This is a genomic window from Paenibacillus dendritiformis (assembly GCF_015845845.1).
In the GTDB taxonomy this organism is placed as follows: Bacteria; Bacillota; Bacilli; order Paenibacillales; family Paenibacillaceae; genus Paenibacillus_B; species Paenibacillus_B dendritiformis_C.
Window position 1 is genome coordinate 1 of record NZ_LDIG01000247.1, and the last position, 57,671, is coordinate 57,671.

The following is a 57,671-nucleotide window of genomic DNA, read 5'->3' on the forward strand; positions in this document are numbered from 1 at the left end:
TCATGGCCTCGTCTGCGCGGACGAAACCCATAGCTATGTTCGGAAAATGCAGGGTCAAACACCGGTGTCAATACTTGCGTTATTGCTTGTTGAATGAATCGGTCTGTCACGGTTGGTATGCCTAATAGCCGAACTCCCCCGTTCGGTTTCGGGATTTCGACCCGACGGACTGGACTTGGCTCATAGGTTCCCTCTTTCAAGCGGTGACGGATTTCTTGCCAGTTTTGCAGGATGTGGGCTCGTAACTCTTTTACGGCCATTCCGTCTACGCCGTGGCTTCCTTTGTTCTCCTCCACACGTTTCAGTGCAGTTAGCAAGTTTTCCCGTGACAACAGCAACTCCATCATTCGTGACATACTCCTCGCGTGAATTGTTCTTCTGTTCATGCCGCTGTAAGCTCAGCCCTTCTGGATACCCTTGCGTATTCACCGCTACTTCCCCAGATAGGTCTCCGAGAATAAAAACAGGAGATTGTCTGCCTTCATTGCTTACATTCGAAATCCAAGTTGTTCAATTCCTATAACATGTTCAGTCCTTCCGACCGTTGACGTCACAACCGTCGTACTATGACCTCTGCTGACTTCTGTATGTTCAGTCTGCCTTCACAGGCAGATTTACAGAGTTACTCTGCGTTCATACAGATCTCCCCAGGTAAGAGCGCTATCTTCCTCTCCATCTATCTGCTTCATTTACTTTCGCATGCCTTCGGCAGTAAGGACTTTGGTTTGTTTGGCAACCTCATCCAACATGCGCTAGCCTTATATGAAGTTCGTGTTCCTCAGACCGGAGATTTGCCGCCGACTTCCTTCAGATTCGACCTCACGGTCGACACCCTTGTCTTAAGCTACGGCTACTACTGCCTTCACCGTTCGGGACTTGAACCCTAGAGATAGCGCCCATGCTGGGCGCACCAAAAAAAGGCCTCGCGCCCTAGCGGCGCGTGACCTTGGTCCAAAATCCTCCGTGAAGCTGTGTCGGCTCGGAGGTAACGATAAATGCCTTCGGTTCGATTTCCAAAATCGATTGTTGGAGCATGCCGCGGTTCTTCCGCTTCGCCAGCACCTCAAGCATGAGCCGATGGCCATCCCGGCCGCTGCCGATCCAGGAGGTGACGCCGAAGCCATGATCCCGGAGATAATTCGGCAGCGGGCTGTCCGGATTGTTGACGATGACCTTGAATACGACATAGCCAAGCGCAATTTTGTCCTCGATCCAGGAGCCGACCAGCACCCCGATGCCGTACCCGACGGCGTACACGATCAGGCTGACCGGTTCGTCCAAATATTTGAGCACCATATTCAGGCCGAGCACATAGATGATAATCTCGACCGTACTGATCGAGGCGGCCAAATACCGCTGTCCCTTCAAGGTCAGGATCATGCGCAGCGTGAAAAAAGAGACATAGACGATTTGTATCGTGAAAATGGCGATGAGAATCGTAAACATGGCGTATTCCTTTCCTTCCGCCGATGCAAGCGCAACGCGATTAATATAAATCTTTACCCTTCTTCTCCCTTCCGGAAACGCGACAAAAAAAGAAGGACCCCGGCCTCAAGCCAGACTCCCTTGATTGTAATCTCTTTACAGCCGCAACACAAGCGGCTTCAGGGCGGACGGCCCTTGCCAATTCAAGGCTTCAAGGCAACTGAATTCCAGTGCTCCGGCCGCCGGAAGCATCCATCTCCTTCGCCTGCCGTCCTTCCCATCGCTTGCCCCATCCTTCCAAGCGCCTTGTCCGTCCTTCCCGGCATTCCCGTCTTCCGTTCCGGCACGCCTGTCCTCCGTTCCCGCACGCTGGCATCCCGTACCTGCTATCCGTCGCACTCCGCTTCAACGGACCTGACTTCTTCCCAGCCTGCGTTCCATCCATCCGGAAATGATCGGGACAGCCCATTCGACATGCTCGATCATAACCATATGGCCCGCGTTGGCAACGACCGCCATATCCTTCTCCGTGGTGGCCAGATTGCAAAAGACCTCCTTCGTATACTCGAGCGGCAGCATGCCATCCTTGTCCCCCGTAATCACGAGCGTAGGCAGGGCGAAGTCTGTGACATGCCGTTCACGGGCAAAGGAATCATTCTCTCGGGCTCATGCCTGTATTTGCTTAATATGGAGTCAATGCGCCGCTTGTCTATCGTCGCGGGCAGATTCCGAATATCCCATGCATTGTGCAAAATAAGGCCCTTCAGTCTTGGCTCGCGGCGTAATAAGCAACCGACGCGCCGAAGCTCGTGCCGAACAGGTATACGTCCGGCCCATAGTTGCGTATCGCGGCGTCCACGACATCAAGCGCATCCTCCAGAAGTTCCTCATACGTGTGCAGCCCCCGGCCTCCCATGCTCTTGCCATGCCCGCGAAGGTCGACCGCGACAACTCGCAGTCCTTCCCTCCTCAACCGGCTCATCAGGTCCGCATAGAAGCCGGCATGCCAGCCGATGCCATGGACCAGCACTATCGTCGCCCTGGCGTCTTCGCCGCCCGCCACGGTCAAATGGAGATCCGGCGCTCCTTCGCGCACGAGCCATTCGGTCTTTAATCTATCGTTCATTTCTCCCGCTCCCTATGTAATCTCACCCGCTGCATGCGCGGCGAATCGCGGTCTTTGATGGCTTCCTTTTCATAAAAAGCGTTACGGTGCCATTCTATTAGTTTATAATGATAATCATTATCAAACATGCTGTCAAACGGGACTTTGGTTGGAAACATGCTAGAGGAAGATGATTAGGAAGATGATTAGGAAGATGCTTAGAAACGAAACATGCTTAGAAATGTGATTAGAAACGTGCTCAGGAACATTCATGGGAACAGGGGATAAGGAACGGTCTTTCTCCCTTACGGCCACTCTCCCATCGGGTCAGAACCCGGGAGGCCTATTATATTGAGAATGCACAGTACATCGGGAAGCGCGAGATATCGGGAAGCACGATACATCAGGAGGCGCGAGACATCAGGAAGCATGAGACATCAGGAAGCACGATACATCAGGAGGCATGAGACATCAGGAGGCACTATGCATCGGGGGGAGCACAATGCGTCTTTGGGTACAAGCACTTTTGAGCAGGACAGATTCTGAGTAAAAGGGAGAGTCCTTCGAAGAGGCTAAGCCCCCCACGCAAGCCCTTTGCAGCGGACGCCGAAAGCCCGGCACCTGCAGCGCAAGCGCCGGACTGTCCGCTATCCGCTGACCATCAAGCGGGGAGACGGCATAGCTGCCCCCCTCTCAATGTCAGGACTGCGGTTCCGCAATCCGCAGTATACGATAGATCCGCTCCATGTCCAAGTGGCTGCGAGCCCGATCCGCCAAGCGGTCAAAGGCAGCCTCCCGCTGGGCGGCAAAGTTTAATTCGACGGGCAGAGGCGCAAGCCCCTTCGCCTCGCGGAGCCTGTTCAACCAGCCCCTGCGGAAGGCGTCATTATGGAACAAGCCATGCAAATAGGTGCCCATGATGCGTCCATTCGGATGCAGCAGGCCGTCCTGCCCGGCGGGAGCGGCATCCGCCTCGTCCGCGGCCCGGAGCTCCAGCAGCGGTTCGGCCGCGATATCCGCCGCCGTCGGCAGGGAACGGCCCATATGAATCTCGTAGCCTTCCATAGGGCAAGCCTCGAGCGGCGTCCCGCGCAGTCCGGAGGCGATGACCGTTCCCCGCACGCGCTCCGTCCGCTTGCCGGCGGCGAACACCGTCTCCATCGGGAGCAGCCCCAGGCCGTCCATGACCGCCCCCGACTCGGCCTCCGCTCCATACGGATCGCGCAGATGCACGCCCAACATTTGATAGCCTCCGCAAATGCCCGTCACGGCCCCTTCCTTCGCATATGTCACCAACGCGTCGGCCAGCCCGTTCTCCCGCATCCATTGAAGATCGGCCATCGTGCTCTTCGTCCCCGGAATAATGATGGCATCCGGCGCGCCGAGCTCTTCCGGCCGGCGAATATAGCGGATGCGCACATCAGGCTCCGCGGCCAGCGGATCGATGTCCGTAAAGTTGGAAATGCGCGGCAAGCCCACGACCGCAATATCCAGGTCGTTCTCGGGGAGCGCCTTCCCCTTCCATTGCTCCAACGCGACCGAATCCTCCGCTTCAATATCCAGATCGTCGGCATAAGGCAGCACCCCGATCACCGGAATGCCCGTGCGCTCTTCGAGCCAGTCGAGTCCAGGTTGGAGCAGCGTGACGTCACCGCGGAATTTGTTAATGATGAATCCTTGAACCCGCTCCCGTTCATGCGGCTCGAGCAGCTCCAGGGTGCCGACGATCGAAGCGAACACGCCGCCGCGGTCGATGTCCGCCACGAGCAGGACGGGAGCCTCCGCCCAGGCAGCCATATTCATATTGACGATATCATTCTGCTTCAGATTGATTTCGGCCGGGCTGCCCGCCCCCTCCATGACGACGATATCGTAGGCGGCGCGCAGCCGGTTCACCGCCTCCACCACGGTCCGCTTCGCTTCGGGCAGGAAGCCGGACCGGTAATCGCGGGCGCTCAGGTTCTTATACGGCTTGCCGTGCACGACGACCTGCGAATGCATGTCCTTCGTCGGCTTGAGCAGCACCGGATTCATATCCGTCGTCGCCGCGATGCCGCAAGCTTCCGCCTGTACGCCCTGCGCGCGCCCGATCTCCTTGCCGTCCGGCGTCACATATGAATTGAGCGCCATATTTTGCGACTTGAACGGGGCTACCCGGTACCCGTCCTGCTTGAATATCCGGCATAGCGCCGTCGTCACGACGCTCTTGCCCACATCGGAGGCGGTTCCTTGCAGCATGATCGTCCGCCCCCGCGGCCGTCCCTCCGTCTCCTTCGCCTGTTCCGCGCCTTGTCCGGCGCCGGATTTCTCGCTCATATCCTTCATCCTTTCCCGGTTGCCGCCAGGAGAAGCAGCAGCAAGCCGACGGCCTCCGTCCATTCGTTAATCGCGCCGTACGTATCTCCGGTCAGGCCGCCCAGCTTGCGCGACAAATATTGCATCGGCAGGCAGGCCCCCGCCGTGCACAGCAGCGGCGCGGCGACGCTCATCGCGATGGCGGCGGCCGGGGACGAGAGTCCCAGTCCCGTGATTGCGTTCAGGCTCGATCCGGCTTCTGCCGTTCCCGATGCCGCGACGGCCAGGAGGGCAAGCGCGAAGCCCAGCAGATAGGCGATCGTGACATGCCCCGCCTTCACGCCAAGGAAATACCCGCCCAGCCCCTCTTCCGGGCGCGCCTGAGGCTTGCTCGCCAGCGCCAATACCATCGCGGCGCGCGACCAGATGAACGGAACGACAACCCAGCCGTTCCAGAAGCCCAGCTCCATCAGAGAGACGAGGAACGTCCATTTGAGGAGCAGGAGCAGAACGCATGCGATAACGCCCATCGCGCCGCTGCGGCTGTCCTTCATAATCTCCAGCATCCGTTCGCGGGAACGCGAGCTGAGCACGCCGTCGGCCGTGTCCATCCAGCCGTCCATATGCAGCCCGCCCTGCAGCGCAACGGCCAGGGTAAGCGTCAGCGCGGCCGCCGGAAACACGGGAAGCAGATGCAGCAATCCCCAGCCGGCCGCCCAGACCAGCCCGCCGATGCAGAAGCCCGCCAGCGGAAAGAAGAAGGTGCTTCGCTTCAGCACCTCGTTCGTGAACGGCACCGAGAACGGGACAGGGATCCGGGTCATAAATTGCATCGCCGCAACGAATCCTTGCCATGTCTTCTTCATAGCCGCACCTCCCGGCTCTTCAGCTCGATCGGAATGCCTGCGGTCACGAGATACACTTCATCCGCCTTCCCGGCGATGCGCTGGTTCAAGCGGCCGGCTGCGTCACGGAACATCCGGCCCAGCTTGTAGACGGGAACGATGCTGTCCCCGACCTCGTTCGTCACCATCACCAGCGTGCCGCGGAAGCGGCCGGCTTCCTCCGCCAGCCGTTCGATGCGCGCCTCCAGATAGCGCTCAGCTTCAGGCCCCTCTCCCCATTGCCGCTCCGCCTGAAGCAGTTCGTTCGACAGCCAGAGCGTCAGGCAGTCGATAAGCACGGCCGGCCCTTCATGGGCGGCCTCTGCGTCAGCGCTGGTGCGAGCGAGCCATTCCGGCAGCCGGAGCGGCTCGTTTACCGTCTTCCAGCCATAGCCCGATTGCTCGCGGTCCGACTGGTGACGGCGAATGCGGTCGCGCATCTCGTCATCATGGGCTTCCGCGGTCGCGACATAGATGCCTCCATCCGGGATGCGCTTCATGAACAGCCGCTCCGCGAAGCCGCTTTTGCCGCTGCGCGCGCCGCCCGTTACGAGGACAAGCTTATTTCCTTCGGCAGCCGTACCCGTCATGCTTGTCCCTCGCTATCGTCCGTGTCTTTGTTGGATACGCCCGCTTGGGCGAAGGTGGCCATCTCTTGCATGATGCGCAGCGAAGCGTCGATAACCGGGAACATCAGAGCGCCGCCCGTTCCTTCGCCGAGACGCATATTCAAGTGCAAGCCCGGCTTCAGGCCAAGCTCGGCCAGCAAGGCGGCATGACCGCGCTCTTCGGAGAGATGCGAAGCGATCAGATAAGGCTGCGCCGCCGGAGCGAGCCGCACCGCCGCCAGCGCCGCCGCGCTGGAGATGAAGCCGTCGACGACGACCGGGAGGCGATGGGCCGCCGCGCCGAGAATGACGCCGGCCAGTCCGGCGATCTCGAGTCCGCCGACCTTCGCGAGCACATCCAGCGCATCGTTGCGATCCGGCTGGTTCACTTCAAGCGCCTGGCGCACCACGTTGCATTTGTGGGTCCATTGCGCATCGCCGATGCCGGTTCCCCGGCCTACGGCCTCCTCCGGCGCCAATCCGGTCAAGGCGCACAAAATGGCCGCGCTCGGCGTCGTGTTGCCGATGCCCATTTCCCCTGTAGAGAACATGCGAATTCCAGCCTGGACGCACTCGTTCACCGTATCGACGCCGGCCAGAATCGCCGCCACTGCCTCTTCCCGGGTCATCGCCGGACCTTGGGCCATGTTCCCGGTGCCGCGGCGCACCTTGCGCGATTGGAGCTGCGGGTGGCTCAAATCGGCGTTGACGCCGACATCGACGCAGATGACCTCGGCTCCGGCCTGACGCGCCAGCACATTGACAGCCGCGCCTCCGGCAAGAAAGTTCATGACCATCTGCGGGGTCACTTCGGCCGGGAAGGCGCTGATCCCTTCCGCGCAGACGCCATGATCGCCCGCCATCACGATAATCGCCTTTTGCTTGAATTCCGGCGTAACCGTCCCCGTAATGCCGGCCAGTTGAACCGCAAGCTCCTCCAGCAGCCCGAGGCTGCCCGGAGGCTTCGTCAGTTGATTTTGATGCGCGGCAGCCGCCTCCATCGCCGTCTTGTCCAGAGCAGGGATCCGCCCGATTACTTCGCTAAGCCGTTTATTCATCGCATTCATCTCATTCATCTCCGTTTTCCCATTGTGGTTGCTAGTTGTCACTGCCATCGATGTTCATCCCAATTACAGAAATGATTCTTTTCCTGCGTGTTCGTCTGTCAATCTTCCGCCATGCCGTGGAATCCGCTCGAATTGCCGTCCAAGGCTTCCCTTGTTACCGGCTGTCGCCGCCTTCATGCTCTCGTCTCCCTCATGGTCTTGCCGCCTCATCGCCCTCTGTCCCGGCCTCCACTTCCTTCTGCGCCTGTTTTATCCTTGTCTCCTCTTCCGCCTCCGTATGGGCCGGGCACATTAGCAGCTGCGGACGCCCGTTCCCCGGATGCGGCACGATGGCGGTGCGGGTATCGAAGTAGCGCGCGATGACATCCGGCGACATCAGCTCTTCCGGAGCGCCGTCGGCAGCGATGCGCCCCTCATGCACGACGACGAGCCGATCGCAATACAGCGCCGCCAGGTTCAGATCATGCAGCACCGAGACCACCGTCAGGCCGCAGTCCTGCTGCCAGTCGCGGACGACATCCATGAACTGCACCTGATAACGGATGTCCAGATAGGTCGTCGGCTCGTCCAGCAGCACAATAGACGGCGATTGCGCCATCAGCTTCGCCAGAGCGACCCGCTGGCGCTGGCCGCCGCTGAGCCGGTCGATCGGCCGCTCCTCCAGTTCCGTCAACTGCAGCCGTTCCATTATCGAATCGATATAAGGTCCGCTGTCCTCCGCCTCCGAGCCGAACCAGGACTGGTACGGGAAGCGGCCCATCTCGACGACCTCGCGAACCGAGTACCCGATCGGCGGAAGCGACTCCTGGAGCAGGACCGCCATCGTTTGCGACAGCGCTTTGCGCGAGTAGGAGCGAAGGGAGCGCCCCATAAGCTCAATCCGCCCGCCGGCAGGAGAATCGGCGCCGGACAGCAGCGACAGCAGCGTCGACTTGCCGCTGCCGTTCGGGCCGATGATGCCGACCCATTCTCCGGCGCGGACGGTCAAGGAGACGTCATTCAGCACCGAGCGGCTGCCGTAGCTTTTGCTGATATGATCGGCCTGAAGAATCGGCTCTCCCGGGCGGTTCTGCCCGGACGATGCCCCCGGCTTCGCCGTGATTTCCCGATGCGCGTCTCCCGTCTTCATGACCATCTCCTCCGTTTCGACCGTTTATTTCGGATCAGCAGATACGCGAAGAACGGCGCCCCGATGAAGGCGGTCACCACCCCGAGCGGTATTTCGGTCGGTGCCAGCGCCGTCCGCGCGATCGTATCCGCCCACATGACATAAATCGCTCCGCCCGCAGCCGAGAACGGCACGATCAAGCGATAGTCCGGGCCGACCAGCAGCCGAATCATGTGCGGGACGACGAGCCCGACGAAGCCGATAACCCCCGATACGGAGACGGCGGCCGCCGTAATGAACGTCGAGACGAGCAGAACGACCCACTTCGTGCGCTCGACATTAAGCCCGAGATGAGACGCCTGCCGCTCTCCGAGGGCCAGCAGATTGAGCGGGCGGGCATAGGCGATCAGGGCGATAAGCCCGAGCGCCATATAGGGCGCCAGCACGGCCGAATAAGACCAGCCCCGCAGCGCCAGGCTTCCCATGACCCAATACAAAATCTCGTTGATCGTCTGCTTCGACATCGCGACGAGGAAGGAGACGATCGAGCCGAGGAACGCCTGCGTGACGACCCCGGCCAGAATCAGCGTCTCGATGGGGATTTTGCCGTCTTCCCTGGCCAGGCGCATGACGGCCAACAGCGTCAGCGTGCCGGTCACGAAGGCGACGATCGGAATCGTCCACTGTCCGAGCAGCGCATACTGCAGACCGAAGTAGATCAGGAGCGCGGCGCCGACGGAGGCTCCGGAAGACACGCCCAGCGTGTACGGATCCGCCAGCGGGTTGCGCAGCACGCCCTGGAAGCCCGTCCCCGCCAGTCCCAGCGACGCGCCGACGAGCATCGCGAGCACGACGCGCGGGAAGCGGACCTTGAGCATAATGGTCGCGGATGCCTCGTCCCAGGTGACGGGAATGAGCGATTCCAGCCCGGGGACATGATGCAGCAATATTTTCGCAATCTCGCCCATCGGCATCTTCACCGATCCGACGGACAGGCAGCCTACAATAGATAAAAGGAGCAGCGCCAACATCGCTACTCCAAAGCCCAACCCTTTTTTCATCGATATGTCCATCCCATCATCTATTTGAACAAGTCAGGATAGATCGCCTTCGCCACATCCTGCAGCGCTTCGGCCACGCGCGGGCCCGGGCGGCTCAGCTTGTTGTTGTCCAGTCCGAACAGCTGATTATCCTTGATCGCGGTGATCGCGTCCCAGCCGCTGCGTCCGCGGATAATGTCTTCCAGCGTCTTGTTCGTCTCGCTGTCGACGAGATCCTTCGCGAACAGAATGACGTCCGGATTCGCCTTGATGATGTTCTCCTCATTAATCTGATTCCATCCGGTCATGTCCGCCGCCGCAATATTGACGCCGCCCGCCAGCTCGATCAGCTCGTTCATGAATTCGCCGCTGCCGACGGTCCAGCCCGGCGAGAATTCAATATAGACCTTCTTCTTCTCGGTAACGCCCTTAACCGCTTCCGCTACGTCCTCGCGCACCTTTTTCATCTGATCGGTAATCTCTTTGGCTTCCTTCTGATGATCGGTAATAAGACCATACAGCTCGATATTACTGATTACGTCATCATAAGTTTTCGGCTCGACCTTGAAAATTTCAATGCCCAGTTCGCGGAATTTGTTGACGGCTTCTTCCTTCATCGAAATGCCGGTAAATACGACATCCGGCTTCGCCGCAATGATCGCTTCCTCATTCGGTTTCGTGATGCCGCCCATTTTCGGCTTCTGGGACGCTTCTGCCGGATAATCGTCATAATCGGATACGCCGACGATGTTGTCGCCAAGGCCAAGGGCAAATAGCGACTCCGTCTCGGCCGGCGATACGGAAATGATCCGTTCCGGCGCCTTGTCGAACGTGAATTCATGCCCGGTCGCATCCTTCACCGTCAACGGATAGGTCGTCTTCCCGGCTTCGGAAGCTGCATTGCCGTTCTCCTGCTGCTGCGCCGTCTCAGGAGCCTTGTCCGCCTCTTTTGCCGGTGCAGCTCCGCAAGCAGCCAAGCTCAAAGCCAGCATGGCCGCTGCCGCGACCGCTATCGTCTTGTTCCACCATTTGCTCATCATTTGTTCTCCCTCACTTAGCTGAATATGCATGCCTCATTCATTGCGGAAGCGTTGCGAATGCCGTTCCCTCCCGCGGAAGGGCCGGCTCCAAGTCATCTCCGGCACGGCTTTCTGCCTGGCCGGTTCTTCCATCCGCTTGAAGGCGGGATTGTCAAAGAGCGCACAAACGCAAAACCCCCGATCCTGGGATCGGGGGAACGCAGTCTCCTGGATGGGATCTTCCACTCTGATCTGCCTGGCGATCTCACGCTGTTAAACAGCATGTCCGCTCGGCAGCAACGGGAAGTCCGTTCCAATGACGCCGCTCCTCTCCGCGAAGGAAATAACTCGTCCTCCTATCGGGCAGGTCTCCTGACTTAGGAGCATCTTGCCGAGCTCGCCTTCCCATCGGCGGATTCGCTTGCATCCGCGGAGACAGTGGCATTGTGAGCGCAGCACTCCATTTACAGTGGCGGGACCGTGCCGGATTCGCACCGGCTTCCCTATTATCCTTGGGCACAAGCTCAATGCTCGTGCGGCGCAAGGACCCGATAGATTGTTATTCGCTTGTCTTCCATCTAGCTTGACTATTGATTATAGGGGAATTGCCCTGTCCATGCAATAACATTCCTCACATACCGCAGGACATCTCCTACCACAGGGCATCTGTCTGTTCCGCCGCTCGTGCCCCTCAAGGCAGCCGCTCCGCCCGCAGGAACCTCCAGCGGCGGGGAGACTTTGCAGCCGTAATCAAGATCCCCGCCCCGATCGGGACGGCCGCTTCCCAGAACGTCTTCTTCGGGAAGGCGAGCGTGTACAGCCTGCGCACCATGCCTCCATGCGTAACGACGAGCACATCGGGCCGCGCCTCATACGCGTTGCCTACCTGGCGCGGACGTTTCCGGCGCAGCCGGGCCGTTCTGCCCCGCCCGCCGCTCTGATCGGACGCGTCCCTGTCCGGTTCGCGCTCCCGCCGATGGCGATTCCCGCGGATGCCTTGACCCGGCGTCACGGCCGTCTGTCTGCCGGCCTTCTGCAGAATCTCCCACCAGACATGCGCCGTCCGCGTGCTGAAGGTCTGCCATGGCTCGCCGCGCGGGGGCTGGACAGAGGTCATATCGTCCAGCCAGCGGCGGTAGGACGGATCCTCCTTCAGATCGTTGTACGTCAAGCCTTCCCACATCCCAAAATCGTATTCGCGCAGCCTTGTGTCGACATGAGCCCGTTGCGCATCGCGCGGACGAAGCTGAGCCAGCGTCTCCCGGCAGCGGCGCATATCGCTCGTATACAGGAGCGGCGCCGGATGGGCCACCGCCCTGCGCATCGGCCGCAGCACCTCTTCCGCTTCCGGGAGCAGCGGACTGTCCGTATAGCTGATATACCGCCGCTCCACATTCGCCTGCGTCAGCGAATGTCTGACGAGCGCGAACCGCACGATGACGCTGGAAGCGCCCGCGCGGCGGCGGATATGCCGGGTGCCGCAGCGCGGAGGCTTGGGCCGGGCTTGTCGTCTAGCTCCTGCTTGACGCCGCTTGCGGCGAACGGGGGGAGCTTTGTATGTGCGCTTTTGTTTCATTTCATCCCATTACTCCTTCATTCGCCTTTCGTCTACAGGAGCCATCCGCCGCACGCCCAGAGGACGCTTGCGGCCAGGATGGCGAAGAGCAGCGTGCTTCGGGTCAGCAGCCTGCACACTGCCGCAATATGTTCCCCTCCCGTCACGACGACGGGATCGCCCATATAGGCGCGGAAGGAACATACGCCTTTGTAACAATTCAATCCGCCAAGGCGGATGCCGAGCGCCCCGGCGGTGGCCGCTTCCGGCCAGCCGCTGTTCGGGCTCGGATGCTTCGGCGCGTCGCGCAGCGCCGTCTTCCATGCCCGCTTCGCGTCATAGCCGAACAGGGCGCAGATTACGATCAACAGCGCGGTCAAGCGCGCCGGTATCCAATTCGCCAGATCGTCAAGCCGCGCGGAGGCGTAGCCGAGATTGGCGTATTTCTCATTTTTATAGCCGACCATGGAATCCAGCGTATTGATAGCCCGATAGGCCATAGCCAGCGGCGCGCCGCCGATGGCCGCGTAGAGGAGCGGCGAGATGACGGCATCCATAATATTTTCGGCCACCGTCTCGACGGCGGCGCGGGTAATTTCGGGTTCATCGAGCGTCTCGGTGTCCCTTCCCACGATCATGCCGACCTCGCGCCGCGCCCCGGCCAGATCCCCTGCCGACAGCCGGGCATGGACGGCCATGCCGGCTTCGCGAAGCCCTTTCGTGGCGATGGTCGTACCGATCAGAAGCGCCTCCGCCGCCGCGCCCAGCCAGATGTTGACAGCATAGAGCACGGCGAGCACCGCCCACGTCAAGCCAAATGCCCCGCCCGCCATCACCAGCGGCAGCAGAAAGCCCAGCGGCTTGAGCGCCGCTTCGGACGGAGCCGCCCTTCGGAGAAGGCGTTCCAGGGCCGAGATCGCTTTCCCCATGCCGATGACCGGATGAGGAAGCCACCTCGGATCCCCAACAATCCGGTCCCATACATATGCTGCGATGATTATTAATGCCGCGATCATGATTGCTCACCAGACTCCTCTTGCCTGCAGCCCGCTCCTCCACTGCCGCTGCGGCCGCGTTCCCCGGCTGCCTGGCAGTGGCGCGCCTGCTTCTCTTATTCGAACAGCGGCCCGTCGTCTTCCCGCTGCGTGCGCACCGACTCCGCCACGGTGCCGTACACCAGCCGCCCCAAGGCGGCGCCCAGCGTCGTCGCCGTGCCCGCATAACGATGAACGGCCTCGTAGCGCCCGCTGTCGATGATCGCGATCGCCACCGCATCGGTTGTCGTCCCCGTCGCGACGCGGCCCGTCTCCCGGTCGATCACCCTCAGATCGTCCAGCGCGGCGCATTTGGCTTCCGTTGCGGTAATGACCGAATTCCATACCGCCGCTTCGTCGAGCCTGCCGTCCAGCACGATGATCGAATTGATCGTGCCCGGCTTCAATGGCTCATAAGCGGAGTACACCTGCCGCGGCAGACCGGCGCGGGCGGCGTTGCCCGTTCCGGCCGTCGTCACGCAGAGCATGGAGAAGCCGTCGCCCTCCTCTTCCATGACGGACGCATGGGTCACCTTCGCCGCCGTCATCAGGCCGACCGTCGTGTCCGGAGCATACCCTTGCTGCAGGCATATCTCCTTCATATAAGCAACCGGATCGGAGCAGTCGAAGCCCGACCGAACCATCCGGTTCATAATGCGCGATGCCAGCGCGGAGCCCCCGTTCCATACCGCGCTGCTCCATACCGGAGCACGATGCGTCAGCTCCACGGTCATCGTCTCGCTCCTCCAGCTTACCGTCACGCCGGGCATGACTTCCGATGCATAGCTGCGAATGCCTTCACGGCAAGGCTGCATCACGCTTCCCCCTTGCTTGTCCGATCCGCCTGCGCGCTGTCCTCACAGCTACCGTTCCAAAAAGGGGCTGATTCCTGTCCCCTGCCCGGTTTTGAGGAACCGGCTGTTTGAACAAGAACACGCGCTGGCAGAGCGGGCTTCACCTTAAAATCTATCGAGCCGAAAGCCGGACGGCCTTGCCTCTCGTTCCTGCTGTCCCCGCAATGGGCAAAGCCAACGGATGGAAGCCTCTGCCCATTGCAGGATCCACATCTTATAAATGTAACACAGCTTGCAGGGCCTCGACTAGACGTTTATTTGCCTGACGGTCCTTCACCGCGACGCGGAAATGTCCGGCCCCAAGCCCTGCATACCCGTCACAATTGCGGATGAGGACGCCCCGTCGTCCAAGTTCTTCCTGCAAGCCCCGGGCGCTCCAAGGCGCCGCGGCCTCCCCCAGCAGGAAGTTCGCCTGGCTCGTCCACAGCCGCAGGCCAAGCGCGGTCAATTGCCCGCTCAGCCATTCCCGCTCGCCGGCAATCAGGCTTCGGGTCCGTTCCGCGTAGTCGTCCGCCGCTTCGTCAAGGAGCAGCGCCTCGCCGGCCGCCAGCGCCAGCCCGTTCACGCTCCACGTGACCTGCTTCGAAGCAAGCGAGCGGATCGTATCCGGATGGCCCGCCGCATACCCGAGGCGAAGGCCCGGAATGGCATAAAATTTCGTCAGCGACCGGATGACAAGCACGTTCCGGCTGTCCGCCGCGAACCGCAGCAGACTCGACTCTTCCTCGTCCGGGAGAAAATCGATGAACGCCTCGTCCACAATCAACAGCGTTCCGTTCCGCTCCGCCAGCCTTCCCGCTTCCTCCAGCATTCGGCGCTCATACACGGCGCCGGTCGGATTGTTCGGCTGGCCGAGGAAGACCATATCGGCATCCGCAATCAGCCGCTCCAGCTCCGGCCACTCCGCCCGGTAATCCCGGGAAGCCTGTCCGATGACGCGCACGACGTCCGCACCGAATTGCCTTGACAGCGCCTCGTATTCCGAGAAGCAGGGCGCCACCACGCCGACCGTGCGCGGCGCGTGCGCCAAAATCGCCAGAGCCATGCACTCGGCAGCGCCGTTGCCGATCAATAGCTGTTCGCAGCCTACCTGAAGGCGGCGGGACAGCGCCTCCTTCATCCGCCGGTGCCCCGGATCGGGATAATGAATAATGCCGGCCAGCTCCTCCCTGAGCCGCGCCATGACGGACGGCGGCGGTCCAAGAGGATTGATGTTCGCGCTGAAATCCACGAACTCGCCGCTCGTTCGCCCGAAAGCCTCCGCTGCCGTCCATACGTCCCCGCCATGTCCAAACCGTTCAATTGTGACCATAAGCCCCTCCTTGAAGACGGACAGACGGTCGCGTACAATATCTCTATAGCGGTCGTTCCAATGGAACTCCGCCATCGTCAATCGGTCCGGTCTGCCCTGTTCTGCCGTACGCTCCGCACTCCCCGGTCCAGCCTGAAGGCAGGCGGAGGAAGCAGGACGCGCATGATTTCTCATGGTACATTATGCGTAACGCAGACCCATTCGTCAAACGGTTTTTCCTTTTCTACGAAATGCCGAAAAACATTGGCACATCGCACACTGTAACGCTGCTGTTAAATGCTGTATAATCACATTGCAGACCGGTATTGGCGCAATGCTATGTCAAGCTCAAGGAGGTTCAATTATGTCGGTGCATCACAAAACATCATGGGCATCCCTGGGCGCCGCCATTATCGTCACTACCTATTACGCGGTGATACTGTTTCGCCTCAAAGGCGACATCGGTTTGTACAGCACAGAGATGATGGCGCTGGCCCGCAACGTATTCGGCGTCGCCGCCGTCGTGCAGGCCGTTATGTACTTCGTGAACTTCATGTCCAAAGACGAGCCCGAAGACAAGGAATTGTCACGTCTGATCTCGCTGCAGGCGAACCAGATGGGATTGGTCTTTCTCGTGCTCTCGGTTGCCTGCTGCGCGGCTTATCTGATTTATGTGTCCGATACAAGCACTCTGCTGCTGTCCCCGCTCGTCAGCGCTCATTTGCTGGTCAGCGTGCTGCTGGCCGCCTGGATCATCAAGTATACGGTCGAGTTGTTGCTGTACTACCGGTATCAGAAAGCGGACTCCTCAGACCTTCCCTAATTTTGAAAACGATTACTTCGGTTCCTGACATTGACAGCATGAAGCAAGCGCAGCGGCCCTGGGCCCTGCGCTTGTCAGTGATAAGTATGATTTTAAGATAGCTCGGTGAAGCGTTCCGACGCGTCCGTACGCGGGCGGGCCGGCGGAATCTCATCGAAATGCCCCATGCGCAGCACACCGACGATCTTCTCGCCCGGCTGCACCCCAGCCATTTCACGGAACTTGCGATTATAAATATAGTCCCCGGTGTGCCACAGCATTCCGAGCCCGCGTTCCCACGCCAGCAGTTGGAAGTTCTGAATCAGGGCGCTTACGGCCGCCAGATCCTCTTCCCAAATGTTCGGCCGCGGATCCTCAGGCATGACGACGATAAGGTAAGCGGGCACGGCCAGATTCGTCTGGATGAACTTCTCCTTTTTCTCTTCGTCCCAGCCTCTCATCTTCGTTCCTTCGACCAGATCCATCACGCAGCGCACGAGCCGGTTCTTCGCCTCTCCTGCCGCATAAATGAACCGCCACGGCTCGCGAAGCCCGTGATTGGGAGCCCAGACGGCATCGTTCAGCAGGGACAGCACCAGTTCCTTGTCGACAGGCCGATCCGAGAAGCGATGAATGCTCCGGCGTTCCCGAATTGTATTTGCAATTGACATGGTTTATCCTCCTTGAATGACTTTTTCCTCTTAATCTCTTTCTATGCATCCGATACTCCCATTATATTTGATAACGATTATCAATATCAAATGCAAGTTGTGTTTTGTTCCAAATTGATTACAATTAACAGAAGAAGGAGGCGGACGAGCCATGAAGTTTATCGACAATCAAGGCATCACCGACCCTCGCGTCAACCTGGCGATCGAGGAATTTGTTCTGAAGCATTTGCCGCTGGAAGAAGACAGCTATTTGTTATTCTATATCAACGAGCCTTCCATCATTATCGGGAAAAATCAAAATACGATCGAAGAAATCAACAACGATTACGTCAAAGCGAACAACATCCACGTTGTGCGCCGCCTGTCGGGCGGAGGCGCCGTGTATCACGATACAGGCAATTTGAATTTCAGCTTCATCACGAAGGATGACGGGCAATCATTTCACAATTTCCGCAAATTTACGCAGCCGGTCATCGATACGCTCCGCTCCCTCGGCGTCAATGCCGACTTGACCGGACGCAATGACATCCAGGTCGGAGAGCAGAAAATATCCGGCAATGCCCAATTCTCCACGCGCGGGCGCATGTTCAGCCACGGCACGCTGCTGTTCAAGTCCGAGATGGAGCATGTCGCATCGGCGCTCAAGGTCAAGCCGATCAAAATCGAATCCAAAGGAACGAAATCGATTCGTTCCCGCGTCGCCAACATTTCCGAGTTTCTCGCCGAGCCGATGAGCATCGGGGAGTTCAAGAACGCGATCCTGCGCCATATTTTCGGGATGGAACCGGATCAGGTGCCGCAGTACAAGCTGACGGAGCAGGATTGGGAGACGATTCACCGCATCTCGCGGGAACGTTATCAGAACTGGGATTGGAATTATGGCTCATCGCCGAAGTTCAATGTGGAGCACTCGAAGAAGTTCCCGGCCGGAATCGTCGACGTGCGCATGGATGTCGAGGACGGATTGATTCAGCGCATGAAAATATACGGCGACTTCTTCGGAGTCGGCGAAGTCAGCGATATCGAGGCGCGCTTGCAGGGCGTCCGCTATGAAGAGCAGGCGATTCGCGAAGCGCTTGCCGGCATGGATATCAACCACTATCTCGGCAATATCAGCGCGGAAGACTTCATCGGACTCGTCATGCTGAACGAATAGATCGCACAGGCCCGGACTGTCTTGAACGACAAGATAGCCCGGGCCTGTCTATGTTTTGAGCCCGCGCATCGGCGCCAGGCCGTCATTCAATCAGTATAATTTGTCCTGCACGGCCCGAGCCGTCTGATGGAGAGCGCGGTGCGCCCTCTCCTTCGCCTGCAGCCCCGCGGCGGCGGACAACATGTCAAGCACGTGAATTTGCGCGATTTTGGAGGAAAACGCCCCGCCCTGAAGCGGCGTCTCCTTCGCGTGGATCAGCAGAATCGAATCCGCGTATTTCGTGAGCGGCGATTTGGCGTGACTCGTGAGGCAGATGAAAAAAACGTTGTTCTCCTTCGCCAGGCGCACGGCATCGACCAGATCCTTCGTGCTGCCCGAGGTGGAGATGCCGAACACGACATCTTGCTCGGTCATCAGCGACGCGTTCATCGCCATCACATGAGGATCCGATATCGCCTCTCCCGCGAAGCCCAGCCGCATGAAGCGGTACTGCGCATCCATCGCGGTCATGGCGGATGAGCCGACGCCGAAGAAAAAGATCCGGTTGGAACGGATGATGGCTTCCACCGCTGCTTGCAGGTCCTTCATATTCAACAGGGACAGCGTTTGCTCCAGCGAAGCGACGTTCTCCAGCGTCATCTTCTGCGCCACGGCCGCCAGATCGTCCTCCTCGTCGATCTCGCTCTCTTCATGCTTGAGCGGCGTTACCAGATCTTTGGCCAGGGACAGCTTGAACTCCTGGTAGCTGGTATAGCCCAGATTGCGGCAAAACCGCAGCACCGACGTCTCGCCGGCATCCGACTTCTCGGCCAGATCCGTCACCGTCGCGTACAGGACCTCGTCCGGGCTTCTCAGCACGTAGTCCGCGATTTTCTTCTCCGTTTTCGTTAATGAAGGATATAAGCTCCGTATCAGGAGAAGCGTGTTCGTATGCTCGCCAGTGGTCATCATGGATTCACTTCCATTCCTCGTTCTCCCCTCATTATACCGAACCGGAAAATAAGCCGTCCACACCGATTCCCCGCAAGGTTCGTCTCCTTCCCGCCCCGCCATGCAGGGAACCGGATCGAAGCCAATGCGCTTCGTTCTTGCCAACTTGCCGCGCCTGCTGTAAAATTTGAAAATTCATGTGCACATCAAAGGAGCGTCGCTTCGGTGAAACATCGAAAATTCGCATCGGATTTATGCTTGTTGTTTGTCGCTTTCGTATGGGGAAGCACCTTCCTCGTGGTTCAGCATGCCGTATTCGTCCTGCCCCCGCTGGCCTTCAACGCCGTAAGATTCGCCGGGGCCGCGCTCCTGTTCGGCCTCGTCGCGCTGCTGGGCAGAAGGCGGCGCCGGAGCAACAGCCGCTCAGGCACGCGGGCGCTGCTTCTGCACGGCGCGCTGCTGGGCGTGTTCCTGTTCGGGGGCTACGCCTTCCAGACCATCGGCCTCGTATACACGACGACGACCAATGCCGGCTTCATTACCGGGCTGTCGGTTGTGCTCGTGCCCTTTATCAGCCTGTGGCTGGCCAAGCAGCGCCTGCAGCCCCCTACCTGGATCGCAGCCGCTCTGGCGCTGGCCGGGCTCTATTTTCTCGCCTTCAATGGCGGTGCGGTTCACTTGAATGAGGGAGACGGCTACGTGCTCCTGTGCTCGTTCTGCTTCGCCCTCCATATCGCCTTCACCGGGAAATATGCGGCCATCCATAATACCGTTCCGCTCGTCACGGTGCAGTTCGCGGTCGTCGCGCTGGCCGCCGCCGGCAGCTCCTTCCTGTTCGAGCCGCAGCTTACGGGAGCGGCGCTGCGGGAAGCGCTGGCGGAGCCGAAGGTCATCGTCGCCCTGCTGATCTCCATCTGCATCTCCACCGCCTTCGCGTACTGGGCGCAGACGTGGTGCCAGCAATACACCTCGGCCAGCAGAGTCGCCGTCATCTTCGCGATGGAGCCGGTTTTCGCGGCTATTACGGGCGTTACCTTCGCCGGAGAGACGCTCGGCCTGTGGGCGGTGATAGGCTGCCTGCTGATTTTGGCGGGAATGCTCGTCGCCGAATTGAAATGGGGGCGGCATGCGGTACAATAGAGGGAGAGATTCTTGCAGCAATTGACTATCATCGGAGCGCCGGTCTGACATCGAGAGAATGCCGGGCGGCTCGGAAAAAGGAGAGACATCGACATTGTACAAGCTTATTGCCATTGATATCGACGATACCCTCATTACGGACGACAAGGAGATTACGCCCGGCACGAAGCGCGCGCTGGAGCGGGCTGTCGCCGCAGGCGCTGCGGTCACGCTCGCCACGGGCCGCATGTATGCGTCCGCCCGCAACCTGGCCATGCAGACCGGATTGAACGTTCCGCTGATCACCTACCAGGGCTCCCTCGTGAAAAACGTGATGGACGGCCATATTTTGTACGAGCGGGCGGTGCCGAAGGAAGCGGCGATGCGCCTGCTCCGCTACTGCGACGAACGCGGCCTTCATCTTCAGCTCTATATCGACGATCATCTGTACGCCCGCCAGGAAAACGACAAGCTGATCGCTTATGCGCAGCTATCCGATATTCCATATACGATCGAACCGGATTTCGATCGGCTGCTCGCTTCCCCTTCCACTAAAATGCTCATCATCGACGAGCCGGCGACGCTGGACGCGGCCGCCGCCGAATTGAAAGAGCTGCTTGGGCCGGATGTCCATATTACGAAGTCCAAGCCTCACTTCCTGGAAATAACCCACCGGGAAGGAACCAAGGGCAGCGCCCTGCGCCATTTGGCGCAGCATGTCGGCTGCAGCCTGGAGGAGACGATAGCCATCGGCGATTCGTGGAACGATCATGACATGATCGAGACGGCCGGGCTCGGCGTCGCCATGGGCAATGCCGTCGACTCGCTCAAGGCCGTGGCCGATTACGTGACGCGCACCAACAACGAGGAAGGCGTGCGGCATGTCATCGAGAAATTCGTCCTGAACCAGGCATAAAGCCTGCCTTCCGCCGCCGGGCCCGTTCCCGGCGGCTTTTTTTGTTTTATTGCAGCGGAATGACCATCCCCGTGCGGGCCAGCGTTACCGAGGCCGGCAACTGGGGATAATTCTCCCGAAGGTCGACGCCGTGAGACAAATGAGTGAACACCGTCTTGCGCGGCTTCACCTCGCGAAGAATCTCCACCGCTTCCCGCATATCATAAACCGAGCGGGTCTCGTAAGGGGCCTCCTCATGAACGAAATTCGTCCCGAGAATCAGCAGATCCAGCCCCCGGAACCAGGCCAGTTCCTCCTCGCCTAGCCCGATCGCATCCGAGGCATAAAGCCAGCTCCGAACTTCCGGCTTGTTCTCCCTTGCGGGCCTTCCGCTTGTCCATGGATCGAAGCGATAGGCATACGAATAGCCATTCTTGCCGTGATTGACGCGAATGGGATGAATGCTCCAATCTTTCCAGCGCCACGGCCCTTCGATATATTGAAACTCTATATAGCGTTCCAGCCACGGATACATCGTCCGGATCGTCTCTCCGACCTCGGCAGGCATCGTCGCGCGCCCTTGCCGCTTCAACCAGCGGCAGGCATCCGCATAGGCCGTCAAGCCTGCGATATGATCCTGATGCGCATGCGTAATCAAAATATCATCCAGCCAGAACAGCCCCGCTCTCTCCATCTGCCCCGTCCAGTCGGGCCCGCAATCGACGAGCAGCCGTTCCTCGCCCCGTTCGAGAAGCACGGACGAACGGTAGCGCCGGTTCACGCCTTCCTTCCTCGCCTCCTCGCATACCGGACAAGCGCAATATACGCGCGGCACGCCCATCGAGTCGCCGGTTCCCCAGAACGCGACGGTCCAGTGTGTGCCGGATCTGTCGGAACTTGCGCCGGAACCCTCTTCGCCATGGAATAGTCCTGGAAGCCGCATCGATTGGTCTGTCATCTCTATTCCTCCTCTAGAACAGGCGATGCCTTTACAATATTCATATGGTTTTGTCAGCAATTCTCCATTGTTCTCCTGTTATGCTTCCAGTATAATCGGTTTCAAATCGATATGCATGGCACACAAGCGGCAGCCTGCAGATTTCCTTGCCGACGAATACACCGCCGACAGCTGGCCGCCTCGTTAACTCAAGGATGCTGTTACATATCGTCAACATCGAAGGAGGCCTACTCATGACTGTTCCCTTACAAACGAGCCCCGTGGAAATCGTCGCCCATCGCGGCTACGCCGCCCTTTTTCCCGAAAATACGATGATCGCGTTCCGGCGGGCGCTTGACATGGGCGCGGATGCGCTGGAGATCGACGTGCACCATTCGGCTGAGGGGATCCCGGTCGTCATTCATGACGACACGCTGGACCGGACGACAGATCGCTCGGGACCTGTCCGGAGCAAGACCGTGGCGGAGCTGCAGCAGGCGGACGCCGGCATCAAATTCCATCCGGATTACGCCGGAAGCGGCATCCCTCTCCTCGAAGAGGTGCTGGCGCTTCTGTCTGAGGGCCAAGCCGGCCTGCAGTTGGAATTGAAGGAGCGCATCAACGAGCAGGAAGCGGCAGGGCTGCTGCATTTGCTGGATACCTATAAATTAACGGAACGGACCATGATTATTTCATTCCACGTGGATAATTTGCGCTTGATTCGAAGCCTGCATCCCGATATCGAGGTAGGCTGGCTCTCCGATAAATTGGTCGATCTCGACCTGTTGACCGGACTCGGCCATGCGGCGCTGCTGCTGTATTATCACGCCGTCCTGAAACATCCTGACATCGTCGCCATCGCGCGGGAGAAAGGCTTCAGCCTCGCTGCGTGGACGATCCGCGACGAAGACGATGCCCGCAAGCTGTACGATCTGGGCGTGCGCCGCATCACGACCGACATTCCATTGAAAGGCGTCTTGCCCGCCTCGGAATAATCCGGGAGCGTGAGGTGAGCTTTTCTTGGTGGACCAACGCTTATCGTATCCCCCTTGGAGTAAAATCTGTCGCCTCGCTCAAGACACGATGCGCCGTCGTCTGGGCGGGGCTTTTTGCCTCTAGCTTTAACAACAATCCGCTCTGTGCTTGGACCATATTCCCCTCTTCTCTTCCTTATGAGCAATTTCCCTTCTCTTCCTTATGAGCAATCTCCCATCCGCTCAGAACGAGCACATTTCTGAACGCAGGGGAGAGTTCGCATAGGGAACAGCACATGGCAATGCACTCCTTATGGCATGCCCCCTGGCACGATGCGACAAAAATTGCGATACGCTCAGGCATATTGCGTTAATTGATTCCGCCGCCTCTCATTCCAACGAACAGCCAGCCATGCCCGGAATGGCAGCGCATCGTTCCCATTCCGCTTCATCGCATTTGGATGCGACCAAACATCCCGCCGTTCAAAATCATAGCAATTTAAATTCACGAATCCGCGTAGGATGCGACGAGCAGATGAGTTTTGAACTGCCGGAGCTGGACAGATTTCAATCCACGCATCCGCGTAGGATGCGACCCGATATCTCCAGTTACCATCGTGGATCCGCTTCAGATTTCAATCCACGCATCCGCGTAGGATGCGACACAATCTGGTTTGAGCTTCCGCACGATCGCCGTGATTTCAATCCACGCATCCGCGTAGGATGCGACGCTCGATTCATCGCGGCGGTCATCGGAGAAGACGATTTCAATCCACGCATCCGCGTAGGATGCGACATGTGGGGCACATTAGACAACTGCATGACAAGCGATTTCAATCCACGCATCCGCGTAGGATGCGACTTGCGCTGTCCTGCAATACTAAACGCTTGACACGGATTTCAATCCACGCATCCGCGTAGGATGCGACCTGGCTCAATCGAGAGTCATCCAGGAGCTTGAAGAATTTCAATCCACGCATCCGCGTAGGATGCGACGACAATCTCGGATTTTTCGAGCATGGGGTATTCATTTCAATCCACGCATCCGCGTAGGATGCGACCTTCAACTTCCCACATGTCGATGCATTCCGAGCGATTTCAATCCACGCATCCGCGTAGGATGCGACTTCGACCGGCCTTGGGGGTCGCACTGCACCGCAATATTTCAATCCACGCATCCGCGTAGGATGCGACTCCGATCCGCCTTCGCCGTCTTTCGCGGATTGGCCATTTCAATCCACGCATCCGCGTAGGATGCGACGGCGTCTCGATACGCAAGGATCGGCACGGGAACACATTTCAATCCACGCATCCGCGTAGGATGCGACAATATGGTATCCCGGCCATCGGCGGCCAAGCGCTCGATTTCAATCCACGCATCCGCGTAGGATGCGACTGACGATCCGTCCTCGCAAAACAACGAGGGAACATTTCAATCCACGCATCCGCGTAGGATGCGACGTGATCTCACGCAAGCGGACGCAGCCGCTGAGCTATTTCAATCCACGCATCCGCGTAGGATGCGACGCGAAAGCCTGGAGCGACTGGATTCATTCAAGGGATTTCAATCCACGCATCCGCGTAGGATGCGACTCTCTCCAATGCCGTGGTGTCTTGTCGCGGCGTGTATTTCAATCCACGCATCCGCGTAGGATGCGACACAACTTGGCGACGATGGACGCCTCGACGGAATTGATTTCAATCCACGCATCCGCGTAGGATGCGACCAGCCTTCGCGGATCGAACGTTGTCCGTATTGTCACATTTCAATCCACGCATCCGCGTAGGATGCGACTTAGAGCCGAGCTGCGGTTCCGGCGTCTTTCTCATTTCAATCCACGCATCCGCGTAGGATGCGACTCGCGCCAATCGCAGCTAGTGTCGGCGTCTCCATCATTTCAATCCACGCATCCGCGTAGGATGCGACAGGACTTGACGCTACCTCCCGGCTTGCAGATCGTAATTTCAATCCACGCATCCGCGTAGGATGCGACTTAACGTGTCAAGTGTTTTCTTCATCTTCTTTCGATTTCAATCCACGCATCCGCGTAGGATGCGACAGCGAAAAATAACATGAAACATAATAAAATAATCAGTTTATTACCATTATTTTAAATGAAATGATATATTTAACAAGAAACAATCTCGAAACAACTAACTTTTAATAACTAAACTGGATAAGTTTTCAATAAATTTGGTGCGAATCCCCCAGGGATTTTATGTGCACTTCACATTCGCACTTGCCACGGAATGAGATTTTTGGGCATCTCCCGGAATAAATATGATTTTGTCAATTGCATCTTTGTCTTGATCCTGAGTATATCATACTACAGGTGTTGGGCTAAATCCTTTACAGACGGCATCAAGCAAAAACCAATTCAAGGAGCGCTTCCACCTATCTATTCACGGGTTTCCGGATACCGTCTGTCCCGATGAATTTCTACCTATCGGCAAAACGACCGGGGCGACTTTCGTTTCTGGAGGAAGTGGACGGGGGCCTGAACGTATAAGTTTTGTTCGCGAACAGCGGATGCGGCAACGTCCGGACATCATCAACTGCTTTTCTGAGCCGAAGGGAGAATGCTCATAAGGCACCAGCAAGGTATATCTCCACCAACGCGCAACGACACAGGCACTTTCGTACCCGCATCGATACGACATAAGCAATAAGCACCTGCAGCCTCACCTTACTACCTGAAACACGATTCTCCCCACCCGTGACCCTCCCCCTCCGATGGTAAAAGAAAATGCGCAAGCATCACCGCCATGCGCAATTCATCCCCGTTCGCTTAACCGGGCGCTACTTTTCAGTTCCGGCCAGCACCTCGTACCAGATGCCCCGCTTGCTGTACAAGGTCTCGCGGACATGCCTCCAGCCGCCCATGTCTTCGATGCCGAACAATCCCGCCGGCTCGGGATAGCGGTCCGCCGTCTCCGCTCGCACGGTCGGAGCGACAGGACGGAACCCGGCCTCCGCCAACAGACGCTGGGCCTTCGGCTCCCGCAAGTAGTCCACGAACGCTTGGGCGAGGTCTGTCGTGCCATGCTTTTCCGCATAACGCTCGACGACGACGACAGGGTTGTCGATGTGAATCGTCCGCTCCGGCCGAACCAGCTCGTACGGTACGCCCGCCTGCATACGGGACAGAATTTCGTTCTCGTAGGTGACGATGACATCGCCTACGCCGTATTCGAAGGCGGCCATCGACGCCCGGCCGCTTTTGTCCATCGAGATGACATTCCGGTGAACGCTCATCAGCAGTTCCTTCGCCCGGCGCGGACCGTCCTCTCCCCGCTCCTTCGCCTCCAGAAGGCCCGCTCCGTAGATCGCGTTAATATCCCATTGGGCGCCGCCCGATGTCTTCGGATTCGGGTAGAGGACTTGAACGCCCGGCTTGGTCAGATCGCTCCAGTCGCGAATCCGATGCGGGTTCCCTTCCCGCGTTCCGAGCACGACGATGGAGCCGGTGACCATGCCTCCATAAGCGTCCCGCGCTTGCCAATCGGACGGCACAAGTCCGGCCTGTACGAGCTTATCGACATCGCCCTCCATCGAGAAGAGCGCGACATCCGCCTCCAGGCCGCCGGCAATCGATCGCGCTTGCGTCCCCGAGGCCTCGTAGGATTCCTGGAACACGACTTGCTGCCCGGTCTTCGCCTTCCAATCGGCCGCGAATTCAGGCAGTATCCGCTGCATCACGTCCTTCACGACGGAATAGGCGCCAATGACAAGCGTTACGCTATCTTGACCGGACGCCCCCGGCGAAGGAGAGACGGATGCCTCCCCGGAGGGGGACTGCCGAGGGACAGATACGGCCGTTGTTGTCTCGTCCTGCCTCCCCTCCTGCACAGAGGCATCCCGAACGCCTGGACTGCAGCCGAACAAGAGGATAAAGATGATAACTGTCGCAATAAAGCCGGATAGGCCGCGTGATTCGTCCCTGTCCATCTTGCCCCTCCTCCGTTCAGCCCGTAATGTGAACAGGCATCGGCTCCGTTTTCAATCGGTTTTCGACCACCCAGCTCTCGTCTCCCTCGAACATATAGATGCGATGGATCAGAACCTGGACCTGCTCGCCTGCCTGAAGCTGCGGTCTTTCCAGGGAACGGTACGTCTTCATCACCAGATCGCCCACCTGTACCTCTACCATCCATTCGCTGCCCCGGAAATGGACCGCCTTGACCCGTCCGGACTCGCTCGCGGACGCCAGCCTTACCTCGCCTTCCCTCCCGACCTCGATATATTCCGGCCGAATGAGGGCTCTCATCTCTTCCCCGACATCCAGCATCTCAAATCCTTTCAAGGCATAAATATCGTGCAAAATGGTCGATTCCCCAATGAATTCCGCTACAAAAGGCGTCTCCGGCATTTTGTAAATTTCCCATGGCGTCCCTTTTTGCTCGACGCGGCCTTGGTTGATGATCATAATCTCGTCCGCCACCTCAATCGCCTCATCCTGGTCATGCGTCACGAAGATCGAGGTAATGCCTACGCGCTCGATTAACTCCCGCAGCCAGCTTCGCAGCTCCTGGCGAATCTTCGCGTCAATGGCCGCGAACGGCTCGTCGAGGAGCAGCAGTTGCGGCTCCGGGGCCAGGGCCCGGGCGAACGCCACCCGCTGCCGCTGCCCGCCGGACAACTGATGCGGATACCTCCGTTCCACGCCGGACAGTCCGGTCAGCTCCAAAAGCTCGGCTACGCGTTCGCGAATCCGCGGCTTCGGCCATTTCTGAATATGCAGACCGAATGCGATGTTGTCATAGACATTCATATGCTTGAATAGCGCATAGTTCTGGAACACGAAGCCGATGCCCCGCTGCTGGGGCGGCACATCATTGACGACGGTGCCCCGGAACAATATCTCGCCTTGGTCCGGATGTTCCAGCCCGGCCAGCATCCGCAGCACCGATGTTTTCCCGCCGCCGCTCGGCCCGAGCAGGCCGATGAGCTGGCCGGCTTCGACGGAGAAGCTAACATCCCGCACGGCGTGATAGCCGCCGAACCATTTATTTAACTGGCGAACCTCGATATGCATGTCAATCGACTCCTTTGTGCCCTTTATGCTTTTTCGCCCATTCCATAAGCAAAAGCAGTACGACCGATACGCATGCCAACACCAGCGCGAGGCTGCCGGCCGAACCGATATTGAAATTCTCCACATCCTGATAGACCAGTGTCGTCGCCGTCTGGGTCTTATTCATGATATTGCCGGATACGACCAGGACGGCCCCGAATTCGCCGAGCGAACGGGCGACCGTAAGCACGACCCCGTACGTGACCGCCCACTGGATGGACGGCCAAGTGACCTTCCAGAAAATCGTCCAATCGTACGCGCCCAGTGTCGAAGCCGCCTCTTCCTGCTGTGTGCCGAGTTCCTGCAGCACGGGGGCCACTTCCCTGACCATCATCGGGAACGTCACGAACAAGGTCGCGAGCACCATGCCGGGGAAAGCATAGACGACAGGCATGCCCAACCCGGCAAACAGGGCGCCAAGCACGGTGTTCGGCCCGAGCAGCAGCACGATCATGAAGCCGCCGATGACCGGCGATACGGCGAACGGAAGATCGACGATGCTGTTCAACAGCCGCTGGGCCCGCTTGCCCAGCCAGCGCCCGCGAACGAGAAGCAGGGCGAACAGAACGCCGAATATCGTGTTGAGTATCGTCACGACGATGACGACGGCTCCGGTCATGCCCAGCGCGTGCAGCGCCTCCGGCCGGGTGAGGGAGGCAGCGAAGGAGGAGAACCCGCCGCGGAACGCTTCGGCTCCGATCTGGGCCAATGGAGCCAGCAGCAGGAGCACAAAGACGGCATACGTCATCCCGATGAAGGCGGCTCGCGTTTTGGACGACCTCGCCGTTCTCGAATGCCGGGAAGATACGGTGAGGGATGCGGATTGCTCTGTCATGACGGTACCCTCCGCGACTGCAGCATGCCGACCAGCCAGAGAATCAGGAACGAGATCGTGAGCAGCAGCACCGAGACGACGGCGGCTCCTTGGGGATTGTCGCTCTCGATCTCCCCGAAAATGTACACCGACGCAACGAGCGTTTTGCCCGGGATATTCCCTGCGACGAGCACGACAGCCCCGAATTCGGCCATCGCCCGGGAGAAGGCGAGCATCGAGCCGCTGAGGATCCCCGGAAGCATCTGCGGCAGCAGTACGCGCAGGAAGGTCCGCAGCCGGGACGCGCCGAGCGTGTAGGACGCTTCCTCCTCGGAGCGATCCGCCTCTTCGAGCAGCGGCTGCACCGCCCGGATAACGAAAGGGAAAGTGACAAAGACCATCGAGACGACAATCGCCGGCTCGGCAAGCACAAGGCGCCAGCCGACGGCTTCGGCCGCCTGGCCCGCCAGGCTCCCGGGACCGAGCAGAAGCAGAATCATCAGCCCGCCCACCGCGGTCGGCAGCGCAAACGGAAGATCAACGAGGCTGTTCAACCATGCTCTTCCGGCAAACCGGTACCGATGAAGCACCCAGGCTGTCATCGTGCCGATGATCATATTGATTGCGGTGGCGATTAGCGCCAGCCGGAACGTCAATGCAACGGCATGCCAGGCAAGCGGCTCGGCGATGCTTTCCCGGAATGCCTGCCAGCCTCCGCTGAACGATTGCACGTAGATTCCGCCGATCGGCAGCACAATGAGCAGAACAACATATAACAGCAATGTCGAGCGGAAACCCCAGATTGCGCCTTTGTGCCGCAGAACACCATTCACCCCAGACTCCTCCTATCTGCAACAAATATAACATTAATCCTACTTGTTTACTTGGTGTTTATTGTGATTACAATACCAAAAACTAGAACAAAACGTCAATACCTAACTGATTCTTATGCAACTTATTCGAAATGCTTATGATAGGTGATTACCCAGTGCTTGGATTTTTGCGAAGGGTGGTAATCTTGGGGCGAATGCTTCGGGCAGGAAGGGAAAGAGCGGAAACGTGCTTCGAAGGCGAAGGCAGCAGAATCGGAGGGGAAGACATAAGATTTCGAAGGGAAATGACGGGCCATGGAAAGCCGCGTTTATCCCGTGTTTGGATGGAAGCGGAGCGCAAGCGCATGCGGGCGCAGATCAAAACAGGGCAGCCGCGGCAAGATGACGGGCTGCCCTGCCTGTCGGATGAGCAGGGTATATCCGGGGAAAGGCAGGAACTACGCCGATTGCGCCGCATCCAATACCCTTCGGTATAAAAAACGGATATGGGCCAGGGCAGCCGGTTTGATCTCTTCATAGGTGACTTGATCTTGAATATAGAAGGAGATGAACCCGTGCATTGCCAAAAATAAACTAAGCGGAATATGATGACGCTCTTGCTCCGAATGGGCATTGCCTGACATGGACTGCCTGACGATGGTCGAGAACATCTCCAGGCAGCGGCCCTGCTCTGTGCGAGCATAGGCGAGCAATTCCTCATCCCGCGTCATGAACATAATCTCGTAATGGTGGGGATGTTCCAGACCGAACCGGACGAACTCCAGCATGACTTGCTCCATCTTGGACAATCCTTCGGAAGGAGCCTGGTTGAGAACACGTTCGAACAGCCGTTCGAGCCGATTGAAATCTTCCCGGACAAGCGCATAGAACAGTTCGGCTTTATCTTTGAAATGATAGTAGAGCGAACCGTGGCTGTACCCCAGATGCTGGCCGATGCTTCGCATGGAGATAGCCCGGTACCCTTTGGTTACGAACAAGTGGCGCGCCACTTCCAAGATTCGCTCTCGCGACAATTCTTGATCCACTGCTTTTCTCGGCATAGCGGTTGTTCTCCTTATTCCCCTTCAATGTAATAAGCAGGATCTCCCTTCCGAATCACGGCCTGCCCTTGCGTCAGATCCGTGATCCATGCGACAAACCGGTCGGCGTCCGACGCCACGGGCAAGCACGTCAAGGTCACCTTGTCGGTAAATTGCGTCTCTCCCATCCTTGTCTCTCTATTGCGCAATTCATTTTCCAACTTGCCTAGCCATGTGTAATCAATGTCAACGAACACTTCTTGATGCAGCACTTTCTCAATGGCCTCCGCCGCTTCGATAGCGGCTACGGCCCCATCGGTGTAGGCCCGAATGAGCCCCCCGGCTCCGAGCAGAATTCCGCCGAAATACCGGGTTACGACAATCGCCGTATTTTTCAGCCCTTGGTTGCGAATGACCTCCAGAATCGGCTTGCCGGCCGTTCCGCTGGGTTCGCCGTCATCCGACGCCTTCTGAATCTCGTCGCGCTCGCCTATCATATAGGCCGAGCAGTTGTGCGTGGCATTCCAATGTTTACGCTTAATTTCCTCTATAAATGCAATTGCCTCTTCCTCGGTCTCGACCGGGCGGCCGTAACCGATAAAGCGGGACTTTTTGATGACAATCTCCTTGCTCCCGAATTGACGCACCGTCTTGAAACGTTCTAACAGGGGTATCACCTCTCCATGCATGTTCAACAAGGCCCGGTATCCGCCCCTGTCAAACACCCTCTTCCATGAGTGCCAAGAAAGCAGTTCTCCCGTACGGAGAACTGCTTCCCGGCTTATCGCTTATCTTCGATGTATGGGCGGCCGACCCGATTAGCGGGACAGTCTCGCCTCCAGTTCAGCCTTCTCAGCCTCATAGCCTGGTTTTCCCAGCAAGGCGAACATATTTTTCTTATAGGCTTCCACGCCCGGCTGATCGAAAGGATTGACGCCGAGCAGGTAGCCGCTGATCCCGCATGCCTTTTCAAAGAAGTATACCAAATAGCCGAAGGAGTAAGGGGTCATGTCCGGAATCGTGACAATCAGATTCGGCACATTGCCATCCGTATGCGCAAGCATCGTTCCTTCGAACGCTTTTTTGTTGACGAAATCCATCGTCTTGCCGGCCAGGAAGTTCAGCCCGTCCAGATCGTCCGGATCTTCCTGAATCGTCACTTGATGCGGCACTTCCGCCACTTGAATAATCGTCTCGAACAGGTTGCGCGTTCCTTCTTGAATGAACTGGCCCATCGAGTGAAGATCAGTCGAGAAGTCGACCGCCGCCGGGTAGATGCCTTTATTGTCTTTGCCCTCGCTCTCTCCGTACAACTGCTTCCACCATTCCGATACATAGTGCAGAGACGGCTCATAGTTCACGAGAATCTCGATCGCCTTGCCTTTCCGGTACAGCGCGTTGCGGACAGCCGCATACTGATAGCTCTCGTTCTGCGCCACATCGGGATTGCTGTACGCTTCCGCCGCGGCTTGCGCCCCTTGCATCATCTCGTCGATATTGATGCCGGCCACCGCGATTGGCAGCAAGCCTACCGCCGTCAACACCGAATATCTTCCGCCCACGTCGTCCGGAATGACGAACGTCTCGTAGCCTTCCTCGGTCGCCAGCTTTTTCAGCGCGCCCTTCTCGCGGTCCGTCGTCGCAAAGATGCGCTTCTTCGCTTCTTCCTTGCCGTATTTTTTCTCCAGCGCCTCGCGGAAAATGCGGAACGCAATCGCCGGCTCCGTCGTGGTGCCGGATTTGGAGATGACATTGACGGAGAAATCCTTGCCCTCGATCAGTTCCATGAGATGGGCGATATACGTCGAGCTGATGTTGTTCCCCGCAAAATAAATCTCCGGCGTCTTGCGCTTGTCCTTCGGCAGCATGTTGTAGAAGGAATGTCCCAGCATCTCGATGGCTGCGCGCGCTCCCAGATAAGAGCCCCCGATGCCGATGACGATCAGCACGTCGGAGTTGGATTGAATCCGGGCCGCCGCTTCCTTGATGCGCGCGAATTCTTCCTTGTCATATTGGGAAGGGAGATCGATCCAGCCCAGGTAATCCGAACCGGCTCCGCTTTTATTATGTAGCTGCTCATGCGCCAGGCGAATGGGTTCTTTGAAGTAATCAATTTCATGCTGACTTACGAACGTCAACGCCTTGCTGTAATCAAAGTGCACTTTTTTGGTCATCGTACACCCTCCTCGAGTATTGGTTGACTTTGCCACTTTAACCCGTGAAAATCAATATAGTCCTAGGATACTGGATTTCTCCTTGAAACACAAGGGAACGCCAGGAAATGAAAATGTTTACATGATAAAATTAATTACTATTATACCATGAAACGGGCGGCAACATACAGAAACGGGCGCGGACAAGAAGGTTGCTTTTCTATGTTACAATTGAGTCGAAGGACAAGACAACGTGAGAGGTGACGATGCGAATGAAAGTAGCCGTATTGGGTTTAGGAACGATGGGAGCGCCGATGGCCGCCAATCTGATTCGCCAAGGCTTCGAGGTGACCGTATATAACCGTTCCGCCGGCAAAGCGGACGAGCTGGTGGCGATGGGCGCCCGTGCAGCGCAATCGCCGCGGGAAGCGGCCCTCGATCAGGATATCGTCTTGACGATGGTAAGCGACGACCATTCGATTGAAGCGGTTTATTATGGCGAGCAGGGCCTGCTTGAAAGCGTTCGCGAAGGCATGGTCGTGATTGATTCAAGCACCATCTCGCCTTCTCTGGTCAAGCGGGTGGCCGCGGATGTGGAAGCTCGCGGGGGAGCATTCCTCGACGCTCCGGTGACGGGAAGCAAGCCGGCCGCCATCGAGGGCACGCTCGTGTTCATGGTCGGCGGGCCGCAGGAGGCGCTCCACAAGGCGATGCCGGCATTCGAAGCGATGGGAAGCCGAATCGTCCATATGGGGCCGAATGGCAGCGGATCCATTACGAAGCTGGCGCATAACGCTATCGTCGGCATCAACAATGCGGCGCTCGCCGAAGGCTTCTCGATGGTGGCGCGCGCGGGCGTCGACCCGGCGGGATTTCTCGAAGTGGTGCGCAACGGCAGCGCCGGCAGCAAGGCGGCCGAGCTGAAGGGAGAGAAAATTATCGAAGGCAACTTCGACAATCAATTCTCCTTGAAGCTGATGCTGAAGGATCTGAAGCTCGCATCCCGTCTCACCGAAGATATGCAATCCCCTTCCCCGATGCTGGATGCGGCCAAGAGCCTGTTCCAGATGGGGCAGACGGCCGGCTATGGCGAAGAGGATCTGTGCGCCGTCGTGAAAATGTACGAGCAGTGGATCGGGCATCCGATCGGGAAAAACAAATAAACGCCGAAAAATGACTAAGGGAGTGGGCGCATTTGCGCCGCACTCCCTTCGTGCATTTCTCCCCATGATGGCCACAGCATCGGTCTGCCGCTGGCCGGCTCGCATCCTGTGGCAGCAGCTCGCCTAGGCCTCCAGCTTGCGCGCGTCAGGCTTGGGCTCGCTTATTCTTCGCGCGAGCATGCCTCTTGACCGGGACCAAGAAAAAATAATGAGCGCGATCCAGATCAAGGCGAACGCGAGCAACTGCGACGCGTCGAACGGTTCATGGAACACGAACAATCCCAAGAGCAGCATGATCGTCGGCGCGATATATTGAAGAAAGCCGACCAGCGTAAAGGAGATGCGCTTCGTTCCGGCCGCGAATAAAAGCAGCGGAACCGCCGTCACCACGCCGGCGCCCATTAACAGCAGCACGGTCGATAAATGCTCTTCCGCCAGCGGAACCGCGCCTGAATTGAAAAAGAACAAGAAGATAAGAGCAAACGGCGCCATGATGAAGGTTTCCAAGGTCAGCCCCGTCCAGGCGCCAACCGGAATCTTCTTTTTGATGAGCCCGTACAAGCCGAAGGTCGCCGCCAGCGTCAGCGCCGCCCAAGGAAAGGTGCCGAAATATACCGTCAGCCACAGCACGCCGGCCGCCGCGATAGCTACCGACAGCCATTCGGCCTTGCTCAAGCGCTCCTTCAGGAAGAAGGTCGCCAGAAATACATTGAACAGCGGGTTGATGTAATAGCCCAGACTTGCCTCGACGACATGATTGCTTTCGACCGCAAAAATATAGACGAGCCAATTAATGCTGATGAGCACGGAGGCGATGATGACGCCGGCCGCCTGCTTTTTGTGGCGGCAGATCGCTTTGATCTCGGCTGCGACAAGCTTCCACTTCCCCAGCAGGAGCAGGAGAAGGAGCATGAACACGAGCGACCATAGGATGCGATGCGCCAGCACCTCTCCGGCGGGAACCGTGCCCACCGCCTTCCAGTACAGAGGCAGAAAGCCCCAAATCAGATAAGACAGCCCGGCTGCCAGCACCCCCATCACATATTGGCTTTGCTTCTGTTCCACCCTAAATCCACCTTTCTGTCTGCAACAAAGACCGCTGGCAAGGGACTGAGTCTGATGCTCAAATCCGTCCGCCAGCGGCCTGTAAGCTATTGTCATCCGGACAATGGCGCCGGATCACGGTTTATGTTATTGCCTAAAGCTTGATCTTACAGCAATGCCTTCACGCGGCTGACGACATTCTCCACCGTGAAGCCGTATTCGGCCATGACACGGTCGCCAGGCGCGGAAGCGCCGAACGTCGAGATGCCCAAGATGTCGCCTTGATCGCCGACATAGCGTTCCCATCCGAATGGATGAGCCATTTCCACTGCCAGGCGGGCTTTGACATTCGGCAGCAGGACGGAATCCTTGTATTCCTGCGGCTGCTTGTCGAACAGATCCCAGCTCGGCATGCTGATGACGCGAACGTGGATGCCTTCTTCAGCCAGCGCTTGCTGCGCGCGCACAGCAAGCTGCACCTCGGAGCCCGTCGCGATAATTTGCGCCTGCGGTTGGCCGTTCGCCGCCTCGCTGGCGACATACGCGCCGCGGGCCACGCCTTCGCGAGCGCGTTCCGCCGACGTCTCCAGAATCGGCAGGTTCTGGCGCGTCAGGACGAGCACGATCGGATTCGAACGGTTCTCCATCGCATACGCCCAAGCAGCCGATGTCTCGTTGCCGTCAGCCGGACGGATTACCGTCAAGCCCGGAATGATGCGAACGGAAGCCAACTGTTCGATCGGCTCATGCGTAGGTCCGTCTTCGCCGACCGCGATGCTGTCATGCGTCAGCACGTAAGTGACCGGAAGCTGCATCAAGGCCGACAGGCGAACCGCCGGACGAAGGTAATCCGTGAACACGAAGAAGGTGCCGCCGAATACCTTCACGCCGCCGTGGAGCGCCATGCCGTTCATGGCCGCCGCCATCGCGAACTCGCGGACGCCGAAGTAAATGTTGCGGCCGTCATATTGGCCCGGACGGTATATCGGCAAGCCTTTGAGATGCGTCATCGTGGAGCTCTCCAGATCCGCCGATCCGCCCATCAGGTGCGGCACGTTGCCCGCCAAGCCGTTCAGCGCGTTGCCGGAAGCGACGCGTGTCGATACCGGCTTGTCCTCTGCCGTATAGGCCGGCAGGTTCGCATCCCAATTCGAAGGAAGCTCGCCCTTCACCGCCGTCTCGAACTGGGCTGCCAATTCCGGATACGCCTGCTTGTACTGCTGGAACATCCGATCCCAAGCTTCGTTCGCCTGGATTCCCTTCTTCTTCACATTCTCTTCGAAATGCTTGTATACTTCTTCCGGCACGAAGAAATCTTCATGCTCCCATTGGTAGAACTGCTTCGTCAGCTTCGCTTCCTCCGCTCCGAGCGGGGAACCGTGGGTGCCGCCATGACCGCCCTTGCCTTGCTTGTTCGGGCTGCCGTAGCCGATCACCGTTTTCACTTCGATGAGCGTCGGCTTATCCGACACTTGCTTCGCCTGCTCCACCGCGCGCGCGATCGCGTCGAGATCGTTGCCGTCCTCGACCAGCAGGGTCTGCCAGCCGTACGCTTCATAGCGCTGACGCACATTCTCGCTGAAGGACAAGTCCGCTTCCCCGTCCAGCGTAATATTATTGGAATCGTACAGAACGATTAATTTGCCCAATTTCAGGTGGCCGGCCAGAGAGGCCGCCTCGCTTGCCACGCCTTCCATCATGTCCCCGTCGCCGCAGATGACGAAGGTATGATGGTCAATGACTGAATAACCGTCACGATTGTAAGTGGCTCCCATTTGCGCCTCGGCCATTGCCATGCCGACAGCCATGGCGATGCCCTGGCCCAGCGGACCGGTCGTCGCGTCTACCCCTGCTGTATGGCCGAACTCGGGATGCCCAGGCGTCTTGCTGCCCCATTGGCGGAACTGCTTGATTTCATCCATCGGAAGATCATAGCCGCTCAGATGAAGCAATCCGTAGAGCAGCATCGATCCGTGGCCCGCGGACAATACAAAGCGGTCACGGTTAATCCATGTCGGATTGGCAGGGTTATGCGTCATCTCTTTCGCGAACAGATGATAACCCATCGGTGCAGCCCCCATCGGCATTCCCGGATGTCCCGACTTCGCTTTTTCGATCGCATCGATAGCCAAAGTTCGGATGGCCGCTACAGAGAGCGTGTCCAATTGCGCTTGGTTGACAGTCATTGCTGATTTCCTCCTCATATCCTTCTCTGTCCAAGCGAACGAGCGGCACGGCCATTCGCCCGCCCTCGCTCAACTTGTCCTTTTATGCATTTGATTTATTGTACCATTACTATTCCTTCGACGCCACTTTTTGCAGGGCAAACCCCCGCCTGGAGCCGGCTTGAAATCATTCCCATGAGGAACGGATGCCACTTCTATTATGGTTCGATTTCCGGCTCGGCATTCGCGCTGCCCCGGCGGCAGGGCGGGTCCAAATGCCGCAACGCCCTTCTGCGGCGAAGGGCGTTGCCGTTGACTCTAACATGTTAAGTGATGTTCACAAAGGCCGGTTTTCAGCACCGGGAAGGTCTGTCTTTTTGAACTGCCACTTTAGCTGAATACAACCGTCTTGTTCTGGTGCACCAGAATCCGGTCTTCGATATGCCAATGGACGGCCCGCGCGAGGACGACGCGCTCAATCGTGCGCCCCATCCGCTTCAGCTCGTTCACGTCGGCGCGATGCGTGACCCGTTCCACGTCCTGCTCGATAATCGGCCCGCCGTCCAGCTCCTCCGTCACATAATGCGCCGTCGCGCCGATCAGCTTGACGCCGCGCACGTAGGCCTGCTGATAAGGCTTGCCTCCGATAAAGGCAGGCAGGAAGGAGTGGTGGATATTGATAATCCGGTTCGGATACCGTTCGATGAACTCCGGAGCGATAATCTGCATGTAGCGGGCCAATATAATAAGGTCCGCCTTCCCTTCCACCGCTTCCAGCTGCCGGCGGGCCGCTTCCGGCTTATTGTCCGGGGTGACCGGAATATGCACGTACGGAATGCCGAAGGATTCCACGTAGTCCCGCATATCCGGATGATTGCTTACGACCATCGCGATGTCGGCGTCCAGATCGCCGGCCTGCCACTGCCAGAGCAGCTCGACGAGGCAATGATCCTCCTTCGATACAAAGATCGCCAACCTCTTCTTCCGGCTGACCTGCGAAAAGCGCCACTCCATCCTGAATTCTTCCGCAATGACGCGGAAATCCTCTTCCATCTGCGGCAGGCGCTGCTCCAATCCCGCCATGTCGAACTCAATCCGCATGAAAAACATGCCGCCCTCCGGATCCAATGTATACTGATCCGATTGAACGATATTCGCTTCATGCTCGTACAGGAAACGCGATACCGCCGCGACGATGCCGGCCCGATCCGGGCAGGAGATAAGCATGCGCGCGCGGTTCCGCGTGTTCTCGCCGGCCTGCTCCCGGGCGTGAACCATCGTATGCTGGTGCTTCATTAGCCTATGTCCTCCACTGCTCCAATATTTGGTCTAGCCTTCTCTCTATCCGCATTCGATATCGGGCCATTGCCATTGGCCATCGCGGCCGCGGGACCCGAAAGCGCTATTCCGCGGCTTGTCCGGTATACCATGCGGTAATGCGCTGATTAATCTCTTCTTCCGTCCGATCCGGCAGCAGTTCCGCATCGACGATCATATCGTACAGCCGCTCCATCGGCTCGCGCGGATCGGCCTTCTTCGCCTTGGCGTCGTTTTTGAGCACATTCCATGTCTCCAGCACGAAATCGCGGCAGTGAACATCCTGCTTCTCGAAGAAGTGGCGCATCCGCTCGACGTCCTCCCAGAACTCCTCGCCGAAGCGTTCCTTGGCGTCGCCGCGCAGGAGCGCGATCTCCGCCTCGTACATCGGGCGCTGCTGCTTCGGATCTTTGCCGATCCACGGCGTCTCCAGGATGAACGGTCTGCCGAGCAGCGCTTCATGCCGCACGACATTGCGGATCGTATCAAAGCCGAGATAGCCCGCTCCGATAGGCGCGTGGCGGTCCTTGGCCGCTCCGGTTGGATTTTTGCTGTCATTGATATGAACGACGGCGATGCGGCCGAGGCCGATGACGCGGTCGAACTCCTCCAGCACGCCGTCCAGATCGTTGACGATATCGTAGCCGGCGTCATGGATGTGGCAGGTGTCCAGACACACGGTCAGGCGGCCGTTGTCCTCGACCTTGTCGATAATCGCCGCGATCTCCTCGAAGCTCCGGCCGACCTCGGTCCCTTTGCCCGCCATGGTCTCCAGCGCGATGTTCACGTTCGTTTCCTTCGTGTTCCGCAGCACTTCATTCAAGCCTTCCGCAATGCGGTTAATCCCGTATTCGGCATCCTTGTCCGTATAGGCGCCCGGATGAAGCACGATATTATTGACGCCGATGCAATCCGTGCGGTGAATCTCATCCTGCAGGAACGACACGGCCAATTCGAACGTCGCGGGCTTGTACGATCCAAGGTTGATAATATAAGGCGCGTGCACCACGATTTCGTCGATGCCGTGCTTGTTCATCAGCTCCTTGCCTTCCTCGATGAACAGCTTGTCAATCGGTTTGCGCCGCGTATTTTGGGGCGCTCCGGTATATATCATGAACGAGCTGGATCCATAGCTTACCGCTTCCTTCGTCGCGGTCAACAGCCCTTTTTCGGAAAAGGATACATGAGAACCAATCTTCAGCATACGTTCTCTCCTCTCAAATCATTTCCCTTATTCTACAAGGATTATCGAAATAAATCTAGGAATGCGGTATAATTTCTATAGCTTATCATTTATGTTCATATAAGGCCGATTTCGGTATAAAACTTCGGAAAATTACGCGCATAAAGCGAATACTTGATCATCCCGTGAGGTGAAATGGCGTGCGTTCTTTCTTCTATTTACCATTCATGGCCGACGGGCCCAACAAGTGGTTCATGAATTCGATCGCGTTCTGGACTTTCGTTCTTCTTGGACTAATGGCGATCGGCGGATTTTTCATGTTCCGGAAGTTTCTCAAAGTGCTGCCGAAGAGCGACGGCATGTCCAAGCTCGACTGGCAAAATTACTGGGTGGAACGAAGCCGGGAGATGTGGACCGAGGATACGAAGGCGTTCCTGGACATGCTGGTCGCCCCGGTTCCGAAGCCGTTCCGCGATATCGCGCGCCACTCCATCGCCGCCAAGATCGGCGAGGTCGCTATTGAGAGCGGCGCTGCGGAAGTAACCCGCGAGCACTGCATCAAGGGTTATATCATGGCGACGCCCAAGCGGGACTACCGCAGCCTTGTCCGCTACCTGGACAAAAACAACATCGACTATAGTCCATACCAGCATCTGTTGAACAAATAGCTGGCCGCTGCCAGGGCAGCGTTCGAGGGGGGATTGGATTGAAAATCATGATTAGCGGCGGTACCGGACTGATCGGGAAAGCGCTGTACAAAGCATGCCTGGAGCAAGGGCATGAGATCATTATTTTGTCGCGCTCCGGCACGAAGCTGCGGGCGAAGGAGACGCCCCCGCATGTTCATGCAGTCACCTGGCCCGAGCTGGAGAATCATCCCCCAAGCTGCATCGGCGTCGACGTGGTGGTCAATCTGGCCGGAGAGACGATCAGCCAGCGGTGGACCGTGACGGCGAAGAACCGGATCGTCGCTTCGCGCATCGTGCCCGCCCGCAGGCTGGCGGAGTGGGCGGAGCGGCAGCCGCGCAAGCTCCCTTTGCTCATCAACGCCTCCGGCAGCTCGGGCTACGGTTCGTCCGAGACGGCGGTCTTCGATGAAAACAGCCCGCTTGCGGGGCAAGGTTTTTTATCTGATGTCATCCGGCAATGGGAGGCCGCGGCTGACGCGATTCCCGCGGAACGGCGGGTCAAGCTCCGCATCGCCCCCGTGCTCTCCAATGACGGCGGCGTCTTTCCTCTCATGAGATTGCCTTACAAGCTCGGCTTCGGCGGCAGAGTCGGCAGCGGCCGTCAGCCCTTCTCCTGGATTCATATCGACGATATGGTGCGGCTTATCGATTTTGCCGTGCAGGAACCGTCTCTGTCCGGTCCCGTCAATGCAAGCGCTCCGGATGCGGTGACGAACGATGAATTCGGCCGGAAGCTGGGGGCCGTCTATCGCCGCCCGCATTGGTTCCCTGCTCCCGCCTGGGCGCTCAAGCTGGCGCTCGGCGAGATGTCGATGCTGATACTGGAAGGGCAGCGCGTCCATCCCGCCGCCGCCTTGAACGCCGGCTTCACCTTCCGTTACGGGAAGCTGGATGAAGCGCTGCGTGCGCTGCGGGACGAGTAAGCGCAGTCCCTTCGTTTTTGCATCATGGGTTCTTCGATACGGTGCCTGTCCTTAAGACAGACGCCGTTTTTTGCGTTTGCAGCTTCTCTGCTTCCTCCTGGACCATAGATTCTTTTACCCAAAATGAAATCAACTTTTAATGTTGACTTATCCGATCGGATTAATTAAACTTTGGCTTACATTTCAATGATTTTCCATCTCATCGTTCAGGAGGTAATTCATTCATGGCCAAATTGATCCGCACGCTCGTCCTGCTGTCCCTGATCGGAGGCTTGCTCGCCGGCTGCGGGGACCAGCCCTCTGCCGCTTCCGGCAAGGATTCTGCCGCCGCTGACGTCAGCACAAGCGTTCAACATTTGGGCACCGGTATCATCCCCGCTTCGGATATCAGCAAGCTGCCGGAAGCAGCCAAGAAGCGAAGCGATACCTTTGTCGCCGGCTTGATCGAGCCAAGCGGGGCGTTCACGCCGCATTTCCATCAGAGCGGCTATGACGGCAATGTCGCCTCCGTCCTGTTCGCTCCGCTGGTTACCGTCGACAAGACGGGACTCCCTATTCCGCTGCTGGCAGAGAAGTGGGAAATATCTCCCGACCAGCTTACGTATACCTACAAGCTGCGCAAAGGCTTGAAGTTCAGCGACGGTTCGCCGCTGACGGCAGACGATGTCGCCTTTACGCTGACGATTTTGCACGACAAAGCCTATGACGGGGGCACGGATATTTTCCAGACTCATATCCAAGGCGGGCAGGCCTATAAGGATGGCAAAACTGACAAAATTGAAGGCATTCGGGTCATCGATCCGCTGACGATCGAGATTACGACGGAGCAGGTGAACGCGACCGCTCTGCTGACCCTTGGCGGCATGGTGCTGTCGAAGGCCTACTATGGCAAAGACTACGTGCCTGGCCATCTCGACTACATCCGCGAGCTTCATGCGAAGCCGGTGGGCGCCGGCCCCTACAAGCTGGAGAAGCATCTGCCGGGGCAGGAAATCCGGTTTATCGCGAACGAGCACTACTTTGCCGGGAAGCCGCGGGTCGAGCGCTTCATTTATAAGACGACCGAGGGCGACACATTCCAGTTCCTGGAGACGGGAGAGCAGGACTTCGCTTCCTTCGCGGCGACACAGGACAATCTGGAGAAGCTGCAGCGGCTCGGCTTCGTCAATCTGCAATTGAATACTTCGAGCGCTTACGGCTATATCGCGTTCAACCACCACAAACCGTATCTGAAGGACAAAAAGGTTCGCCAGGCGCTCATCTATGGATTGGATCGCAAGACGATCGTCGAAGGCGTGTCGCAGGGCTCCGCTCAAGTCGCCAATGTGCCTGTCTCTCCTACCTCCTGGGGGTACACGGAAGAAGGCATCAATCCGTATGATTATGATCCGGACAAAGCGAAGCATCTGCTGGAGGAAGCGGGCTGGAAAGCCGAGGCGCAAGGCATTCGGGAAAAAGACGGGCAAAAGCTGGTCATCCGATATCTGTCCTCCAAGAGCAAAAACAGCGACGCCTTCATTGCCATCGCCAAAGAAAATTACGAAGCAATCGGCATCCAATTCGAGCCGGAGCAGTTCGCCGACTTCAACGCGCTGCGGGCCAAGGTTGAAGGCGGAGATTACGATCTCGCCAGCTTCTCGACGCCGATGATCATCGATCCGGCATACGGCGTGGCCGATTTCGCCACGGAGGAGGCGGAAGGCTACTCCAATCCGGCCGTCGACAAGCTCATTCAGGAAGGGCTGGGAACATTGGACACCGAGAAGCGGAAGGAAATCTACAAAAAGCTGTATCAGGAGCTGAACGAGGATCCGCCGTACATTTTTTACAGCTATTCGAAGCTGCTCTATGCCTGCAACGCCCGGGTACAGGGACTCGAGCCGAATCCGTACCGGGGGATCGCCACGAGTCTGCCGTCGATCCGCATCGAATAGGACTTCCTCCCGCCTGATGCCATGGAGGCGCCGAAGCAGGCGGGCGGGATGCATCTTTACGCAAAGGGGGCGCATTAATTGGGCACGTATTTGCTGAGAAGAACGCTGTACATGCTGCTTACGCTGCTGGGCGCATCCGTCCTTATTTTTTCGCTGTACGCGCTGACGCCGGGCGATTTCGTCGACAACGACATGAATCTGACCCAAGCCCGCAAGCTGGAATTGAAAGAAATGTACGGTCTGAACAAGCCGATTATCGAACGTTATCTGATCTGGATGGGCAACGTGCTGAAAGGGGATTTCGGTTACTCCCTCCAGCACCAGCAGCCGATCACGACCTTGTTCCGCCAATATATTTGGAACTCCTTCCCGCTCGCGGCCGCTTCTACATTCCTGACCTGGTTCATCGCCGTCATTATCGGCGTCCTGAGCGCCTATAAGCAATATTCATGGTTCGATCGAATCGTAACGATCGGCATCTTCGCCGCGATGTCCGTCCCGGTGTTCTTCATCGGGCTGTTCCTCATCAAGCTGCTGGCGGTCGATGCCAAGCTGCTTCCGCCGGGAGGCATGATTACGACCGGGAGCAATGCAACCGGGCTCGCTTATATTGCGGAGGTCGCGCATCATATGTTCCTGCCCGTCATGGTGATGACGCTCCTCGGGACCGGCGGGCTGACCCGATATTTCCGAACTCATATGCTCGAAGCGATGAAACAGGACTACGTGCGCACCGCGCGGGCCAAAGGAATGAAGGAGCGGGTGATTTTGTACCGCCACGCCTTGCGGAATGCGATGCTGCCGGCCATTACGCTCATCGGCTTCGAGCTGCCGGGTCTGTTCGGCGGTTCGCTGATCTTGGAGAAAATCTTCAACTGGCCGGGAATCGGGCAGTTATACATGCAGTCGTTCACCATGCGGGACTATCCCTTGCTCATGGGATTCACGATGCTGATCGCGATCCTGACCGTGATCGGGACCTTGCTGTCTGACCTGCTGTATCGTGTCGCCGATCCGCGCGTTCGGCTGTAGGAAGGAGGAATCGCTTATGACCCAATTATCGATGACAGGGAAATTATCGCGGCGGCGTTCCGCCGCTCAGCCTGCGGCGAGGCCTTCGCTCTGGAGCCAGTCGCTCCAGCGGCTTCGGCGCAACAAGCTGGCGCTAAGCGGGTTGGCGGTCATCGCCTTCATGTTCGCGGCCTGCTTCATCGGTCCCCTCTTCTCGCCCTATGCGGCAGGCAAAGTGAATCTGGCCGTCATGAATCAGGCGCCCAGCTCGGCGCACTGGCTCGGGACCGATCATTTGGGCCGCGATGTGCTCACCCGCCTGCTGCAGGCCGGACGCATCTCATTGACGGTCGGGCTGGCCTCGATGGTGCTGTCGGTCCTCATCGGCACCGTCCTTGGCGCGATAGCGGGCTATTACCGCGGCGTGGTCGATCAGTTGATCATGCGGACCGCGGATCTGCTGATGACCATTCCCGGCCTGCCGCTGCTGTTCATTATCGGCGCCATTCTGTCCGAATGGAAGGTGCCGACCGAGTATCGGCTCTACATCGTCATGCTGATGCTCAGCCTCGTCGGATGGCCAGGGCTTGCCCGGCTCGTGCGCGGAGAGCTGCTCAGCCTGCGGGAACGGGACTTCATGCAGGCAGCGGAAGCGCTCGGCCTGAACGACCGCCGCAAGCTGTTCCACCATCTCCTGCCGAACCTGTTCCCCCTGCTGATCGTCGTGGCGACGCTTAGCACGGGCGGGGCCATTCTGAGCGAATCGGTGCTCAGCTACTTCGGCCTGGGCGTCATGCCGCCCACCCCGACGTGGGGCAATATGATCGATGCCGCGAATTCGATCATCGATTTCGAGAAGCGGCCTTGGCTCTGGATCCCGCCGGGATTGGCCATCTTCGTTACGGTCATGTCCATCAATATCATTGGAGACGGCTTGCGGGACGCGCTCGATCCGAAGCAAAAGAGATAAGCGGAGGGTAGCTCATGAATGCACTGCTCGACATCCGAAATTTAAGCACTCATTTCTACACGGGGGAAGGCATCGTCAAAGCCGTCGATGATGTCAGCCTGCGCATCAAGGAAGGAGAGACGGTCTGCGTCGTCGGGGAATCGGGCTGCGGCAAAAGCGTAACCGCGATGTCGGTCATGGGACTTCTTCCCGAGCCTTCGGGGCGCATCGTCTCCGGCGAAATCCGATTCGACGGCCAGGACATCAGGCAGTAGAGCAAGGAGCAGCTCCGGCGGCTGCGCGGCAGCGAGATCGCGATCGTATTCCAGGAGCCGATGTCGGCCATGAATCCGGTGCTCACCATCGGCAAGCAGATGATCGAACTGCTGCGGGAGCATCTTCATCTGAAGGAACCCGCTGCCAGGACCAGGGCGGTTGAACTGCTCAATCTGGTCGGCATTCCCCGGCCTGAAGCCCTTTTGAATGCCTGCCCGCATGAGCTGAGCGGCGGAATGCTGCATCGCGTCATGATCGCGACAGCCCTGGCATGCCAGCCTCGCCTGCTCATTGCCGACGAACCGACGACGGCCCTCGATGTCGCCATCCAGGCGCAAATTCTCGATATTTTGCATCAGGTGAAGGATGAGATGCAGACGGCCATCCTGCTGATTACGCATGATCTCGGCATCGTGGCCGAGATGGCGGACTATGTCATCGTTATGTACGCCGGCAAAATCGTGGAGGAAGCCCCGGTCGAGGAGCTGTTCGATCGCCCTCAGCATCCGTACACCCAAGGGCTGCTCCGCTCCAGGCCGGTGCTGCATCAGCGGCGGAAGATGCTCTATTCCATACCGGGCCAGGTGCCCAATCCGCTGGAGCTGGGCTCGTCCTGCTATTTCTATGACCGCTGCGATCAGCGGATGGAAGCTTGCCGGAGAGCCCCTCCCGAATTGCGCCGCACAGCGCCGGATCATCAGGTCGCCTGCTGGCTGTACGGGGAAGGAGAGGAACGCCATGAGCGAAGCGCTGATTGAAGTTCACCGCCTGAAAAAATATTATCCCGTTCGCGCAGGCTTGTTCAACCGCACTGTCAACCACGTCAAGGCGGTCGATGATATCAGCTTCTCGATCTACCCGGGCGAGACATTCGGCCTCGTCGGCGAATCCGGCAGCGGCAAGAGCACGGCCGGGCGGGCGATCCTGCGGCTGACCGACAAGACCGCCGGCGACGTCCGCTATCAAGGGACCGACATCCATCAGTTGTCCCGCACGGATATGCGCCGGCTGCGCCCCGAGCTGCAGTTCATCTTCCAGGATCCATACAGCTCGCTGAATCCGCGGATGCGCATCGGCGATGCTATCGGCGAGGCGCTGCTGCAGCACGGGCTGGCCGCCAAGGAAGAGATCCGGGATCGGGTGGAGGACATCCTGTCCGTCTGCGGGATGGCGGCCTATCATTATGACCGGTACCCCCATGAATTTTCCGGGGGGCAGCGCCAGCGAATCGGCATCGCCCGGTCCATCATTCTCCAGCCCCGCTTCATTGTCGCTGACGAACCGGTATCCGCGCTGGACGTATCCATTCAGGCGCAGATTATCAATCTGTTCCGCCAGCTGCAGGAAGAGAGAGGGCTGAACTATCTGTTCATCTCGCATGATCTGAGCGTTGTCGAGCATTTATGCTCCCGGATCGGCGTCATGTATTTGGGCTCGCTTGTCGAACTTGCGCCGCGGAACGAACTGTTCCGCCAGCCCCTCCATCCGTATACCCAGGCGCTGCTCTCCGCCATCCCGATCCCCGATCCGAAGCGCAAGCGCTCGCGGATCGTGCTCCGCGGCGACATTCCGAGCCCGGTCAGTCCCCCGTCCGGCTGCAAATTCCACACCCGCTGCCCGGTAGCCAAGGACATTTGCCGTCAGGAGGCCCCCCTCTTCCGGGAAGTGGGCAGCCGGCATTATGCTTCATGCCACCTTATCTGAGGAGACGGAGGGAAAGGGGAGGGATTCTCCTCCCCTCTGTTGTCCTCTAATTGTGGAAGACCGGGAAGAATGTCTTTCAAATAGTGGACACTCTTTCAAGAGAGAGACCTATTCTAGTTTAGCGCCATACCACTATATATGTAGTTACCATTTGTTCTAACCACTATATATGGACACCCCTCGGTGCGATACAGTATCCCCCTCCTTGTCCACTTTTGTATAGACAAATTCGCCATTTGTCCACTATGGGTGAACAAAGAAATCATCTAACCTTCCGTCATATCACAATAAGTTCATCAGCCCTTATGTTCATTGCTCACTCCGATCTTATTGACGAAGCCGCGCCTAATCAGATTGATGAGTTCGATCCGTTCAGTTTATCTCAGACCGTACAGTATTCCTAACAAACTTTTTATAATGATCTCACCTGCGCTCTTCAAGAATGCTCTCATCTGCACCAACGATTATCCGCATTGCACCTTATCAAGTTCAGCAATGAAACTGAAACACCGTGCCAGCCACCGAAAAGCGATCCCCGTTCTGCAATGGGTACAGGTTATAGGGAATAATGGGCTCCCCCTCCAGCTCGGTTCCGTTGCGCGAGCCGAGATCGCGAATCGCCACTGCGCCGTCGTCGCCTTGAACCAGCTCGCAGTGATGCTTCGATACGCCCGCGCCGGCTTCACGCCACTGCACCCCTTGTTCCGAACGGCCAATCACGAAGGGGAAAGCCAGAGGAATTCGTTCAACGGCGGCCGCCGCTTCCTTCGGAATGCCCATCCCTTCGGCTCCCGTGCTGCCGCCCAGCCCGCCCAACCGCCGCAAATAAGGCGCGCACCGCCCCCCTTCTCGGAAGTCCGTATCGGTACCGGGCCTTTGTCCAAGGACGACCGTCGCTTCGGATCCGGAACTGTCAAGCATGGACGTATACAGAGGCAGTTCAGCGTAGAAGGAGTCCATCCGCGGCCCGTCAGGCGTTGAAGGTTCGTTCCCCAATCCCTGCGGGAAGCCGGCATATTCCCTTGAGTGGCTGTCTCGTCCCGCTGACGGGCGAATGGCATCCGCCGCAGCTAGGTGAACGCCTTGCGCCCCGGCCAGACGAATGGCATCCGCCGCAGCCGCTTCGCCCCCTGACTGGAGCTCCTGCTTCAGCCATTCCGGCCGCAGCAGCTCCCGCCCCAGCCCGGGGACGGAAGCTTCCGGTCCTGCCGCCGCAGGTGAAGCGGCACTCCCCCGGCGGGCAAGCATCCCCGGTATGCGGGCCAGCATTCCCGATATCCAGGCTGCCCCCAAGGCAACGGCCCCGACGCTGATTCCAACCGAAATTAGCAGCGTGTTCAAGGCCGGATTATCCAGATAGATATATCTCCAGGCGAGCGCGGCCGTTACGATGGCCGCCCCTCCCGCCGCATAATAGTTTTTGCCTGAAGGCGTTCCCTTGGCATCCGGAACGGTACCCTCGTTCTCTCCCCGGAGCGTATTGGCTTCTCCCGGGACCGGGCCGCCTTCACCAGTTGTCAAAGGTCCGGGGGCGGCAGATCCATGAAGAGAGCCGATCAATAGATTATCGCCCTCCGGCTTCTTCGGCCAATCGTGGCCTGCTTCCGGCGGAGACAAGCTTCGCATCCCCTCGCTCCCCTTGGGAAGCCATTGGCTGACCGGCCGTTCTGCTCCTGCCGCGCTGGTTCCGGCAATAAGGGCTTGAAGCAGCTTCCGCACGTCGGCAAGGGAATGATCCTCCTGGGACAAGCATTGAACCAGCCGCTGGAATCCGTCTCCGTTCCACTGGGCAACATGGGTGGACAGCAAAATGCCCAGTCTGCGCAGACCGTCCATTCCGGCACGCGGCTGCAGCGGTTCCAGCAACGGCAAGTAGGCGACATGCAATCCCCCATCCGCGGCTTGTTCGTCGACAAAGACGCATTCCTCATGCAGAAGAACATGATCCGGGTGAAGCATATAGGCCCGGCAATTTTCCAGAATGCGGACCAACTGCAGAATCCACTCGAAATATTGGCTCGAAGTCATTCTCATGCTTCTTAGAGCCTGCTTAAGCATTCGTTTGCCGCTGATATCGTAGATAAAGGAGAGCTCCAGATCGACTTCCCGGATATCGAGGCGAAGAAAATGCGGCACCCGGTTATAGGCCAGCATCTTGGCTTGATGGTGATCAAGCGCTTCGGATGGAACGGGATTGTCGCGGGTCAGCATCATGCCCATTTTTTCTTCCTGAATAAATTGAACCCGGTAACCGTAAATGAAACTCACGCTCCTTCCTGTTCGGACGGCTCATCATGAGGGCGATGCCACGGTCAAGTAAGCGGTCAGCGCTCCCGGCAGCACGGCCCACATGAAAGGAAAGGCGGCTTTCTTTCCCGCTTCCGCCTGAACGGGCGCCAAGGAGCGCAGCAGCCAGCCGCTCAGCAGCGTTGACCACCAGCCGCGAATTCTCCCGCTGCGGCCGCCCGCCATAATGCATGCCGCAATGAACCCTCCATACAAAATCGAAAAGATAAAGATATGCCAAGTCAAATACATTCCCGTCAACGCGCCAATGGCGGCAAACAGCTTCACGTCCCCGCCCCCGACGGCCTTTATGATGTACAGAAGCAGCATGATTCCGAACCCGCATCCCGCTCCGAGACCGCTAAAAGCAAGTCCTTGCCATCCATTCGCGGCACCGTGAATCATAAATCCGGCGGCAGCGGCAAGCATCGTCAGCCGATTCGGTATTTTATGCGTCCTCACATCGGCGGCAAACGCGGCGATCAGGAGCGCCCCGCATGTCCATATCGCACCGTTCATCGCTTTCTCCCTCCTATCATCCGTTCAGTCCGTTTCAGGCCGGGACCCGTTATTTTACCTCAAACGTCCGTTCAGCGCTTCGCCCGTCCTCCGTCTTCACGGCCAGCCGCCATGTCCCGGAGGTCGTATTGCCCGAGACATGCCATTCCCACGCAACGACGCCATCCGCATCGGCGGTTGCCCAGCCGACATGCTTCGCCTGACTCTTGCCGCTCTTGTAATAGACAACCAACTCCACCCGTTCATGCGGTTCCGCCTTGGCGATAAGCCTCGCTTTTCTGCCGGGAAGGAGCGGATCGGGCGTCAGTTCCACCAATGCCGGCGCCGGCTTGCCGGGCAAATCGCTTCCCGAATCAGACGGGTCCGGTCCGTCGCCGACCCAGACCCGCTCCACGGCCCGGGCAGACAACGTCAGCGTCGTGTTCAGGAACGGGACCCGCATCGGCAAATCATAAGCAACCTCTATGGCGAAGTAGGGATCGGTCTTCTTATCCAGATCCGGCAGCTTCACATGCGTAACCCGGATTCGGTCCTCTCTCAGCACGCCTTGAACGCCATACCGGACGAGCAATGGTTTGATAACCGTCTCGGCCAGCCGAGCCTGGCCCGCTTCCCCTGCCGCCTCCGCCTGCCGGGCAGCCCACTCCGTGCCATCCCGCAACCAATCGCTGACAGGCTTCGGCAGCTCGCTTCCGAATGAGCGGCCGAATTCCTGCACCGCTATCTTCATTCTCTGGGCCGGAGGCAGCCATTTGCCCGGCTTCCCCGAACGATCTCCATCCGTACCGGCGGACTGAACAACGAGCAGACTGACAGGATACAAATGAGCGGACACCTGCTTCACCGCATTCATGGCAGCTGACTGCAAAGACGTCGTGATGACGGCCGCCTGAATCATAAACACGAAGAACATGAATACGAGCAGCACCATCGGCAGGAGCAAAGCGGCTTCAACCGTGATGCTGCCGCCCCTGCCAATGGACAGGCTCCGAGGCGGGACCCGGCCCGCCCTTCCCCAAGATGCCGGGTCTCTTCCGCATTTAACCGGGTCAAGTCCGCATTTAATAGGAGAACACGGAACGCTTGACCGCGTAGTAACGTCCATTTTCGATCTCACCGTCCCAAAGCCCGGCATGTCCCAGCAGCTTCATCAATCCCGGCAGGAACCAAAGCGGCGTGCTGAGGCGGACTTCGGTCTCGCCATATGTCCCCCTGGCAGCCGGATCGATTCCGGTATTATAGTGAATCAGCGCCAGCATCCGCTTCAGCATTCCTTCCCGGCTCCCATGAGCCAGCATGAACAGGCGAAGGTGATCGGCATAAGTCAGCTTCACTGCCGGCAAATAACGCGATATCGGAATCTCATTCTTCGAAATGAGCAGCAGCATATCCTGGAGCGCTTGCTGAATGCCGTACAGAATCGCTGATGCCAGAATAAGCAACGGGTGTCCGAGCTTGCCGGATTCCACTAATCCTTCCATCGTCCGTATGGCGAGCCGCATCGTAAAAATCTCTCCATAGGCGGCCGCAATATTGCCGACCGGATTGTGAAAGCCGTAAAGAATATACTCCAGCTCCTGGTTGGCAATGCCCAGCGATTTCACGACCTCCTCTCCCGCATTCTCTGAATCCAGCAATGATTTCAATTGCCGCGGGTCATAGGAAGTGAAGTACATAAAGGCATATTCGTTCCGGTACAAACGATCGCGCATCGATAGTAACCCGTCTGCCGCCTGATCATACAGCGCGGTGACGGAAGCCATGGACAGCCTGCTCTCCTCGACGGCATCGTCGCTGACCTTTCGTTCCACAGGCGTCTCGGTTGAGGACTGGTTATGGGCATCAATCGCTTCCATCTTGCTGTAGACCTCATCGAAAGCAGCCTGATGCTCCTGCAGCTTGCTTTTCAGCTCAGACAGCGAAGAGAGCAAGTTTTTAGCTTTTTCCAATTCCTTGGCAGCTTCCTTCTCGACCCGTTTTCGCTCCTTGTCCTTTCCTTGATGATTGGTCATTGCTGCCTCTCTGCGTTCAATATAGCTGCCGACCGGGCGGATAAACTCGGAGGCATACGTTTCGTAAGCCTCCAACAGTTCTCTCGCCTTTTGCTTCAATGTATAAGCAGAGGTGGAGTAAGCGGATATGCTATCCGTCAAGTGTTGGAAGACGGAAGCGGCGTGATCGATCTTCGATATGACCGCTTGCTGGCGAGCGATTTCTCCGCTCCATTCCTCGAAGAAAGAGTCAGGCATAACCAATTGCTCGGCGGAAGCATTGATTCCTTTGATGAGATCTTCAACCTGCTTGCCGTTAGCCATCGCTCCCCGCTCCGGAATATCCGACTGGACTACTTGATCATAGCCGGCATAGTCTGGGCTGGAACGCACCTCTTGGATAACCCGCTTCATCTCTTCGTTAAAGTCCCTGGCTTCGTTCAGATGCGGTATGGCTTCGCGGAGCCAGCGCTCATGAATTCCGTTATGCCGGGTGACAGTCCGCCGCAATCTCCATGCATGCTCGCGCGAATCCTTCTCGTAACGGTCCGTAACGTCCCGATACCGCGGCTCCTCGTCTTCTTCCCTGCCTTCATCTTCGCGCTTTTTCTCCGCGTAATCGGCATATTGGGCCGCAATATCGGCCGCCGAGCGAATCGAGCCAACGGGACGCTCCTCCATCATTTCGTTCCTGTTACCCGCGATTCCCCTATCGATTCCCGAGCGGTCCAGCGCATCGCGGGATTTTTTCTGCAGCTTCAAGACAGCCAACATCTCCCTGTCCCTTCGATCAACCAGCTTCTGCAGCTTGGCGAGCAGTTCCGTCGTCTGGGACGCTTCCTTCAACGCTGCCGACATCGGTTTCAGCTTGCCAGACAGCTCGAACACAAATTGTACCGGCGCTTTATATTTCATCTCCTCCAAAACCTGGCGTTCCATCTCGTCATAGTCCGCAAGCGGTCGGGCGACCGATGTCGAATGACTATCCAACAGCAGAGGAACCCACGAAAATGCGCCTGTCGATCGCAACTGATTTTGATCCTGCATCACAATCTCCAAAATTTGCGCCGGATCGGTCGCCCCATATGCGAATAATTGGTATCTCTCCTGCAGGACGGGCTCATAAGCGGACATAACGGAGCGGATGCCGGCCCGGGCCAACGCCTCGATGCGCCACTCCGCCGCCGCGATGCGGGCATAATCAATGAACACCGATGTAAATAAAAAGATGGCAGCCACAATAAACACAAGCAGTATCGACACCGATCCGTCCTTTGCCATCAAAATCCGCTTCGCCCATCGGTTCAGCCGATTGCGATTCACAGGCAGCTCTCCCCTCTGATCGTCATGACGCTCCGGCAGTCTGTCCCGCCGCTTGCTTCAATATGCCTTCCGCTTCCGCTATCGGAACGCCTTGTTTTTTCCATTCCTTCAGCTTCGCTGCCATATACCGCGCGAATTCCACCGTACGGATGAACTCTGCCGGCTCCACGACAGCCGATACGGCCTGTCCCTCGTCCGAGCTCTCTCTTCCCGCTATGTTGCGGAACATCGCCTGATACAAGGGCTTATCCAGAGCCGCGGTAATTCTGCGGTCCAGCGGGCCATTCTCGTAGCTCATCTTCCCGTGAAAGGCATCAGGCACCAGTCTGGCGGCCCGCATCAGCTTCCGTTCGGGAAGAGAGCCGCCGGTAGCGGCGGCAGGCAGCTTCACCATATGGTTCTCTCCGCCAACTCCCCCGAACACCTTATCCAACAGCCGATCGTCGAGCAGGCGCCAATACATTCCGTCATGCTGCCCTGCGTCAAAGGCGCCGGTCACCGCCTCCTTGCGGCTGTTGTCCCAGAAGGCTGCTGCCCGTTCCGCGGCCAGCGCTGCGGCATGCGAGCTCAGCACCGTCTGATAGATGAGCATGGCGAAGAACAGGAGTGCCAGCGTACAGTAGAAAATGACGGGAAATATGAGCGAAGCTTCGACGATCATCGAGCCTTCTTCCTCCTGAACGGAACGCAGCCAGCCCCGCAGCTTTGTGCTCAAGCCAGATCCTCCTTTCACAAACATTGCAAACGGAACTCCTTCTATTTAAAAATCTTGTCTGTTTCCTTTGTCGCTCTAGAAATCAAATTTTCCAGGAACGTCGTAATTTGCTCTCGAAAGACAAGCGCCAACACCACGATCACCGCGATAATAATGACAGTCTCCACCATGCCGAGCCCGTCTTCCTCTTTCCACAGCCGTTTCAAAAACGGCAAGCTTGTGTCCATGTCCGTTTCCTTCTTTCCGATTGATTTTTTCTTTTTCATTATTTTCCTGATTATTTTCGCCGCTTCATCTCATCATTTCATCATGAGCAAAGCCGGAGCGCCCACGACGGCCAAAATAACCAGGAACATCAGCATCATCGGGAAGACCAGCTTCGTCGACGCTTCTTCCCCTCTCCGGCGGGCCACCGCCTTGCGCTTCTCCCACAATTGCCGGCCGACATCCTGCATGGCCAGCACGAATGAATCACCGCCCCGGCGCTGATTGATCAGCACCGTCGTGACGAACATCGATACCTCCGGCAGGGAGCATCGCTTCGCGAATTGCTCCATCGCCTGCGCAAACGAGTACCCGTTATGCACATCGTTCTGCATCCTGGCCAGCTCGGTGTATAGCGGATGGCTCCATTCCTCCCGCTTGCGTTCGATGCAGATGGCCAGCGCCCCAGGCACCGTCTCGCCCGCCTGCACGAGCAGGGTCAGCTTGCTGATCAGCTCCGGCAGCTCCAACTGCAGCTCCTGCTTCTTTCGCTCAGCCCGGTTCAGCGTGTCCTTCACCTTCGCCAGCGGCAGAACGACAGCAACCAGCAGGCCGCCAACCAGATTCGTCACGCTGCCGTCCGTCAGCCCCGGCAACAACAATGCCCCGCAGCAGCCTGCGTATAAGTATAACGCCAGCTCAGCCAGCAGCACCCGGTACATCGTATGGCTCTGGGCCGGGCCATAGATTTGCATCAACGCTTGGCGAAGCGGAGACAGAGCCGGATTCGTATCGAGGGCCGGCTGGACCCTCTCCAGCCAGCGCAGCGGCGCCGCAAGCCAGCGGACCGTCTTCGTCCGGGGGTTCAAGCCGCCCAGAAGCGTCCCGTAGCGGGGTTGATTCTTATGATTCAGCAGCAGGAACACCAGCATAAGAACGGAAGAGCCACAAACCCACATCCACGGCGGCATCACGGTTCCACATCACCTCATTTCCAAGAAAAATGATGCAGTTGGCGGCTAACGCTACACACGGATATCCATCAGCTTGTGAATCAACCACGCGCCGAGCAGCAAAAGCAGCAGCGCCACCGTGGCGATAACGCGGCCTGCGCCTTCATACAGCGCCGCCATGAAATCCGGGGAAGCCAGATTAAGAAAGGCCACAAACAGGAACGGAGCCGCCATCATCACTTTCATCTCCAGCCGCTTCTGGGCGACAAGAACGTCAATCTCCTGCTTAATATCCATCTTCTCGCCAATGACGGAAGACGTTCTCCGCACGACCTCGATCAAATCTCCTCCCGTCCGCTTGCAGGTGACCAGCACGTCGGCGAAATTCGAAATATCCTCCTGCGCGGCCCGGCGGCTCAAATCCATTACCGCCTGCTCGATCGGCTCCCCATTCTCCAGCCGCATCGCAATTATTCGCAGCTCCCGCTCCATCTCCACCTCGGTTCCCGGGTAGAGAAGCTTCAAATCGGCTATCGCCTCGCGGAACGCATTCTCCATGGAGCGCCCGGCTGACAGCGAGGAGGATAAGGAATATAGCGATTGCTTGAACTGCTGCGCGAGCCGGGTCCGCTTGCGCGCGAGCAGCGTATGCCGGCGAATGCGGGTATAGCGCAAACCAACGGCAGCCAGCAAAAGCATCCCCAGCCAATGGTGATAGAACAAGTATCCGACAGAGGCCATGACAGCGGCTCCGGAACTCAGGGCCGCCACCTTCTCCCTCCGGCTCAAAATATAATCGCTATATTGCGGCAGCCGCTGTTCAGCGGCCTCCGCCTGCTTCTCCATCGATATGCACCTCCTTGTCCTCCGGCAGCCGCAATCCTGCCATCGCCAGCTTGCGCCGGTCCCGAAGCATATGCTGCGGGGCAAGGCGCCCGGCCATTCGACCTTTATCGGTGCCGGACTCCTCGAACCGGAACAGCGGCGCGAGGCGAACCTCCCCGTCCTGCAGGCCGATAATCTCCGAAATCTCCATCACCTTGCGCGATCCGTCGCGAAGACGGGCCAGATGCACGATGATATCGATGGCTGAGGCGATCTGCCGCCGAACGACCTCGACGGGAAGATTCGCGCCGCTCAGCACCATCGTCTCCAGGCGGCTGATCATATCGGCGGGCCCGTTGCTGTGGCCGGTGGACAAGGATCCGTCATGGCCGGTATTCATCGCCTGAAGCATATCCAGCGCCTCTGCCCCCCGGACCTCCCCGACGACGATGCGGTCCGGCCGCATCCGCAACGAGGCCCGGATCAAATCCCGCATCGTGACGGCTCCCTTTCCCTCCGTGTTGGCATTGCGCGTCTCCAAGGACACCAGGTTCGGAATGGTGCGAATCTGGAGCTCGGCCGCATCCTCGATCGTAATGACCCGCTCCTGGGGAGGAATGTACTGCGACAATGCATTAAGAAATGTGGTCTTGCCCGAACCGGTCCCCCCGCTGATGAAGATATTGAACTTGGCGGCGACCAGCGTCTGCAGGAGCAGAGCGGCCTGCTCGCTCAACGCGCCCAACCGGATCAGAGCGTCCATCTTCATCGGTTCGGCCGGAAATTTGCGAATCGTAACCGTCGGCCCCTTGAGGGCGATCGGCGGCAGGACAACATGCACCCGCGAACCGTCCGGCAGCCGGGCATCGACGATGGGGGATGACTCGTTGACGACCCGGTTCACTTGGGACACGACCGCCTGGATGACATCCTCCAGCTTCTCCTCGGTCTCAAAGCCGACCTCCAGCCGTTCGACCCGCCCCTGGCGCTCGATGAAACACTCCTGATGGCTGTTGATCATAATCTCCGTAATGTCCGGATCGTCGACCAGCGGCTGGAGGGCGTCCAGGCCGCGGAACGAATAATAGACCCGCTTGACGATCTGCTCCAAGGCTTCCGACGTGAACTGCCCTGCTTGGGGGCTGGAGAACAGCGTCTGTTCAATTCTCCCCATGAGCGCTTCATCCGGAATCGGGTCCCCCCATTCGAGACTGTCCCGAACGCGCTGCCGGGTCCAGGCATACGCTTCTTCCATCGCTTCCGGAACGGAAGGAACTGCTGCGCAATCGTTCATGAGACTTCCCTTCCGGGCGGCAGCCTGTGCAGAAGCTCCCGGTCGGCCCATTCGGCGACGGCAGATTGATAGACGGCCGACTGCAGCCACTGATCGATGCGGTGCATCTGCTTCCAGCTCGGAATATACGGCAAATAGCCGGTAACCGGCGCATCGCGGTGCATCCACCGGTTCGCCATCATGCCCATATAGCGGTTCACGAGCAGCGCCAGTCTCCGAAGCCGGGTGCGGACCGCCTCATCGCCGGAGCGTTCCCATTGCCGGAACAGAAGCTCCGTCTTATGCACATGCGTCAGATCATCCTGCAGCAGCCAGACGATTCGATCCGCTTCTTCCCACAGGGCAGCGAACGCCGGCTGGCAGAACCCGCCCTCCGCGATAACGAGGTCGTACCGGCCGCTTCGTCGAAGAAGCCGGAGCAGCCGTCGCATGACCGGCCCATCGATGCCCTCCCATTCCTTCATCCAATCGGCCGGGGCGAATAGCTCCGCGCCTTCCAGATCGGGAACGCCGAGCAGATAAGATTCCAGCGGCAGGGGC

Annotated in this window: 50 protein-coding genes, 2 pseudogenes, 1 CRISPR repeat array and 1 riboswitch (1 of these 54 running past the window's edge); of the genes and pseudogenes, 13 read left to right on the top strand and 39 right to left on the bottom strand. The window is 58.2% G+C overall.

The genetic code is table 11. The features are described 5' to 3' along the window. The 15 genes and pseudogenes from ABD76_RS24240 to cobD all read right to left on the bottom strand — a co-directional run. Positions 1–347: pseudogene (locus ABD76_RS24240) on the bottom strand (group II intron reverse transcriptase/maturase); the annotation flags it as partial. A 583-nt stretch (positions 348–930) separates the two neighbouring features. After that, positions 931–1,446, bottom strand: coding sequence for a DUF2179 domain-containing protein (locus ABD76_RS24245; RefSeq protein ID WP_006678106.1), 516 nt, complete (start codon positions 1,444–1,446; stop codon positions 931–933). Between the two features lie 384 nt (positions 1,447–1,830). Further along, entirely contained in the window at positions 1,831–2,004 is a 174-nt protein-coding gene (locus ABD76_RS24250; protein ID WP_197259574.1) for a hypothetical protein, read from the bottom strand. 184 nt (positions 2,005–2,188) lie between these two features. Then, complete coding sequence (locus ABD76_RS24255) at positions 2,189–2,551, bottom strand: alpha/beta hydrolase (protein ID WP_197259575.1); 363 nt, start codon at positions 2,549–2,551, stop codon at positions 2,189–2,191. A 678-nt stretch (positions 2,552–3,229) separates the two neighbouring features. Continuing rightward, positions 3,230–4,855, bottom strand: a complete 1,626-nt coding sequence (locus tag ABD76_RS24260) for a cobyric acid synthase (RefSeq protein WP_420901967.1) — start codon at positions 4,853–4,855, stop codon at positions 3,230–3,232. Continuing rightward, complete coding sequence (cobS, locus tag ABD76_RS24265; RefSeq protein WP_197259577.1) at positions 4,852–5,691, bottom strand: adenosylcobinamide-GDP ribazoletransferase; 840 nt, start codon at positions 5,689–5,691, stop codon at positions 4,852–4,854. Before cobS ends, ABD76_RS24260 begins: the two co-directional genes overlap by 4 nt. Next, on the bottom strand, positions 5,688–6,299 hold the full coding sequence (cobU, locus tag ABD76_RS24270) for a bifunctional adenosylcobinamide kinase/adenosylcobinamide-phosphate guanylyltransferase (RefSeq protein WP_197259578.1): 612 nt from the start codon (positions 6,297–6,299) through the stop codon (positions 5,688–5,690). Before cobU ends, cobS begins: the two co-directional genes overlap by 4 nt. Continuing rightward, positions 6,296–7,375, bottom strand: a complete 1,080-nt coding sequence (gene cobT, locus ABD76_RS24275; protein WP_197259624.1) for a nicotinate-nucleotide--dimethylbenzimidazole phosphoribosyltransferase — start codon at positions 7,373–7,375, stop codon at positions 6,296–6,298. The genes cobU and cobT overlap by 4 nt, the downstream gene beginning before the upstream one ends. 199 nt (positions 7,376–7,574) lie before the next feature. Then, positions 7,575–8,513, bottom strand: a complete 939-nt coding sequence (locus ABD76_RS24280) for an ABC transporter ATP-binding protein (protein ID WP_242069780.1) — start codon at positions 8,511–8,513, stop codon at positions 7,575–7,577. Then, positions 8,510–9,553, bottom strand: a complete 1,044-nt coding sequence (locus tag ABD76_RS24285; protein ID WP_197259579.1) for a FecCD family ABC transporter permease — start codon at positions 9,551–9,553, stop codon at positions 8,510–8,512. The genes ABD76_RS24280 and ABD76_RS24285 overlap by 4 nt, the downstream gene beginning before the upstream one ends. A 20-nt stretch (positions 9,554–9,573) precedes the next feature. Beyond that, a complete protein-coding gene (locus ABD76_RS24290) occupies positions 9,574–10,569 on the bottom strand; it encodes an ABC transporter substrate-binding protein (RefSeq protein ID WP_197259580.1) in 996 nt (331 codons plus the stop codon). A 327-nt stretch (positions 10,570–10,896) separates the two neighbouring features. After that, positions 10,897–11,118, bottom strand: a riboswitch (cobalamin riboswitch). Between the two features lie 124 nt (positions 11,119–11,242). Further along, positions 11,243–12,127, bottom strand: a complete 885-nt coding sequence (locus tag ABD76_RS24295) for a histidine phosphatase family protein (RefSeq protein ID WP_197259581.1) — start codon at positions 12,125–12,127, stop codon at positions 11,243–11,245. A gap of 32 nt (positions 12,128–12,159) precedes the next feature. Then, positions 12,160–13,122 carry an adenosylcobinamide-phosphate synthase CbiB gene (gene cbiB, locus ABD76_RS24300; protein WP_197259582.1) on the bottom strand — a complete coding sequence of 321 codons (963 nt, stop codon included), beginning with the start codon at positions 13,120–13,122 and terminating at the stop codon, positions 12,160–12,162. Between the two features lie 95 nt (positions 13,123–13,217). Beyond that, positions 13,218–13,955: an adenosylcobinamide amidohydrolase gene (locus tag ABD76_RS24305; protein ID WP_197259583.1), complete on the bottom strand. Its 738-nt coding sequence runs from the start codon at positions 13,953–13,955 to the stop codon at positions 13,218–13,220. 253 nt (positions 13,956–14,208) lie between these two features. Then, positions 14,209–15,306, bottom strand: coding sequence for a threonine-phosphate decarboxylase CobD (cobD, locus tag ABD76_RS24310; RefSeq protein ID WP_197259625.1), 1,098 nt, complete (start codon positions 15,304–15,306; stop codon positions 14,209–14,211). A 343-nt stretch (positions 15,307–15,649) separates the two neighbouring features. Between cobD and ABD76_RS24315 the strand changes: the two genes are divergently transcribed. Next, a complete protein-coding gene (locus ABD76_RS24315) occupies positions 15,650–16,108 on the top strand; it encodes a phosphatase (protein ID WP_197259584.1) in 459 nt (152 codons plus the stop codon). A gap of 92 nt (positions 16,109–16,200) precedes the next feature. Here the strand turns inward: ABD76_RS24315 and ABD76_RS24320 are convergent, their stop codons facing one another. Next, positions 16,201–16,758 carry a nitroreductase family protein gene (locus tag ABD76_RS24320; protein ID WP_197259585.1) on the bottom strand — a complete coding sequence of 186 codons (558 nt, stop codon included), beginning with the start codon at positions 16,756–16,758 and terminating at the stop codon, positions 16,201–16,203. A gap of 151 nt (positions 16,759–16,909) precedes the next feature. Here ABD76_RS24320 and ABD76_RS24325 point away from each other — a divergent pair, with 151 nt between their 5' ends. Continuing rightward, positions 16,910–17,914, top strand: coding sequence for a lipoate--protein ligase (locus tag ABD76_RS24325; protein WP_197259586.1), 1,005 nt, complete (start codon positions 16,910–16,912; stop codon positions 17,912–17,914). A 90-nt stretch (positions 17,915–18,004) separates the two neighbouring features. On the opposite strand, the gene ABD76_RS24330 is transcribed toward ABD76_RS24325, so the two are convergent. Next, the gene (locus ABD76_RS24330) at positions 18,005–18,862 is read right to left on the bottom strand and encodes a MurR/RpiR family transcriptional regulator (RefSeq protein WP_197259626.1); all 858 of its coding nucleotides are present in this window, start codon (positions 18,860–18,862) and stop codon (positions 18,005–18,007) included. Positions 18,863–19,069: 207 nt separating this feature from the next. Between ABD76_RS24330 and ABD76_RS24335 the strand changes: the two genes are divergently transcribed. Beyond that, entirely contained in the window at positions 19,070–19,984 is a 915-nt protein-coding gene (locus ABD76_RS24335) for an EamA family transporter (protein WP_197259587.1), read from the top strand. Positions 19,985–20,042: 58 nt separating this feature from the next. Beyond that, positions 20,043–20,879, top strand: a complete 837-nt coding sequence (locus ABD76_RS24340) for a Cof-type HAD-IIB family hydrolase (RefSeq protein ID WP_197259588.1) — start codon at positions 20,043–20,045, stop codon at positions 20,877–20,879. Between the two features lie 46 nt (positions 20,880–20,925). Here the strand turns inward: ABD76_RS24340 and ABD76_RS24345 are convergent, their stop codons facing one another. After that, positions 20,926–21,816 carry an MBL fold metallo-hydrolase gene (locus tag ABD76_RS24345; RefSeq protein ID WP_197259589.1) on the bottom strand — a complete coding sequence of 297 codons (891 nt, stop codon included), beginning with the start codon at positions 21,814–21,816 and terminating at the stop codon, positions 20,926–20,928. Between the two features lie 233 nt (positions 21,817–22,049). On the opposite strand from ABD76_RS24345, the gene ABD76_RS24350 reads away from it, so the two are divergent. Then, the gene (locus ABD76_RS24350; protein WP_197259590.1) at positions 22,050–22,790 is read left to right on the top strand and encodes a glycerophosphodiester phosphodiesterase; all 741 of its coding nucleotides are present in this window, start codon (positions 22,050–22,052) and stop codon (positions 22,788–22,790) included. 476 nt (positions 22,791–23,266) lie between these two features. Continuing rightward, positions 23,267–24,829: direct repeats of the CRISPR family, unit length 32 nt; unit sequence ATTTCAATCCACGCATCCGCGTAGGATGCGAC. A gap of 740 nt (positions 24,830–25,569) precedes the next feature. Here ABD76_RS24350 and ABD76_RS24355 read toward each other — a convergent pair. The 7 genes from ABD76_RS24355 to ABD76_RS24385 all read right to left on the bottom strand — a co-directional run bounded on the left by ABD76_RS24355 (position 25,570) and on the right by ABD76_RS24385 (position 32,684). Next, a complete protein-coding gene (locus ABD76_RS24355) occupies positions 25,570–26,718 on the bottom strand; it encodes a sulfate ABC transporter substrate-binding protein (protein ID WP_197259591.1) in 1,149 nt (382 codons plus the stop codon). A gap of 16 nt (positions 26,719–26,734) precedes the next feature. Beyond that, positions 26,735–27,805 carry a sulfate/molybdate ABC transporter ATP-binding protein gene (locus tag ABD76_RS24360; protein WP_197259592.1) on the bottom strand — a complete coding sequence of 357 codons (1,071 nt, stop codon included), beginning with the start codon at positions 27,803–27,805 and terminating at the stop codon, positions 26,735–26,737. A gap of 1 nt (position 27,806) precedes the next feature. Further along, positions 27,807–28,679, bottom strand: a complete 873-nt coding sequence (locus ABD76_RS24365) for a sulfate ABC transporter permease (protein WP_197259593.1) — start codon at positions 28,677–28,679, stop codon at positions 27,807–27,809. Continuing rightward, positions 28,676–29,491 (bottom strand): sulfate ABC transporter permease subunit CysT, encoded by an 816-nt coding sequence (gene cysT, locus ABD76_RS24370; protein ID WP_197259594.1) that lies wholly within the window; start codon positions 29,489–29,491, stop codon positions 28,676–28,678. Before cysT ends, ABD76_RS24365 begins: the two co-directional genes overlap by 4 nt. Positions 29,492–29,928: 437 nt before the next feature. Next, on the bottom strand, positions 29,929–30,531 hold the full coding sequence (locus ABD76_RS24375) for a TetR/AcrR family transcriptional regulator (protein WP_197259595.1): 603 nt from the start codon (positions 30,529–30,531) through the stop codon (positions 29,929–29,931). A gap of 14 nt (positions 30,532–30,545) precedes the next feature. After that, positions 30,546–31,178, bottom strand: a complete 633-nt coding sequence (locus tag ABD76_RS24380) for a YigZ family protein (protein ID WP_197259627.1) — start codon at positions 31,176–31,178, stop codon at positions 30,546–30,548. Positions 31,179–31,328: 150 nt separating this feature from the next. Next, a complete protein-coding gene (locus tag ABD76_RS24385; protein WP_197259596.1) occupies positions 31,329–32,684 on the bottom strand; it encodes a glucose-6-phosphate isomerase in 1,356 nt (451 codons plus the stop codon). Between the two features lie 251 nt (positions 32,685–32,935). Between ABD76_RS24385 and ABD76_RS24390 the strand changes: the two genes are divergently transcribed. Further along, on the top strand, positions 32,936–33,826 hold the full coding sequence (locus ABD76_RS24390; protein WP_197259597.1) for an NAD(P)-dependent oxidoreductase: 891 nt from the start codon (positions 32,936–32,938) through the stop codon (positions 33,824–33,826). Positions 33,827–33,949: 123 nt separating this feature from the next. Here the strand turns inward: ABD76_RS24390 and rarD are convergent, their stop codons facing one another. The 4 genes from rarD to ABD76_RS24410 all read right to left on the bottom strand — a co-directional run bounded on the left by rarD (position 33,950) and on the right by ABD76_RS24410 (position 39,556). After that, positions 33,950–34,891 carry an EamA family transporter RarD gene (rarD, locus tag ABD76_RS24395; RefSeq protein WP_197259598.1) on the bottom strand — a complete coding sequence of 314 codons (942 nt, stop codon included), beginning with the start codon at positions 34,889–34,891 and terminating at the stop codon, positions 33,950–33,952. Positions 34,892–35,037: 146 nt separating this feature from the next. Further along, the gene (gene tkt / locus ABD76_RS24400; protein WP_197259599.1) at positions 35,038–37,056 is read right to left on the bottom strand and encodes a transketolase; all 2,019 of its coding nucleotides are present in this window, start codon (positions 37,054–37,056) and stop codon (positions 35,038–35,040) included. A 369-nt stretch (positions 37,057–37,425) separates the two neighbouring features. Next, complete coding sequence (gene purU, locus ABD76_RS24405; protein WP_197259600.1) at positions 37,426–38,331, bottom strand: formyltetrahydrofolate deformylase; 906 nt, start codon at positions 38,329–38,331, stop codon at positions 37,426–37,428. Between the two features lie 106 nt (positions 38,332–38,437). Continuing rightward, the gene (locus ABD76_RS24410; RefSeq protein WP_197259601.1) at positions 38,438–39,556 is read right to left on the bottom strand and encodes a deoxyribonuclease IV; all 1,119 of its coding nucleotides are present in this window, start codon (positions 39,554–39,556) and stop codon (positions 38,438–38,440) included. A 206-nt stretch (positions 39,557–39,762) separates the two neighbouring features. Here ABD76_RS24410 and ABD76_RS24415 point away from each other — a divergent pair, with 206 nt between their 5' ends. The 7 genes and pseudogenes from ABD76_RS24415 (at position 39,763) to ABD76_RS24445 (ending at position 47,021) form a co-directional block, all read left to right on the top strand. Next, positions 39,763–40,203, top strand: a complete 441-nt coding sequence (locus tag ABD76_RS24415) for a DUF2621 domain-containing protein (protein WP_197259628.1) — start codon at positions 39,763–39,765, stop codon at positions 40,201–40,203. Positions 40,204–40,241: 38 nt separating this feature from the next. Next, the gene (locus tag ABD76_RS24420) at positions 40,242–41,147 is read left to right on the top strand and encodes a TIGR01777 family oxidoreductase (protein WP_197259602.1); all 906 of its coding nucleotides are present in this window, start codon (positions 40,242–40,244) and stop codon (positions 41,145–41,147) included. A gap of 224 nt (positions 41,148–41,371) precedes the next feature. Beyond that, on the top strand, positions 41,372–43,081 hold the full coding sequence (locus ABD76_RS24425) for an ABC transporter substrate-binding protein (RefSeq protein ID WP_197259603.1): 1,710 nt from the start codon (positions 41,372–41,374) through the stop codon (positions 43,079–43,081). Positions 43,082–43,159: 78 nt separating this feature from the next. Beyond that, positions 43,160–44,113, top strand: a complete 954-nt coding sequence (locus ABD76_RS24430) for an ABC transporter permease (protein ID WP_197259604.1) — start codon at positions 43,160–43,162, stop codon at positions 44,111–44,113. Between the two features lie 16 nt (positions 44,114–44,129). Continuing rightward, on the top strand, positions 44,130–45,062 hold the full coding sequence (gene opp4C, locus ABD76_RS24435) for an oligopeptide ABC transporter permease (protein ID WP_197259605.1): 933 nt from the start codon (positions 44,130–44,132) through the stop codon (positions 45,060–45,062). A gap of 14 nt (positions 45,063–45,076) precedes the next feature. Continuing rightward, a pseudogene (locus ABD76_RS24440) lies at positions 45,077–46,075 on the top strand (ABC transporter ATP-binding protein). Next, positions 46,056–47,021, top strand: coding sequence for an ABC transporter ATP-binding protein (locus ABD76_RS24445; RefSeq protein ID WP_197259606.1), 966 nt, complete (start codon positions 46,056–46,058; stop codon positions 47,019–47,021). Before ABD76_RS24440 ends, ABD76_RS24445 begins: the two are co-directional and overlap by 20 nt. A gap of 489 nt (positions 47,022–47,510) precedes the next feature. Here ABD76_RS24445 and ABD76_RS24450 read toward each other — a convergent pair whose 3' ends face one another. The 10 genes from ABD76_RS24450 to ABD76_RS24495 all read right to left on the bottom strand — a co-directional run. After that, the gene (locus ABD76_RS24450; protein ID WP_338125192.1) at positions 47,511–49,289 is read right to left on the bottom strand and encodes a DUF6382 domain-containing protein; all 1,779 of its coding nucleotides are present in this window, start codon (positions 49,287–49,289) and stop codon (positions 47,511–47,513) included. A 24-nt stretch (positions 49,290–49,313) separates the two neighbouring features. Then, complete coding sequence (locus ABD76_RS24455; protein WP_197259607.1) at positions 49,314–49,826, bottom strand: A24 family peptidase; 513 nt, start codon at positions 49,824–49,826, stop codon at positions 49,314–49,316. 49 nt (positions 49,827–49,875) lie between these two features. Beyond that, a complete protein-coding gene (locus ABD76_RS24460) occupies positions 49,876–50,769 on the bottom strand; it encodes an AAA family ATPase (RefSeq protein WP_242069781.1) in 894 nt (297 codons plus the stop codon). 118 nt (positions 50,770–50,887) lie between these two features. Continuing rightward, positions 50,888–53,140 (bottom strand): acyl-CoA cholesterol acyltransferase, encoded by a 2,253-nt coding sequence (locus ABD76_RS24465; protein WP_197259608.1) that lies wholly within the window; start codon positions 53,138–53,140, stop codon positions 50,888–50,890. A 22-nt stretch (positions 53,141–53,162) separates the two neighbouring features. Continuing rightward, on the bottom strand, positions 53,163–53,855 hold the full coding sequence (locus tag ABD76_RS24470; protein WP_197259609.1) for a pilus assembly protein: 693 nt from the start codon (positions 53,853–53,855) through the stop codon (positions 53,163–53,165). 41 nt (positions 53,856–53,896) lie between these two features. Beyond that, positions 53,897–54,082, bottom strand: coding sequence for a Flp1 family type IVb pilin (locus tag ABD76_RS24475; RefSeq protein WP_197259610.1), 186 nt, complete (start codon positions 54,080–54,082; stop codon positions 53,897–53,899). 72 nt (positions 54,083–54,154) lie between these two features. Beyond that, positions 54,155–55,030, bottom strand: a complete 876-nt coding sequence (locus ABD76_RS24480) for a type II secretion system F family protein (protein WP_197259631.1) — start codon at positions 55,028–55,030, stop codon at positions 54,155–54,157. A 54-nt stretch (positions 55,031–55,084) separates the two neighbouring features. Further along, the gene (locus tag ABD76_RS24485) at positions 55,085–55,858 is read right to left on the bottom strand and encodes a type II secretion system F family protein (protein ID WP_197259611.1); all 774 of its coding nucleotides are present in this window, start codon (positions 55,856–55,858) and stop codon (positions 55,085–55,087) included. Beyond that, positions 55,833–57,131 (bottom strand): TadA family conjugal transfer-associated ATPase, encoded by a 1,299-nt coding sequence (locus ABD76_RS24490; protein WP_242069782.1) that lies wholly within the window; start codon positions 57,129–57,131, stop codon positions 55,833–55,835. The genes ABD76_RS24485 and ABD76_RS24490 overlap by 26 nt, the downstream gene beginning before the upstream one ends. Next, positions 57,128–57,671, bottom strand: the end of a protein-coding gene (locus ABD76_RS24495; RefSeq protein ID WP_242069783.1) for a nucleotide-binding protein. The gene runs 599 nt beyond the window's last position; 544 of the gene's 1,143 nt are visible here — the last part of the coding sequence; its start codon lies beyond the right edge, outside the window; the stop codon is at positions 57,128–57,130. The genes ABD76_RS24490 and ABD76_RS24495 overlap by 4 nt, the downstream gene beginning before the upstream one ends.

Coding starts and splice junctions, on each gene's coding strand:
- ABD76_RS24245 (WP_006678106.1), bottom strand. CDS start 1,446: ATGTTTACGATTCTCATCGCCATTTTCACGATACAAATCGTCTATGTC.
- ABD76_RS24250 (WP_197259574.1), bottom strand. CDS start 2,004: ATGCTGCCGCTCGAGTATACGAAGGAGGTCTTTTGCAATCTGGCCACC.
- ABD76_RS24255 (WP_197259575.1), bottom strand. CDS start 2,551: ATGAACGATAGATTAAAGACCGAATGGCTCGTGCGCGAAGGAGCGCCG.
- ABD76_RS24260 (WP_420901967.1), bottom strand. CDS start 4,855: ATGAAGGATATGAGCGAGAAATCCGGCGCCGGACAAGGCGCGGAACAG.
- cobS (WP_197259577.1), bottom strand. CDS start 5,691: ATGAAGAAGACATGGCAAGGATTCGTTGCGGCGATGCAATTTATGACC.
- cobU (WP_197259578.1), bottom strand. CDS start 6,299: ATGACGGGTACGGCTGCCGAAGGAAATAAGCTTGTCCTCGTAACGGGC.
- cobT (WP_197259624.1), bottom strand. CDS start 7,375: ATGAATAAACGGCTTAGCGAAGTAATCGGGCGGATCCCTGCTCTGGAC.
- ABD76_RS24280 (WP_242069780.1), bottom strand. CDS start 8,513: ATGAAGACGGGAGACGCGCATCGGGAAATCACGGCGAAGCCGGGGGCA.
- ABD76_RS24285 (WP_197259579.1), bottom strand. CDS start 9,553: ATGAAAAAAGGGTTGGGCTTTGGAGTAGCGATGTTGGCGCTGCTCCTT.
- ABD76_RS24290 (WP_197259580.1), bottom strand. CDS start 10,569: ATGAGCAAATGGTGGAACAAGACGATAGCGGTCGCGGCAGCGGCCATG.
- ABD76_RS24295 (WP_197259581.1), bottom strand. CDS start 12,127: ATGAAACAAAAGCGCACATACAAAGCTCCCCCCGTTCGCCGCAAGCGG.
- cbiB (WP_197259582.1), bottom strand. CDS start 13,122: ATGATCGCGGCATTAATAATCATCGCAGCATATGTATGGGACCGGATT.
- ABD76_RS24305 (WP_197259583.1), bottom strand. CDS start 13,955: ATGCAGCCTTGCCGTGAAGGCATTCGCAGCTATGCATCGGAAGTCATG.
- cobD (WP_197259625.1), bottom strand. CDS start 15,306: ATGGTCACAATTGAACGGTTTGGACATGGCGGGGACGTATGGACGGCA.
- ABD76_RS24315 (WP_197259584.1), top strand. CDS start 15,650: ATGTCGGTGCATCACAAAACATCATGGGCATCCCTGGGCGCCGCCATT.
- ABD76_RS24320 (WP_197259585.1), bottom strand. CDS start 16,758: ATGTCAATTGCAAATACAATTCGGGAACGCCGGAGCATTCATCGCTTC.
- ABD76_RS24325 (WP_197259586.1), top strand. CDS start 16,910: ATGAAGTTTATCGACAATCAAGGCATCACCGACCCTCGCGTCAACCTG.
- ABD76_RS24330 (WP_197259626.1), bottom strand. CDS start 18,862: ATGACCACTGGCGAGCATACGAACACGCTTCTCCTGATACGGAGCTTA.
- ABD76_RS24340 (WP_197259588.1), top strand. CDS start 20,043: ATGCCGGGCGGCTCGGAAAAAGGAGAGACATCGACATTGTACAAGCTT.
- ABD76_RS24345 (WP_197259589.1), bottom strand. CDS start 21,816: ATGACAGACCAATCGATGCGGCTTCCAGGACTATTCCATGGCGAAGAG.
- ABD76_RS24350 (WP_197259590.1), top strand. CDS start 22,050: ATGACTGTTCCCTTACAAACGAGCCCCGTGGAAATCGTCGCCCATCGC.
- ABD76_RS24355 (WP_197259591.1), bottom strand. CDS start 26,718: ATGGACAGGGACGAATCACGCGGCCTATCCGGCTTTATTGCGACAGTT.
- ABD76_RS24360 (WP_197259592.1), bottom strand. CDS start 27,805: ATGCATATCGAGGTTCGCCAGTTAAATAAATGGTTCGGCGGCTATCAC.
- ABD76_RS24365 (WP_197259593.1), bottom strand. CDS start 28,679: ATGACAGAGCAATCCGCATCCCTCACCGTATCTTCCCGGCATTCGAGA.
- ABD76_RS24375 (WP_197259595.1), bottom strand. CDS start 30,531: ATGCCGAGAAAAGCAGTGGATCAAGAATTGTCGCGAGAGCGAATCTTG.
- ABD76_RS24385 (WP_197259596.1), bottom strand. CDS start 32,684: ATGACCAAAAAAGTGCACTTTGATTACAGCAAGGCGTTGACGTTCGTA.
- ABD76_RS24390 (WP_197259597.1), top strand. CDS start 32,936: ATGAAAGTAGCCGTATTGGGTTTAGGAACGATGGGAGCGCCGATGGCC.
- tkt (WP_197259599.1), bottom strand. CDS start 37,056: ATGACTGTCAACCAAGCGCAATTGGACACGCTCTCTGTAGCGGCCATC.
- purU (WP_197259600.1), bottom strand. CDS start 38,331: ATGAAGCACCAGCATACGATGGTTCACGCCCGGGAGCAGGCCGGCGAG.
- ABD76_RS24410 (WP_197259601.1), bottom strand. CDS start 39,556: ATGCTGAAGATTGGTTCTCATGTATCCTTTTCCGAAAAAGGGCTGTTG.
- ABD76_RS24415 (WP_197259628.1), top strand. CDS start 39,763: ATGGCCGACGGGCCCAACAAGTGGTTCATGAATTCGATCGCGTTCTGG.
- ABD76_RS24425 (WP_197259603.1), top strand. CDS start 41,372: ATGGCCAAATTGATCCGCACGCTCGTCCTGCTGTCCCTGATCGGAGGC.
- opp4C (WP_197259605.1), top strand. CDS start 44,130: ATGACCCAATTATCGATGACAGGGAAATTATCGCGGCGGCGTTCCGCC.
- ABD76_RS24445 (WP_197259606.1), top strand. CDS start 46,056: ATGAGCGAAGCGCTGATTGAAGTTCACCGCCTGAAAAAATATTATCCC.
- ABD76_RS24455 (WP_197259607.1), bottom strand. CDS start 49,826: ATGAACGGTGCGATATGGACATGCGGGGCGCTCCTGATCGCCGCGTTT.
- ABD76_RS24475 (WP_197259610.1), bottom strand. CDS start 54,082: ATGGACACAAGCTTGCCGTTTTTGAAACGGCTGTGGAAAGAGGAAGAC.
- ABD76_RS24480 (WP_197259631.1), bottom strand. CDS start 55,030: ATGCCGCCGTGGATGTGGGTTTGTGGCTCTTCCGTTCTTATGCTGGTG.
- ABD76_RS24485 (WP_197259611.1), bottom strand. CDS start 55,858: ATGGAGAAGCAGGCGGAGGCCGCTGAACAGCGGCTGCCGCAATATAGC.
- ABD76_RS24490 (WP_242069782.1), bottom strand. CDS start 57,131: ATGAACGATTGCGCAGCAGTTCCTTCCGTTCCGGAAGCGATGGAAGAA.